The organism is Serratia sp. CY33802 (assembly GCF_052169095.1).
Taxonomy (GTDB): domain Bacteria; phylum Pseudomonadota; class Gammaproteobacteria; order Enterobacterales; family Enterobacteriaceae; genus Serratia; species Serratia bockelmannii.
Genome location: NZ_JBJNLL010000008.1, coordinates 169,026 through 222,189, shown reverse-complemented (window position 1 = coordinate 222,189; position 53,164 = coordinate 169,026). Strand labels below are relative to the sequence as shown.

At 59.5% G+C, this 53,164-nt stretch carries 39 protein-coding genes, 1 tRNA gene and 1 rRNA gene (1 of these 41 running past the window's edge); 28 read left to right on the top strand and 13 right to left on the bottom strand.

All coding sequences use genetic code 11. The annotated features are described in order from the left end of the window. Positions 1-109, top strand: a 5S ribosomal RNA gene (rrf, locus tag ACJ8HA_RS20915); the annotation flags it as partial. Positions 110-476: 367 nt separating this feature from the next. Here rrf and actP read toward each other — a convergent pair. The 3 genes from actP to acs all read right to left on the bottom strand — a co-directional run bounded on the left by actP (position 477) and on the right by acs (position 4,488). Then, positions 477-2,129: a cation/acetate symporter ActP gene (gene actP / locus ACJ8HA_RS20910; RefSeq protein ID WP_004930048.1), complete on the bottom strand. Its 1,653-nt coding sequence runs from the start codon at positions 2,127-2,129 to the stop codon at positions 477-479. Next, positions 2,126-2,437, bottom strand: coding sequence for a DUF485 domain-containing protein (locus ACJ8HA_RS20905; RefSeq protein WP_004930047.1), 312 nt, complete (start codon positions 2,435-2,437; stop codon positions 2,126-2,128). Before ACJ8HA_RS20905 ends, actP begins: the two co-directional genes overlap by 4 nt. 92 nt (positions 2,438-2,529) lie before the next feature. Then, a complete protein-coding gene (acs, locus tag ACJ8HA_RS20900) occupies positions 2,530-4,488 on the bottom strand; it encodes an acetate--CoA ligase (protein WP_025304955.1) in 1,959 nt (652 codons plus the stop codon). 901 nt (positions 4,489-5,389) lie between these two features. On the opposite strand from acs, the gene gltP reads away from it, so the two are divergent. Next, positions 5,390-6,706 carry a glutamate/aspartate:proton symporter GltP gene (gene gltP / locus ACJ8HA_RS20895; RefSeq protein ID WP_043142347.1) on the top strand — a complete coding sequence of 439 codons (1,317 nt, stop codon included), beginning with the start codon at positions 5,390-5,392 and terminating at the stop codon, positions 6,704-6,706. Positions 6,707-6,979: 273 nt separating this feature from the next. Next, positions 6,980-8,323, top strand: coding sequence for a condensation domain-containing protein (locus ACJ8HA_RS20890; RefSeq protein WP_197819488.1), 1,344 nt, complete (start codon positions 6,980-6,982; stop codon positions 8,321-8,323). A gap of 42 nt (positions 8,324-8,365) precedes the next feature. Here the strand turns inward: ACJ8HA_RS20890 and ACJ8HA_RS20885 are convergent, their stop codons facing one another. Beyond that, positions 8,366-11,461 (bottom strand): amino acid adenylation domain-containing protein, encoded by a 3,096-nt coding sequence (locus ACJ8HA_RS20885; RefSeq protein WP_442515492.1) that lies wholly within the window; start codon positions 11,459-11,461, stop codon positions 8,366-8,368. Positions 11,462-11,494: 33 nt separating this feature from the next. After that, positions 11,495-13,105, bottom strand: coding sequence for a condensation domain-containing protein (locus tag ACJ8HA_RS20880; RefSeq protein WP_049207227.1), 1,611 nt, complete (start codon positions 13,103-13,105; stop codon positions 11,495-11,497). A 535-nt stretch (positions 13,106-13,640) separates the two neighbouring features. Between ACJ8HA_RS20880 and ACJ8HA_RS20875 the strand changes: the two genes are divergently transcribed. The 3 genes from ACJ8HA_RS20875 to ACJ8HA_RS20865 all read left to right on the top strand — a co-directional run bounded on the left by ACJ8HA_RS20875 (position 13,641) and on the right by ACJ8HA_RS20865 (position 20,003). Then, the gene (locus ACJ8HA_RS20875) at positions 13,641-15,734 is read left to right on the top strand and encodes a TonB-dependent receptor (protein WP_033638948.1); all 2,094 of its coding nucleotides are present in this window, start codon (positions 13,641-13,643) and stop codon (positions 15,732-15,734) included. A 79-nt stretch (positions 15,735-15,813) separates the two neighbouring features. Continuing rightward, positions 15,814-18,723 (top strand): condensation domain-containing protein, encoded by a 2,910-nt coding sequence (locus ACJ8HA_RS20870; RefSeq protein ID WP_049207225.1) that lies wholly within the window; start codon positions 15,814-15,816, stop codon positions 18,721-18,723. Between the two features lie 47 nt (positions 18,724-18,770). Then, positions 18,771-20,003 carry a YncE family protein gene (locus tag ACJ8HA_RS20865; RefSeq protein ID WP_164063767.1) on the top strand — a complete coding sequence of 411 codons (1,233 nt, stop codon included), beginning with the start codon at positions 18,771-18,773 and terminating at the stop codon, positions 20,001-20,003. Positions 20,004-20,221: 218 nt separating this feature from the next. Here ACJ8HA_RS20865 and ACJ8HA_RS20860 read toward each other — a convergent pair whose 3' ends face one another. After that, on the bottom strand, positions 20,222-22,498 hold the full coding sequence (locus ACJ8HA_RS20860) for a TonB-dependent siderophore receptor (protein WP_442515491.1): 2,277 nt from the start codon (positions 22,496-22,498) through the stop codon (positions 20,222-20,224). A 285-nt stretch (positions 22,499-22,783) separates the two neighbouring features. Here ACJ8HA_RS20860 and fes point away from each other — a divergent pair, with 285 nt between their 5' ends. The 11 genes from fes to ACJ8HA_RS20805 all read left to right on the top strand — a co-directional run bounded on the left by fes (position 22,784) and on the right by ACJ8HA_RS20805 (position 37,077). Next, positions 22,784-24,157, top strand: coding sequence for an enterochelin esterase (fes, locus tag ACJ8HA_RS20855; protein ID WP_075201420.1), 1,374 nt, complete (start codon positions 22,784-22,786; stop codon positions 24,155-24,157). Then, on the top strand, positions 24,132-24,338 hold the full coding sequence (locus ACJ8HA_RS20850; protein ID WP_025304965.1) for an MbtH family protein: 207 nt from the start codon (positions 24,132-24,134) through the stop codon (positions 24,336-24,338). Before fes ends, ACJ8HA_RS20850 begins: the two co-directional genes overlap by 26 nt. Positions 24,339-24,370: 32 nt before the next feature. Continuing rightward, positions 24,371-28,315, top strand: a complete 3,945-nt coding sequence (locus ACJ8HA_RS20845) for an enterobactin synthase subunit F (protein WP_442515490.1) — start codon at positions 24,371-24,373, stop codon at positions 28,313-28,315. A gap of 176 nt (positions 28,316-28,491) precedes the next feature. After that, positions 28,492-29,760 carry an enterobactin transporter EntS gene (entS, locus tag ACJ8HA_RS20840; protein ID WP_442515489.1) on the top strand — a complete coding sequence of 423 codons (1,269 nt, stop codon included), beginning with the start codon at positions 28,492-28,494 and terminating at the stop codon, positions 29,758-29,760. Positions 29,761-29,972: 212 nt separating this feature from the next. Then, the gene (locus ACJ8HA_RS20835) at positions 29,973-31,178 is read left to right on the top strand and encodes an isochorismate synthase (protein ID WP_048325772.1); all 1,206 of its coding nucleotides are present in this window, start codon (positions 29,973-29,975) and stop codon (positions 31,176-31,178) included. A 7-nt stretch (positions 31,179-31,185) separates the two neighbouring features. After that, positions 31,186-32,814 carry a (2,3-dihydroxybenzoyl)adenylate synthase gene (locus ACJ8HA_RS20830; RefSeq protein ID WP_442515488.1) on the top strand — a complete coding sequence of 543 codons (1,629 nt, stop codon included), beginning with the start codon at positions 31,186-31,188 and terminating at the stop codon, positions 32,812-32,814. 3 nt (positions 32,815-32,817) lie between these two features. Further along, positions 32,818-33,678 (top strand): isochorismatase, encoded by an 861-nt coding sequence (locus ACJ8HA_RS20825; protein WP_004930014.1) that lies wholly within the window; start codon positions 32,818-32,820, stop codon positions 33,676-33,678. A 61-nt stretch (positions 33,679-33,739) separates the two neighbouring features. After that, on the top strand, positions 33,740-34,804 hold the full coding sequence (gene yncE / locus ACJ8HA_RS20820; protein ID WP_025304971.1) for a 7-bladed beta-propeller protein YncE: 1,065 nt from the start codon (positions 33,740-33,742) through the stop codon (positions 34,802-34,804). A 120-nt stretch (positions 34,805-34,924) separates the two neighbouring features. Then, positions 34,925-35,545, top strand: a complete 621-nt coding sequence (locus tag ACJ8HA_RS20815) for a DUF2238 domain-containing protein (protein ID WP_049204134.1) — start codon at positions 34,925-34,927, stop codon at positions 35,543-35,545. A 325-nt stretch (positions 35,546-35,870) separates the two neighbouring features. Beyond that, on the top strand, positions 35,871-36,605 hold the full coding sequence (locus ACJ8HA_RS20810; protein WP_239665983.1) for a winged helix-turn-helix domain-containing protein: 735 nt from the start codon (positions 35,871-35,873) through the stop codon (positions 36,603-36,605). Beyond that, positions 36,586-37,077, top strand: a complete 492-nt coding sequence (locus ACJ8HA_RS20805; protein WP_442515487.1) for a hypothetical protein — start codon at positions 36,586-36,588, stop codon at positions 37,075-37,077. The genes ACJ8HA_RS20810 and ACJ8HA_RS20805 overlap by 20 nt, the downstream gene beginning before the upstream one ends. A gap of 84 nt (positions 37,078-37,161) precedes the next feature. Here ACJ8HA_RS20805 and ACJ8HA_RS20800 read toward each other — a convergent pair whose 3' ends face one another. Beyond that, positions 37,162-37,905: a winged helix-turn-helix domain-containing protein gene (locus ACJ8HA_RS20800; RefSeq protein ID WP_043142398.1), complete on the bottom strand. Its 744-nt coding sequence runs from the start codon at positions 37,903-37,905 to the stop codon at positions 37,162-37,164. Between the two features lie 424 nt (positions 37,906-38,329). Between ACJ8HA_RS20800 and ACJ8HA_RS20795 the strand changes: the two genes are divergently transcribed. The 11 genes from ACJ8HA_RS20795 to ACJ8HA_RS20745 all read left to right on the top strand — a co-directional run bounded on the left by ACJ8HA_RS20795 (position 38,330) and on the right by ACJ8HA_RS20745 (position 47,925). Further along, positions 38,330-38,890 (top strand): fimbrial protein, encoded by a 561-nt coding sequence (locus tag ACJ8HA_RS20795; RefSeq protein ID WP_043143780.1) that lies wholly within the window; start codon positions 38,330-38,332, stop codon positions 38,888-38,890. Positions 38,891-38,974: 84 nt separating this feature from the next. Continuing rightward, positions 38,975-39,520 carry a fimbrial protein gene (locus ACJ8HA_RS20790; protein WP_442515486.1) on the top strand — a complete coding sequence of 182 codons (546 nt, stop codon included), beginning with the start codon at positions 38,975-38,977 and terminating at the stop codon, positions 39,518-39,520. Between the two features lie 29 nt (positions 39,521-39,549). Continuing rightward, positions 39,550-42,105: an outer membrane usher protein gene (locus tag ACJ8HA_RS20785; RefSeq protein ID WP_169540546.1), complete on the top strand. Its 2,556-nt coding sequence runs from the start codon at positions 39,550-39,552 to the stop codon at positions 42,103-42,105. A 30-nt stretch (positions 42,106-42,135) separates the two neighbouring features. Next, positions 42,136-42,885, top strand: coding sequence for a fimbria/pilus periplasmic chaperone (locus ACJ8HA_RS20780; RefSeq protein WP_043143791.1), 750 nt, complete (start codon positions 42,136-42,138; stop codon positions 42,883-42,885). Between the two features lie 47 nt (positions 42,886-42,932). After that, a complete protein-coding gene (locus tag ACJ8HA_RS20775) occupies positions 42,933-43,547 on the top strand; it encodes a fimbrial protein (RefSeq protein WP_060448264.1) in 615 nt (204 codons plus the stop codon). Continuing rightward, a complete protein-coding gene (locus tag ACJ8HA_RS20770) occupies positions 43,540-44,130 on the top strand; it encodes a fimbrial protein (protein WP_049276129.1) in 591 nt (196 codons plus the stop codon). Before ACJ8HA_RS20775 ends, ACJ8HA_RS20770 begins: the two co-directional genes overlap by 8 nt. A 10-nt stretch (positions 44,131-44,140) precedes the next feature. After that, positions 44,141-44,653 carry a fimbrial protein gene (locus ACJ8HA_RS20765; RefSeq protein ID WP_442515485.1) on the top strand — a complete coding sequence of 171 codons (513 nt, stop codon included), beginning with the start codon at positions 44,141-44,143 and terminating at the stop codon, positions 44,651-44,653. A gap of 170 nt (positions 44,654-44,823) precedes the next feature. Next, a complete protein-coding gene (locus tag ACJ8HA_RS20760) occupies positions 44,824-45,633 on the top strand; it encodes a hypothetical protein (protein ID WP_442515484.1) in 810 nt (269 codons plus the stop codon). 198 nt (positions 45,634-45,831) lie between these two features. After that, positions 45,832-46,740 carry a hypothetical protein gene (locus ACJ8HA_RS20755; protein WP_442515483.1) on the top strand — a complete coding sequence of 303 codons (909 nt, stop codon included), beginning with the start codon at positions 45,832-45,834 and terminating at the stop codon, positions 46,738-46,740. 227 nt (positions 46,741-46,967) lie between these two features. Continuing rightward, positions 46,968-47,504: a helix-turn-helix transcriptional regulator gene (locus tag ACJ8HA_RS20750; RefSeq protein ID WP_043143787.1), complete on the top strand. Its 537-nt coding sequence runs from the start codon at positions 46,968-46,970 to the stop codon at positions 47,502-47,504. 136 nt (positions 47,505-47,640) lie between these two features. After that, positions 47,641-47,925, top strand: coding sequence for a hypothetical protein (locus ACJ8HA_RS20745; RefSeq protein WP_442515482.1), 285 nt, complete (start codon positions 47,641-47,643; stop codon positions 47,923-47,925). Between the two features lie 705 nt (positions 47,926-48,630). On the opposite strand, the gene ACJ8HA_RS20740 is transcribed toward ACJ8HA_RS20745, so the two are convergent. The 6 genes from ACJ8HA_RS20740 to aspA form a co-directional block, all read right to left on the bottom strand. Beyond that, a tRNA-Phe gene (locus ACJ8HA_RS20740) sits at positions 48,631-48,706 on the bottom strand. Positions 48,707-48,866: 160 nt separating this feature from the next. Further along, a complete protein-coding gene (gene dicD / locus ACJ8HA_RS20735; protein WP_004929655.1) occupies positions 48,867-49,442 on the bottom strand; it encodes a division control transcriptional repressor DicD in 576 nt (191 codons plus the stop codon). A gap of 42 nt (positions 49,443-49,484) precedes the next feature. Continuing rightward, a complete protein-coding gene (locus tag ACJ8HA_RS20730) occupies positions 49,485-51,194 on the bottom strand; it encodes a protein-disulfide reductase DsbD (protein ID WP_442515481.1) in 1,710 nt (569 codons plus the stop codon). After that, complete coding sequence (cutA, locus tag ACJ8HA_RS20725) at positions 51,170-51,493, bottom strand: divalent cation tolerance protein CutA (RefSeq protein WP_004929657.1); 324 nt, start codon at positions 51,491-51,493, stop codon at positions 51,170-51,172. Before cutA ends, ACJ8HA_RS20730 begins: the two co-directional genes overlap by 25 nt. Before the next feature lie 109 nt (positions 51,494-51,602). Further along, a complete protein-coding gene (locus ACJ8HA_RS20720; protein WP_016929379.1) occupies positions 51,603-52,904 on the bottom strand; it encodes an anaerobic C4-dicarboxylate transporter in 1,302 nt (433 codons plus the stop codon). Positions 52,905-53,029: 125 nt separating this feature from the next. Next, on the bottom strand, positions 53,030-53,164 hold the 3' portion of the coding sequence (gene aspA, locus ACJ8HA_RS20715; RefSeq protein WP_004929659.1) for an aspartate ammonia-lyase. It continues 1,302 nt past the right edge of the window; the window shows 135 of its 1,437 coding nt (coding positions 1,303-1,437); its start codon lies beyond the right edge, outside the window; its stop codon occupies positions 53,030-53,032.

Sequence of the window (53,164 nt, the reverse complement as noted above, 5' to 3'; positions counted from 1 at the left end):
GCAATAGCGCGGTGGTCCCACCTGACCCCATGCCGAACTCAGAAGTGAAACGCCGTAGCGCCGATGGTAGTGTGGGGTCTCCCCATGCGAGAGTAGGACACTGCCAGGCATCAAATAAAACAACAAGCCTCATGCGAAAGCATGGGGCTTGTTGTTTTGTCTGTTATCTGGCGTTCTGCACGAGCATGGGCATCCTGAGACGAATTGTGTAGGACAAATCCGCCGGGAGCGGATTTGAACGTTGCGAAGCAACGGCCCGAAGGGGGGCGGGCAGGACGCCCGCCATAAACTGCCAGGCATCAAATAAAGCCGAAAGCCCTGAACTGACGTTCAGGGCTTTTTGCTATGCGTAAAACGTAAAAAAGCGCAGCTACGCTGCGCTGCTCTCCCCAGCTTATCTCCGACAGACAGCCAGAGAAAAGGCCCCGAAGGGCCTTTGATTAGGGTGTGTTTGCTTTTTTTCACTTATTATTCGATTAATGCGAGCTGCCCTGAGAGATACCCAGCCCGGTTTGCGAACGGACAAACTGCGCCCGGAAGCGTTCCCGCTCCTGCTGTCCGGCCAGCGAGCTGTCGGTGATCGAGAACAGCCAGGTGCCGACAAAGGCCACGATCATCGAGAACAGCGCCGGATATTCATACGGATAAATCGGTTTTTCATGGCCGAGGATCTGCACCCAGATTGTCGGGCCGAGGATCATCAGAATTACCGCCGTTAACAGACCCAGCCAGCCGCCAATCATCGCGCCGCGGGTCGTCAAACGCGACCAGTACATCGACAGGATGATGATAGGGAAGTTACAGCTGGCGGCGATGGAGAAGGCCAGTCCGACCATAAAGGCGATATTCTGCTTCTCGAACAAAATCCCCAGGGCAATGGCGACCAGCCCCAATACCACGACGGTGATCTTGGAGACCTTCAGCTCGTCACGCTCGGTCGCCTTGCCGTTTTTAATCACGCTGGCGTACAGGTCATGGGACACGGCCGAGGCGCCGGCCAGCGTCAGGCCTGCGACGACTGCCAGAATGGTGGCGAACGCCACCGCCGAGATAAAGCCGAGGAAGAAGTTGCCGCCAACGGCATTGGCCAGATGCACCGCCGCCATGTTGGTGCCGCCCAGCAGCGCGCCGGTGGCGTCTTTGAACGCCGGATTGGCGCTGACCAGCAAGATGGCGCCGAAGCCGATGATAAAGGTCAGAATATAGAAGTAACCGATAAAGCCGGTGGCGTAGAACACACTCTTGCGCGCTTCCTTGGCGTCACTCACGGTGAAGAAACGCATCAGGATGTGTGGCAGACCGGCGGTGCCGAACATCAGCGCCAGGCCAAGCGACAGCGCGGAAATCGGATCGGAGACCAGCCCGCCGGGGCTCATGATGGCGATGCCTTTCGGATGCACCTTCACCGCTTCGGCGAACAGGGTATTGAAGTCGAAGTTAACCGACTTCATCACCATCAGCGCCATAAAGCTGGCGCCGGCCAGCAGCAGCACCGCTTTGATGATCTGCACCCAGGTGGTGGCCAGCATGCCGCCGAACAGCACGTACAGCACCATCAGGATGCCGACCAGGATCACCGCCACATGGTAGTTGAGCCCGAACAGCAGCTGGATCAGCTTGCCGGCGCCGACCATCTGCGCGATCAGATACAGCGCCACCACCACCAACGAGCCGCAGGCCGAGAGGGTGCGGATCGGTTTCTGCTGCAGACGGTAAGAGGCGACATCGGCAAAGGTATAACGGCCGAGGTTGCGCAAACGCTCCGCGATCAGGAACAGAATGATCGGCCAGCCGATGAGGAAGCCGATGGAGTAAATCAGTCCGTCATAGCCCGAGGTGTAGACCAGGGCGGAGATACCGAGGAACGAGGCGGCGGACATGAAGTCACCGGCGATCGCCAGCCCGTTTTGCAGGCCGGTGATGCGCCCGCCCGCGGTGTAGTAGTCCTGACGGGAACGGGTGCGTTTGGAGGCCCAATAGGTGATGTAGAGCGTGGCGCCGACAAACAGGATAAACATCACGATCGCCTGGATGTTCAGCGGCTGGCGATGCACCTCGCCGCCAATGGCGTCGGCGCAGGCCAGACCGGGCAGCAACAGCAGCGCGGCGGCGGACAATAAGCGCTTCATTGTTTCACCTCACGCAGAATCTCTGCGGTGAGGCGATCGAATTCGCCGTTGGCGCGAAACACGTAGATCCCGGTCAAGACGAAAGAGATCACGATCAGCCCGACGCCGACCGGGATCCCGCGGGTGATGGTCGATCCGGCGGCGATCGGCGTGCCGAGCCATTGCGGATCGAAGGCGATCAACAGAATAAAGCCGACGTACAGCGCCAGCGTAATCAGTGAAAGCAGCCAGGCGAACCGGCCGCGTTTTCTCACCAGCTCTTTAAAGCGCGGGTTTTCTTCAATCCCTTGATAAATGGTGTCATTCATCAGAGTGTCTCCAGTCGGTATTGAGAGAGTACGCCGCGCCAGGGCCGCTCAACGGTGCGTGATCCGGATTGAGCGGCCTGAAGCGGCATAAATTATGACGGCACTTTCATTGATTGTTTTTCTTCCAACAGCTTGTCGACGACGGCCGGATCCGCCAGCGTAGAGGTATCCCCCAGGTTGCTGGTGTCGCCGGCGGCAATTTTGCGCAGGATACGCCGCATGATCTTGCCGGAGCGCGTTTTGGGCAGCGAATCTGTCCAGTGCAGTACGTCCGGCGTGGCGATCGGCCCTATCTCTTTGCGCACCCAGTTGCGCACTTCGGTATAGAGCTCCGGCGTCGGTTCTTCGCCGTGGTTCAGCGTGATGTAGGCGTAGATCGCCTGGCCTTTGATGTTATGAGGAATGCCGACCACCGCCGCTTCGGCGATTTTCGGGTGCGATACCAGCGCGGACTCAATCTCGGCGGTGCCCAGACGGTGGCCGGAGACGTTCAGCACGTCATCGACGCGGCCGGTGATCCAGTAGTAACCGTCTTCGTCGCGGCGTGCGCCGTCGCCGCTGAAGTACATGCCTTTGAAAGTCGAGAAGTAGGTTTGCTCGAAGCGGTCATGATCGCCGAACAGGGTACGCGCCTGGCCCGGCCAGGAATCGACGATCACCAGGTTGCCTTCGCAGGCGCCTTCCTGCGGTGTGCCGACGTTATCGACCAATGCCGGCTGTACGCCGAAGAAAGGCCGCGTAGCAGAACCGGCTTTCAGCTCGGTGGCGCCAGGCAGCGGGGTAATCATGAAGCCGCCGGTTTCGGTTTGCCACCAGGTGTCGACGATCGGGCACTTTGCATTGCCTATCTTGTTGTAGTACCACTCCCAGGCTTCCGGGTTGATCGGCTCGCCGACCGAGCCCATGATACGCAGCGAATCGCGTCGTGTGCCCTCGATCGCCTTGTCGCCTTCGGCCATCAGGGCGCGAATGGCGGTCGGTGCGGTATACAGAATGTTGACCTGGTGCTTGTCGATCACTTGCGACAGGCGATTAACGCCCGGATAGTTAGGCACGCCTTCGAACATCAGCGTGGTGGCGCCGCAGGCCAGCGGGCCGTACAGCAGATAACTGTGGCCTGTGACCCAGCCCACGTCGGCGGTGCACCAATAGATGTCGCCGTCGTGGTAGTCGAACACATACTTAAAGGTCATCGCGGCGTAGACCAGGTAGCCGCCGGTGGTGTGCAGCACGCCTTTCGGCTTGCCGGTCGAACCGGAGGTATACAGGATAAACAGCGGATCTTCGGCGTTCACTTCTGCCGGCGGGCAGTCGGCGGAGACGCCCTGGGTCAGCTCATGCCACCACAGATCGCGCCCTTCCTGCCAGTAGCCCGGTTTCCCGGTGCGTTGGAACACCACGACGTTGGCCACGCTGACTACGCCGGGATTTTTCAGCGCATCGTCGACGTTCTTTTTCAGCGGCACGGCACGGCCGGCGCGCAGACCTTCATCGGCGGTGATCACCAGCCTGGCGTTGGAGTCGATAATGCGTCCGGCGACCGCTTCCGGCGAGAAGCCGCCGAAGATCACCGAATGTACGGCGCCGATACGCGCGCAGGCCAGCATCGCGACCGCCGCTTCCGGCACCATCGGCATATAGATAGCCACCACGTCACCTTTTTTCACGCCGAGCTTTTTCAGCACGTTGGCGAACTGGCAGACGTCATGGTGCAGCTGTTTGTAAGTCACCTTTTTGGATTGGGTCGGGTCGTCGCCTTCCCAGATAATGGCGGTCTGGTCGCCGCGCTCGGCCAAATGACGATCCAGACAGTTGGCCGCCAGGTTCAACGTGCCGTCTTCAAACCAACGGATGCTGACGTGGCCCGGATCGAACGAGGTGTTTTTGACTTTGGTATAGGGTTTGATCCAGTCCAGGATTTTGCCATGCTCACCCCAGAAAGCCTCTGGGTCTTGAACCGACTGTTGATAATACTGTTGGTATTGTGCCGGATTAATCAGGGCGCGTTCTGCAATTGCAGAAGGAATAGCGTGTTTATGCAGTTGGCTCATAGCTTTTCTCCTTGAAGTTGTTAATGATATGTCAACTGAAGGTTAAGTATAGTTTGCTACGATTCTTTGTTTCTTTTTTGCGCGGCAGATCACGCAACAAAGATATTGATTTGTAATCGTTCTGTCGCATTTGCAGGGCATATCTATCTATTTGGCGCTTAAATCCTCATAAACCCACGTTTTTAACCAAAAACACTTATCTAAAGAACAAAAAAGAATAAAAAAAGGCGAGGGTATTTGCCTCGCGCTTAATAAGGATGGGAGAGACCAGCATTATTTCGCGCTATAAATCTTTTTTGATTATTTTTCGCTATTAATATTCGAAGTTGGTATTAACGCGATATAACGATGGACGGCACATCGTGAAATAACGTTCTATTAATGCTTCATACCTGATGAAAACTCGGGAAATACCCTGTGGCATTCATCCTGCGGTATCGTTCGATTTTTAATCTAAATATAAAATGGCGCTGCATTTATGGGTGAAAATGTCACTCGGCCAATTCCCATTTATTTGACTTTTGAGTAACAAAATATAAACATTCGGTGCGGACTAAATATGCAGAATGGACGAAAAATAACGCATTTTAATCGCGTTCAAAAAAACGTCACCGGCGCGGTTATGTGCTTCATTATCTGAAAAATTATGTTTTTAATAACAAGCAATTATGCCATTTGAAATAGTTACGCGAAATTTTTGTGATTCGATTCAGCGCTCAACCCTGACAAATCAAGGCTTGCAGAGCATGCCGCCCGGATGATACAGATTTATACTGCGTCGCACCCAGGGCAGGTGAACGCTTCCACTGAATTAACATAAGCCTGTAATAAATGATTAAGTATTCTTTTCGCCGTGTTGCGACTTTGTACGGCGCAAAGAGTCTTTGAGGACTTTTTGGGTATGAAAAGTGTAAAAATTAGCCTGGCTTGGCAAATCCTGATCGCGTTGGTACTGGGTATTATTGTTGGCGCGGTATTGCACAACCAGACAGAATCTCGTGAGTGGCTGGTCAGCAATATTCTCAGCCCGGCGGGTGATATCTTTATTCGTCTGATCAAGATGATTGTGGTGCCGATTGTTATTTCCACGCTGATCGTCGGTATTGCCGGCGTAGGCGATGCGAAAAAGCTGGGCCGCATCGGATTGAAAACCATTATTTACTTCGAAGTGATCACCACCATCGCCATCGTGGTGGGGTTGACGCTGGCCAACGTATTCCAACCCGGCCACGGCATCGACATGTCGACGTTGACCACGGTGGACATTTCGCAGTATGAGAAAACTACCGAACAGGTGCAAAGCGGTTCGCACAGTCTGGTGGCGACCATTCTGTCGCTGATCCCATCGAACGTCTTCTCGTCGATGGCCAAGGGCGACATGCTGCCGATTATCTTCTTCTCGGTGCTGTTCGGTCTGGGGCTGTCGTCGTTGCCGAAAGAGACCAAAGAACCGTTGCTGAAGGTGTTCAAGGCGGTGTCCGAGAGCATGTTCAAAGTCACCCACATGATCATGCGCTATGCGCCGATCGGGGTATTCGGTCTGATTTCGGTCACGGTAGCCAACTTCGGTTTCGCTTCGCTGCTGCCGCTGGCCAAGCTGGTGCTGCTGGTATACTTCGCCATCGCGTTCTTCGCCCTGGTGGTGCTGGGGGCGGTCGCCCGGCTGTGCAACCTGCGCATCTGGACGCTGATCCGCATCCTGAAAGACGAACTGATCCTGGCTTATTCCACCGCCAGCTCGGAAACGGTGCTGCCGCGCATCATCGAAAAGATGGAGGCTTACGGCGCGCCCAAGTCGATCACTAGCTTCGTGGTGCCGACTGGCTACTCCTTTAACCTGGATGGCTCGACGCTGTACCAGAGCATCGCCGCTATCTTTATCGCCCAGCTGTACGGCATCGAACTGTCGTTGGGGCAGGAGATCGTGCTGGTGCTGACGCTGATGGTGACCTCGAAAGGGATCGCCGGCGTGCCGGGGGTCTCGTTCGTGGTGCTGCTGGCGACGTTGGGCAGCGTCGGCATCCCGCTGGAAGGCCTGGCGTTCATCGCCGGCGTGGACCGTATCCTGGATATGGCGCGTACCGCGCTGAACGTGGTGGGCAACGCGCTGGCGGTACTGGTGATCGCCAAGTGGGAGCACCAGTTCGATCGCAAGAAGGCGCTGGCTTACGAAACGGAGTTTCTGGCGCAGAAGGTGAAGCCGGCCAACCAGGCCTAATCACGAGTATCGCCGACGTTAAAAACGCCCCAGGCAGTTGTGCCGGGGCGTTTTGTTTTTATGGCCCTTCAACCTGCCACTTTCTTTTCTCTGCCCAACTGCGCGACTTGCATCCCCGCTTAACAAAATCTAAAGTGTTACCAAATTAATAGAAATGATAATAAATGTTATTATCATTTTCATTTGATGATGTATGGAGACACGCAAAAGCCGTTGAACGGCGGGGTTACGCCCGCTCGACGTCTTTATTCGGGCTTATCAAAGGTAGGTAACATGTCGGACACCGCTTTGGCCTCTGAATGGTTGCCGCTGGCGCCAGCGCAGCTTGATTTCTGGGAAGAACACACCTTGCACCCTGGGCAGACTCTGTCCACCGTCGCACATTGCACCGAACTGTGCGGCGCGGTAGAGGAAGAGACGCTCTGCCGGGCGATCGCCACCACTCTCGCCGAGACGCAGGCGTTTGCCTTGCGCTTTGGTGAGCGGCATGGCGACTCTCCCCCGCTGTTACGTTACGATCCACAGCGCACGCCGCCATTGCAACGCATCGATCTGCAAACGCACGACGATCCCTGGCAGGCGGCGCAAAACCTGATGCGCGAAGATATCGCGCAGCGCCGGGCGCTGCACAGCGAACCGTTAGCCGCAGCCTGGCTGCTCAAGCTGGGGCCGGAGCGCTACCTCTGGTACGTGCGTGCGCACCATATTCTGGTTGATGGCTTCGGCATGGCCCTGATCGAACACCGCTGCGCCGCGTTATATGCGCACTATCTGGGTGAGGGCAGCGCAGGTATGCCTCTGGGCGCCTTCGACCTCTTTCAACAGGCCGAGCTGGCCTACGCTGATTCTGAGCGATGCGAGCGCGATCGGCGCTTTTGGCAGACCTATCTGCCGCCGTCGCAGGGGCTGCCGACGGTGCGCAAGGGCGGTGAGGCCTATGGCGTACGGCGTCTGAGCACCCACCACCGGCTGCCGGCGGCGGTGTCGCACTCTCTGGCGCAGTTGGCGGAGCGTAGCGGCATCAATTGGCCCGACTTGCTGGTGGCGCTGTCGGCGGCCTGGCTGTTTCAGGTGATGCCGCGCTGTGCCCGGCAAGGCGATACGCTGCCGATGTGGATGCCGGCGATGAATCGCCGTGGGCAGGCAGCCACTAACGTGCCTTCGCTGGCGGTCAACACGCTGCCGCTGCTGGTGTCACCGCCGCAAGCGGAGACGCTGGGGAGCTTTCTCACCACGCTGACGCAGCAGCTGCGGGAGCTGCGCAGCCACGCCGGCTACCGTCTGCGCCAATTGGCCGCCGATCGCGGTGTGGATCCGGGCTCGCGCTTCTTTATTTCCCCCTTCATCAACGTGCAACCCTTCGATGCGCCTCGTTTTACTGGCTGTCGCGGTACCCGCAGCGTATTGGCCGGCGGCTCGGGCGACGGTTTTAACCTGACGTATCGCGGCCGCACCGACGCCCGCGATCTGCAGGTGGATATCGATATTTATCTGGAACAGTTCCCGACGGAGGATGCGTTGGACTATGGCGAGGCGCTGCAAGAATTTCTGTTGCGTGCGCTGCAGCAGGAAGCCTGGGAGCAACCGCTGGCGGCCCTGACGGCGTTACCCGCCTGAGAAAATGCGGGCGGGGGATGTCCCCGCCCGAGTGGTATGGTTTCAGCTGGCCAGCAACGCCGCCACTTCGCGTGCGTTCTTGCATGGCAAGAGCGCACTGCTTACCAGACGGGTGCCGAAAGCGTCATTGAGGCGTGCCGTCACCTGTTTGATATGCGGCAGCTTCAGTCCCATGGCGATAAACGCCGTCTCTTCCCCCCAGTCCGGGCGCGGCGTTACGCCAATCGCCTGCCAGTAAATGGTCAGGATCTCGGCGCTGCGCGCCACCGGTGCGTTCGGCGGCGGGGCCGCGCAGGCGTTCAACGCCGGCGCGGTTTGCTGGTGGCTCAGGTCGGCGCGGATGCGATGGCGATCGGTTTTACCGTTGGCGGACAGCGGCAGCGCCTCGGCATGGATAAAGCGCGTGGGGATATGGGTACAGGGCAGATAGCCGGTGGCGAAGGCGCGGATCTCGGACAGCGGCAGCGGCTTGCCGTCGCGGGTCAGATACAGGGCGCCGAGCGCTGCCTCGTTGTTCTCTCCGCTGGGATAATCCACCACTACCATATCCAGGATCGCCGGATGGCGGCGCAGCACGTCTTCGATTTCCGGCAGCGAGACGCGCACGCCGCGGATCTTCACATAGCCGTTCACCCGGGTGGCGAACATGATGTTGCCGTCCGCACGGTAATAGCCCTGATCGCCGGTGCGGAAAGCGCGCAGCGGTTGCCCGTCCGGTCCTTCGAGGGTAACGAAATCGTGCTGCTTCAGTTCCCCCTGCTCCAGATAGCCTAACGCCAGGTTCACCCCGGCGGTGTGAATGCGGCCGACCACGCCGGCCGGGCAGTGGCTGCCGTCGTCATGGCAGATGAAGTAGCGGTTAGCCGGCAGCGGGCGGCCGTAAGGCACGGTGCCGCTCTCCTGTGGGGCGATCGGGTGCCAGATGCTCCAGATGGTGGTTTCGGTCGGCCCGCCGAGTGAGAACAGCGCGAGATCCTGGCGCAGGGTACGCAGGGTTTGTACCGTCGCCGGCTTGATATAGTCGCCGCCTTGCGCCACCAGGCGCAGCGAGCGCAGGCTGTCGGCCGTTTTGCAGGTGAGCAGCATCTCTAGAATGGCGGGTACCGAACACCACAGGGTGACCCGATGTTTTTTCACCAGTTGGTTCCAGCTGATGGCATCCTTTTCCTGATGTGGCGCCGGCAGCACCAGCGTGGCGCCGGCGCACAGCGAACCGAACAGATCGAACATCGACATGTCATGGTGCGGCGGCGTAACGGAAATGAAGACATCGTCGGCGGTGACTCTCCAGCGCTGTTGGGTTTGGTGCACGACGTTGGCGGTGGCGCGGTTGTTAAGCACCACGCATTTAGGCTTACCGGTGGTGCCGGAGGTATACAGGTAGTAGCTCGCGGCCTGGCTGGCGCTGCGTTCAACCAGCGTCCGTTCATCCGGCAGCGCGGGTGCGCGATCCGCCTGCGCCAGCAGGGTCGCCGGCGTCACGCCGATCGGCGTTTCGAGATCGCCGCCGTGCACTACCAGCGTCGGCCGGCAATTCTCCAGCAGGTAGGCGGTGCGTTCCGGCGGCGAGTTGATATCGATAGGCACCCAGATCACGCCCTGCAGGGCGCAGGCGAGGCTGAAGATGATCTGTTCCGGGCTGCGCGGCAGATACAGTGCCACCACGTTGCCCGGCTGCACGCCGCGGCTCTGCAGGTTGGCGATCGCCGTGGCGATCCGCTGGCCCAGCTCGCGGTAGGTTAGCGTCTGCTCGCCGCAGATCAGCGCATTGCCGCCGTCTTGCGCGCCGAACAGCCGCTCGGCCAGCTGCGCCAGATAAGGATAAGGCGCGTAATTCGCTTCGCTGTCGTTGTGGCGGTAATGCGCCAGATCGATGAAGTCGCGCGGCGCGATCGCCAGGTCGGCCCGTTGGCAACTGTGCAGGATGCGTCGCTGCAACGCCGCCAGCATCGCTTCTACCTGTTCGCCATGCAGCGCCTGCTCGGCGTAGTCCACGCACAGCTGCAGATTTTTTTCGCTGTCCAACGTCAGGCGGATATCGATGGCGACCTGCGGCGTTTGGGTCAGGCCGTCGTGAAAGCGCACCGGCGCCTCGGCTGGCAGCGTTTCCCAACCCAGGCAATTGGTCAGGATCACCGGCAGCGCCGGGCCGCCCTGGCTTTGGCCGAGCAACTGCCGCGCCAGATCGACGCCGGAAAACGCCAGGTGATCGAGCGCGCCGAGCACGTCGTCCTGCAAGGCTTGCGCGCGCTGGATAAAGTCTTCGCCGTAGCGCGAATAGCGCACCGCCACGAAGCTGGAGGCGTTGCCCAGGGCGCCGTCGGCGGCGGGGAACGCCACCGGCACCCCGACGCACAGCTCGCCGTCGGTGGTCCACTGGGCCAGCGTATCGAGGATCAGCGCCGACAGCAGGCTGTTGCGCAGCAGCGCATGCGGCGATCCCAGACGGCCAAGCTGTTTAACCGTGTCGTGCGGCAACGTCAGGCTGGCGCGGCGATAGCGTGATGAGGTGAGATTGGCGAGCGGGGCGCGCCATGGCAACGCCGACGGGGTGGTGACATCCTGCAGCTTTTCGCGCCAGTAGGCGGCATCGGCCTGGCGTTGCGCCGCCGATGCGGCGGGGGGCGGCAAGGCGGCGGCGGTCGGCGCCAGAGGGCGATCGTCGAACAGGCGCGCGATCACGGTGGAGATCCCCTGGCCGTCTAAGATCAAGGCATCGAAGCTGGTAAAGATCAGCGTATCGTACGGCGATCCCGTCGGATCCTGCTGTTCGGCAAGTTGGATCACGGCGATGCGCCACAGCGGTTGGCTCGGATCGTGGCGCTGGTGGGAGTAACGCGCGCGCAGTTGTTCGACCTGGCGCTGCGCCGCTTCACCATCAAGGGCGCGCAGATCATGGCGATCCAGATGCAGCGTGGTTTCCGGGCGTACGTGCTGCGTGCCGCGCGGCACATCGATGCAGGTGCGCAGTGCCGGGTAGTGTTGAACCAGCTCGGTCAGGCGCGCTTCAAGGCGCGGTACGTCCAGCTGCCGGGCGCGATATTCGCGAAAGTCGTGCATCGCCACGCCGCCCAGCGGCCATCGATCGCTGCGGCCCAGAAGATAGGCCTGCTGCAGTGCGGTTAATGGTGTCTCCATGGTACTTCCCTATAGTCGCTAACCGATTAAATCTCAGTGCTGCGGCGCCAGCGCGGCGAGCAGCGTTTTCGCATTCCGTCCTGCCTCGGGCGAGCGTTGGCAGATCAATGCCGCCAGCGCCGCCGGAGAGGGATGCGCCGCCAGATCCTGCGCCGTCAGCGCCGCCGCCAGATATTTGTTGAGCACCGTCAGCAGCGCGTTCACCCCAGCATCCGGCAGGGCCAAGCGGTGGATATCGTCGTGGTCGTGCAAGCTGGCCTCGGGAGCCACCCGCGCCAGCAGCCGGTGCAGCACCTGGCGCACCGGTGCCTGCTGCGCCAGCGCGTCGGGTGTGCATTGCGCCAACAGCTGTGACAGCGGGCGATCGAACGCCTCCGTTTGCCGTGCGGCCAGGTGCAGCAGCGCACGATAACAGGCCAGCAGGCGCGGCAGCGCGTGCTCGGGGAATGCGTCCAGCCGCACGTCCCAGTTAATCAGAATGCCGTCGTCGACGTGGGCGACCTGCGCATCCAGCGCAACCTGCGGTCCTTGAGAGATGACCCAGCCGAGACGGCCGAAGGTGTCGGTGACCCGTTCGGAAAACAGCGTCTTGCCGCGGATGCCGAAACCGGCGGTAAACACCACCGGAGAAGGCTGCAGGCTGCCGTGCAGGCGCGACAGATCGCGCATCACGCTCACGCCGGGGTAATCCGCATGTTCGATAAGCTCTGCCAGCTGTGCCATCAGGCGCCGGCAGAAAGCGCTCAGGTTTTCCGTCGGGTTCAGCTCCACGCCGAGCAGCACCAGGTTAGAGAAATCGCCGATAAGACGATGCGCGTCCTCCCGTTCGCTTTCGCGGTGGAACAGCGGCACGTTGAGCCGGAAGCGCGTCATATTCCAACCCTGGCCGACGGCCAGTGCGAACAGCGCTAAAAACAGCGTAGAGAGGGAGGTGTGGTGCCGCTTGGCGACATTCTCCAGCGCGCGGCTTTCTTCTGCATTCAGCTGTACGGCCAGGCGATCGCTGCGGCAGCGGTCCGGCGTGCGCAGCAGGCGCGGCGCCGGGGGCACCTGCGCCAGGCGTTCACGCCACCAACGCTGGCCGCGTTCGCGCCGCTGGCGTAGCGCCTCGTCGGCGTCGCGTCGTTCTAGGTGATCAAAGTAGGCCGCTGGTGCGTCATCGGAGGGGGGCGGCGGACACCGGTGATAAAACGCCGTCAGATCCTCCATCAACAGGCGAAAGCTCATGGCATCGCCGGCGATCATGTCGAGATCGACATGCAGGCGGCTGCGCCCTTCCGGCAACAGGCTCAGGCTGATATCGCAGGGCACGCCCTGTTCCAGCGGCAGCAGCTGGGTGCTTTTTGCCTGGCGTTTGGCGGCGAGCGCGGCTGCCAGCGTTGCTTCATCGGCGTGCTGCCAATCGTCGAGATGCAAGGCGTGCCGAGGGCCGGGAGGCGCGATCGTCTGCCGGCCATCGTCGGTAATGCGCAGACGTAACAGCGGATGGTGCAGGTACAGCGCCTCGACGGCCTGGCGCAGCCGAGCGGTATCCAGCTCGCCGCCGTCGAATTCCGCATACAGGTGGGCGGCCATGCCGCCGAGGGGAGGAGCGGACTGTCGGCCTACCCAATAGGCGGCCTGCATCGTGGTCAAAGCTTTCATCGGGTATCCATTTTGATTCAGCCAACGAGACTGCAAGAATATATCCAAATGTTAATAGGAATGAAAATTATTATTATTTGATCCATTTGGCGATCGGGTGCTATCTATAAGGCGTTTTAGCGACGCCGGGCAGTGAGGGCATTGGGTGTGAATAATTTATCTATATTATTCTTAGCATTGAAATGATTGCTTGTTATTGCAGCGCTCGTTTTTCCTGCGAAAGTATAAGGGTTTCTGGCAGTTATCTTGTCAGGTCTCACACCTTTGTTGATAATGATTTGCATTAGAAAATGCAAAATATTATCATTCTTAACATTATTTTACGTTTTTATACAAGCTGCCGGCCGCTCCGCCGGCGGCTTAGCCGTGGACGGGGCCGCGCCCGTCCGGCCGCGAAAGGCATGGGTTTGCCGCAGGGATAAGCAACAGCAAGGCCGGGAAGGCCGCAGCGTCATGGTCTGTGTGAGTGTCGATGTAGGTTGTGTAAAAAAAAATCAAATTTTGTGCACCTCTGGGATGAAAGGAGAAGACATCTATGGGCAAGCATTTTGCGGCTCAACGGCATGAAAGCGTAGGAAACGGGGAAAAGGCGGGGTTGAAAGCCATTGGGGCGTTTTCCTCCGTATTTTTAGGGGTTTGTTCACTGGCGATCGGTAACGTCAACGCGGCGGAAACCAAGAGCAACGAAACCTACCAGGACGCGGAAACGCTGCTGGTTACCGGTGAGAAGGTCAAACGTTCCATTTTCGACACCGGCTCCAGCGTCGAAGTGTTCGACAGCAACCGCATCTCCTCTATGCCTAATGCGACACAGGTTCCCGATTTGCTGCGCATGACCCCCAACGTGGTGGATGTCGGCATCGGCAACGATCTGCCAACCGTGCGTGGCGTTGACGGCTCCGGCCCGACCACCGGTGCCGGCGCTTTCCTCAGCGGCACCAGGCCGCGCCTCAATCTGTCGTTGGACGGCCGTTCGCTGACCTATAACGAACAAGCCTACGGACCGCAATCGTTGTGGGATCTGGATCGCGTTGAAGTGTTCCGCGGCCCGCAAAGTTACATTCAGGGGCGCAACGCCATCGCCGGCGCCATCGTCATGGCCAGTAAAGACCCGACCTTCGAATGGGAAAGCGCCTTCAAGGGCGGGGCCGGCAATCAGCACTCCTCTCAACTAGCCGCCATGGCGTCCGGCCCGCTGGTGGAAGATCAGCTGGCGTTCCGCGTCAGCGTCGATCGCCAGCGTCGCCGCAGCGATGCTGACCTGCCGGCCTATGAGCCGGTGGGCGATCCGCGTGAAGTGGAGGCCACCACCGCCCGTGCCAAGCTGCTGTTCAACCCGGCCGGTTTGCGCGATCTGACCACCAAGCTGACCTTTAACCACTTTGGCAGCACCGCACCGCAGAACGAAAGCCTCAACCCGCAGCCGCATCCTGCGAGTGCGCGTCACGACATCCGTCGGCCGGTGTTCAAAAGCAATGTGAACAGCGGGATCTGGGATCTGGCCTGGGAGGCCTCCGATGGCCTGGCGTTGGAAAACCGCGTTATCTATACCGATTTCAACATTAACCGCGCCACGGCTTATCAGCTGCCGTACGCCGACATCGGCGGTAAAGAGGTGCACGTAGAACCGGTGGTACGCTTCGGCGGCGCGGACAGCCGCCTGCACGGGCTGGCGGGGCTGCGTTATTTCCACGCCAAGCAGGATGAGTTCGTCAATATCTTCGGCGGCGCGACTTTTAAAGATAAAACCGACACTAACTCGGCCTTCGCTGAGCTGACCTATGCGCTGACGCCGCAGGTGGACGTGACTGCCGCCAGCCGCCTGGAACGCGAACATCGCCAACGCAATGGCGGCAGCAAGGCGGTGCGCATCGACTTCGACGAAACCTACACGGTGTTCCTGCCGAAACTGGACGTGGCCTGGAAACCGACGGACACCCAAACCTACGGTGCCAAGATCGCTCGCGGTTATAACGCTGGCGGTGCAGGCATTACTCTCAGCAGCCCGATCGTCAGTTACACCTACGGTTCCGAGTATGTCTGGAACTATGAGTTGTACACCCGCCATCACCTGAAAGACGCCAACGTGGTGCTGACCAGCAACGTGTTCTACAACGATTACAAAGACATGCAGCTGCCTTATTACCTGGGTGAAAATTCCAGCGTGATCCGCAACGCCGACAAGGTGGAAACCTACGGCGCGGAAATCGGCGCCACCTGGCAGCCGCGTTGGGACTTCGAGCTGTTCGGTAACGTTGGCCTGCTGAAAACCAAGATCAAAAAGTTCTCGGGCAGCGGCGTGGAAGGGCATGAATTGGGACGCGCGCCGGCTTACACCGCCAACATGGGCGCCAAATATCAGTTCCTGAAAGGGTGGGAAGTGAGCACTAACGTGGCGTTCTCGGACTCCTATTACTCGGCGTATGACAACGATTCGCGCGGGCGTATAGGTTCTTACTGGTCGGCTAACGCCCAGCTGGCCTACACCTTCGCCTATGGGCGCGCCACGCTGTTTGCGCAAAACCTGTTCGACTCCGAGCGTCGCATCATGGTTGGCGGCAACGATATCTACACCGCGACGCAGCAGCGCCCGCGCATGGTCGGCGCGGCGGTTGAGCTGAATTTCTAACGCTATCGCGATGATGGGGGGACGAATGTCCCCCGTTTTATGCGCTATCCCGGCACGGCCGGGCAAAGGAGATAACGCAGTGATCGGTGATTTTGACAGCATTCTGAGCGATGAAGAGGCCCAGCGGCTGGAGAGCGCGTTTCAGGCGCTGGGCGCGCCGTCGGCGAACGGCGAGCGGCCGGTAAGCGAAGCCGAAGAACGGGCATGGTTTGCCCATCTGCAGCAGGGTGACGCACGCGGGCAGCGGGCGCTGGCCTGGCGCCTGACGGGAGAGGTGGATATCGCCCAACTGACGGCGGCGCTGCAAGCGCTGGTGCGGGAAACGCCGGGCGTGAACGTGCGTTACGTTTTTGATGACGAAAACGGTTTGGTTAAACGCGCTGCCGATTCGGCGCCGTTGCCGGTGAGCCTGCGTCAGGTGGCGGATGAACAACATGCCATTTGTCGTCTGCTGCAAGTGCAGGCGGCGCCATTTGAACTGGAAAGCGAAGCGCCGCTGCGCTGCCTGCTGTTGCTCACGCCTGCCGATGACGTGATTTTGGGCGTGGTATTGCATGACATCCTGGCGGAAGCGCTGCCGTGGCGCCATCTGCCGGCGATGCTGTCCGCCCGCTATAACGGAGATGCGATGCCTCTGCCTTTCGCGGCGGCGCCGGTCGAGCTGCCGGAAATCCCGGCGCCACAGCTGCCCTGGGCGCGCCAGGCGGTCTCGCTGCAGGATTACCGCAGCCCGGCGCAGCGTACTGAAGCCTTGCCGCCGGTGGGCGCGCGCGTGGTCACACGCATTGATCGCTCGCTGTTGCCCGCCAACGACACGCCGCGGGCCTTGCTGGCGGCGGTGGCGGCACGGTTTGCCGAGTTCGTCGCCGCGCAGGCCGGCGGCCAAGCGGTGCAGCTGTGCGTGCCGGCCGCAGAAACGGCAGAGTGCGTCGGTCTGGAGCTGGGCCTGACGGCGGCGCCGCTGATGCGCCTGACCGTGCAGCATGGCGAGGGCGACGTCGGGCAGCGGCTGCTGGCGCAGGCCGTGGCTGAACAGCCGGATCCGCAGCGGGCGCAGTTGCTGGTGGCCTGGCGTGACGATCTGGCCGCAGAGTGGCGGCTGGAAGGCGTTCACGCCGAACGCCTGTTGCTGCCGCCGCTGCATACGCCGTTTGAACTGGCGCTGCTATTGGGCTTGCCCGAAGCGGAAGCGTTAACGCTGGAGCTGGTCACCGACCCGCGCCTGTCTCCGCACGCGGCGCCTTTCCTGCTGGAGCAGTTCAGCGCGTTCCTGGCCGGGCAGCGAATTGCCGTCGCATTGCCGGTGGCTGAGGCCGTTTCCCCGGCGATGGCCGCGCCGGCGGCGAACGGCGACGCCGACGAAAGCGTTGCGCCGCTGATTTTGCAGGAGTTCCGTGAGGCGCTGGTGGCGCCGGAAATGACCCTGGATGAAGACTTCTTCGATCGCGGCGGCCATTCGCTGGTCGCTACCCGGGTGATCGGCCGTTTGCTGAGCCTGCATCAGATCGAAATCAACATTAACGATCTGTTCAGCCATCCGACGGCGCGTGGGTTGGCGGGCTACGCCAAACGCCTGAACGTTGCGCAGCCGAATGCCGCGCTAGCCATCGCCGACGATCATGAGGGGGCGCAGGCGCCGCTGTCGCTGGCGCAGGAATCGCTGTGGAAGGTGTATGAAGCCTTCGGCCATGACGAGATTTTCAACCTGCCATTCTCTCTTCGCTTCTTCGATGCGGTAGACGAAACGGCGCTGCACCAGGCGTTTATCGACGTCATGACTCGCCATACCGTGCTGCGTTCACGCTTCGTCGAGCAGCAGGGGGAGGTGGTGCAGGTGGTGGTGCCGGCCGCAGAACTGCCGGATTATCAGTGGTTCCGCTTCTCTCACGAGACGCCAGCGGGTAATGCCGCCGCCCTGTTGGCCGACGCCGGCCAGCACCGGTTCGATCTGGCCGCCGAGCTGCCGCTGCGCGCCACGCTGCTGCGCGATGCGGACAACGGCCAACAGCTGCTGTCGTTGCTGTTCCACCATGTGGTGCTGGATGAATGGTCGCTCAACCTGATGATGGACGAATTGGGCATCGCCTATCGCCATCGCGTCGTCGGCCAGGCGCCGCAGTGGAGCGGGCAGCCGCCGCAGTTCCACACTTTCGCCCGGCAGCAGCGGGCCTCCGGGGTGCAGCAGCAACATCTGGACTACTGGCTTGATGCGCTGCGCGGCGCGCCGGTCGGCCAGCCGATCTTCCGGCAAGAAGCATCCACCCATCCGGCGGTGCCGGCACCGGCGGACGTCAACGGCGGCTGGCTGGAGTTCGAGGTCGATCCTGCCGTGGCGGAAGGCCTGTATCAGCTTGCCCGCCGCAACAACGCGTCGCTGTTCAACGTGGTGTATGCCGGGATTACCTCGGCGCTGCGTCTGCTGGGCGGCCCGGCGGATCTGCTGGTGGGCACCTCGACTTCCGGCCGTAACGACGCCGAGTTCTTCGATACCGTCGGCTATTTCACCACCGTGGTGGTGCACCGCGTGCGCTTCGACGAGGGGCTGACGGTGGCCGGGTTGGTCAGCCAGGTGAAAAACACCATCAATGGCTCGCTGCCGTACACCGACATTCCGATCGATCTGGTGGAAGAAGGGCTGTTCGGCGTGGACGCCGACCGCAAGAACCACATGTTCGAAGTGTTCATCCAGATCCATAGCCGCATCAAGCTGAACGGCGAGTTCCGGCTGCAGGACGGCAGTGCGATCGCCTACCGTCAGGTGGAGCCGGAGAAAGCCGAATCGTTGCTCGGCCTGCAGTTTGAGGTGATGGAAGACGATCTGGCCGGGAAGAAATCCCTGCGGGTGATGATGACCTACCGTCAGGATCACTACAGCCAGGAGCAGGCCAATCTGATCGCCGATGGCGTTCAGCACGTCTTTACCCAGTTTGCGCAGCACATCGCTGGCGATATCGCTCTGGCGGCGCTGCCGCCCGGGCCGCAGGCATGACGTTGTTTCACTCTAACCGAAAGCATGATTTTCAAGGAGATAAAAGGATGTCTGGAACCCTAGCAACCCCGCGCGCGCTACTGTCGCTGCTGGTGGCGGCCTCTCTGGTGGTCGCCGGCGCCGCGCAGGCGGACGATGTCGGCATCAAACCGCAGGACATCAAGCGTGAGGCGCTGTCGTCGACGGTGGTGGAGATGGCCTACAGCACCTCGCAACAGGCGCTGTTCGTCAGCGCGCCGGACTGGAAGGAAGAGGCGCGCTCCCGCGTGCTGCGGCTGGATCCCAACACCCTGGCGATCAAGGCAGAGATCCCACTGCAGGTGAAAGGCTTCGGCGTGGCGCTGAACGACGCGGGCAATCGCCTGTACCTGACGCAGGCCTTCAACGGCGAAGTCGGGGTGGTGGACACCACTACCAACCACGCGCTGGGCAGCATCAAGCTGCTGGACAAAGCGGTGCTGGAGCAGGCTTACAAGCAGGCGGGCATCAGCGGCAAGCGTCTGGATTTCCTGTTGGCGGAGCTGAAGAAATTCAAAATCACCGAGGACTACCTGTACCGCCTCCGAGAGCTCAAGTATGACGCGCAAAGCGGCCGTCTGTTCCTGCCGGGTCTGGGTTTCGGCGTCGACAGCGTGCTGTACGTGGTCGATACCAAAGCCGGCAAGCTGGAGAAAGTGATCCCGGGCTTCGGCTACAACGCGGTGGGCATCACGCTGGATGAGAAGGGCCGTCGGGTATTCGTTTCCAACATGCAGGGGCAGGTGATCACCCTTAACGCCGACACGCTGGCGATCACCGCCACCCACGAAGTACAGGCCGATCAGCTGCTGAACCTGGTGTATGACCCGGCGAGCAATCGCCTGTTGGGCGTCGATCAGGGTATCGATCGCGACGACTACCGCAACCATCATCTGGGGCACGACTACGTGAAGCGCAGCAGTGGCCACCGGGTGTTTGCGCTGGATGCGGACAGCGGCAAAGTGCTGGCCAGCGAGCTGACGGATGAGGTGCCGATCGGCCTGCTACTCGACGAGCGCAGCCAGCGGCTGTATGTCGCCAACCGCAAAGGGGTACGCGTGGATCACGGCGCCGGGACGCTGACGGTGTTCGACGCCAAAACGCTCAAGCGCCTGCAAACCGTAGCCCTGCCGCCGCACCCTAACAGCCTGGCGTTGGATCCGAAAGGCGACGCGCTGTTCGTGACGGTGAAAAACGACGGCGCTTCCACCAAGGCCGGCAAGCCGGAAAGCGTGGTGCGCATTCAACTGCACACCAGGTAACTGAATATAAATATAAAAAAAGGGCGCCGAGGCGCCCTTTCTAGTGGCTGACAAAGGAGGAAAAAGCGTGGTTTTTCCTCCTTTGTGGTTATCAGCCGAAAATCAATGAATTGATTTTCCTTGTTTTCTATCTGTCGCCTAATGAAAGCCCGGCAACGTCATCCGCTTTGTCATTTACCTCAAGGGGGCTGAGCCCCCTTTGTCGTTGGGTCATGTCATCAGAAGTGGGTGTTGATGCTCATGTAGTAGGTACGCCCCGATTCGTTATAGGTGGCTGCGCCTGCACCATACATGTAGGAGTTGGTTTTCGCGTTGCCAACAGTTTGTGCATTGCCGGCGCGGAACTGGCGTTTGTCGAACAGGTTGTCGATGCCGGCAGTGACGCTGACGTTTTTGGTCAGGTCATAGGTCGCGCTGGCGCCGACGATGGCGTAAGGGCTGACCTCGCGGGCTTCTGAGCCGACAGCGCTCTCTCCTTTATAGTTATACTTCTTCGGCTTCTGCCGGCCGTACCAGGTTAAAGTGGACTGCATCGACAGATCCTGCGTAGCCTGCCAGCTGAGGGTCGAGTTGACGGTGAACTTCGGGATCACCGACAGGTAATCGCCGGTGGTCTTGTTCTTGTTCTCGATCATGTAGGTGGCGTTGTTGCTCCAGGTGACGGTCTCGCTGACCGGCACGTTCAATGAGCCCTCCAGCCCCTGCACCACCGCCTTCGGCACGTTTTCCCACTGATAGATATCGGTTTTAAGACTGTTTGAGGAAATTGGCGCGTAGCCAGCCTCAATTTTGTTGCGGTAATCGTTGCGGAAGTAGGTCACGCCGGCCAGCCAGCCTTCGTTATGGAACTCCAGCCCGATCTCTTTGTTAACGCTGGTTTCCGCTTTCAAATCGTCGTTGCCCATCAGATAGCAAGCGCCAGCACTGGCTGCACAACCTTGACCACGGCTATACAGGATATAGTTACCGTTGTTCTGGAGCAGATTGGGCGCTTTGTAGGAGCGTGCGATACCCATCTTCAGCGTGAAGTAGTCGCCCAGTTCCTGCGACAGGTTCAGCGCCGGGCTCCAGTTGTTGCCGGATTCGGAGTGCAAATCGTAGCGCAGGCCCGGCGTCAGCATGGTGGTGTCGGTCAGCTCGATATTGTCTTCGGCGAACAGCGAGAAGATATGTGCGGAGGAATAAGGACTACGGTTAGTGCTGTCCACTCCAGGGATCACTCCACCTTCGGTGAGAGACTGGCTAGTGGAGGTGCCGTCTTTCATCCGCTGCTGAGACCACTCGGTGCCCAGCGTAGCGGTCTGTGAAACGCCCAGCTCAAACGGCACGCTGACTTCGCTGTGCGCCAAGAAGTCGTCCAGCTTGATGGTGCCGAAACCGGTGTTATTGGTGTCGAAAATGCCTTCCAAGCCGCCTGACAGGCCTTCATTCAGACGGGTGTTGCGGGTGCGCTCGAACTGCACGTAGTTGTTGGTGCTCACGCCGTTGTCCCAGGCGCCGCGGTGGGTCAGGCCGAAGGTTTCACGGTAGATGCGGTTGGTCTCTTTGCCGTAGTTGCTCTGCACCAGGGCGTTGGTGTTGGTGTTCTGGGTATCGCCGGCGTACAGGTTGCCCTGGCGGCCGTAGGCGTACTCGAACTCCAATGACTGCAGATGAGCGAAGTCCCAGTGCAGCAGGGCGTCGATGTTTTTATCGACCACTCCTTCACGTCCGGCAGGTAATGTATTGGAATAGCTGCCAGTGCGCTCGGATTGATGACCTTGGTTAATGTCCCAGGCGTCGGCCTGCGTTTTGCTGTAGCCGCCGAACAGGCGGAAGCTCAGGGAGTCGCTCAGCGGGCCGGACAGGCTGAAGTCGGTGCGCTTGGTGGCGCCTTCCTGCTTGTGCTGCGGCACGTTGAAGTAGCCGTTCAGCGAGCCGTGCAGCGCATCACCGGCCTTCTTGGTGATGATGTTGACCACGCCGCCCGCGGCGCCGTTGCCGTAGCGCGCTGCGGCAGGGCCGCGCAGTACTTCGATGCGCTCGATCATTTCTGGCGGCACCCAGGCGGTATCGCCGCGCGAGTCGCGCTCGCCGCGCCAGCCCTGACGCACCGAGTTGCGGCTGGAGGCCGGTTTGCCGTCGATCAGAATCAGGGTGTTTTCCGGGCCCATGCCGCGGATATCGATCTGGCGATTGTTGCCGCGCTGGCCGCTGGTGGAGTTGCCGGTCAGGTTAACCCCGGGCATGGTGCGGATCAGTTCGCTGATGTCGCGCGCCGGCGGGCGTTTTTTGATCTCTTCGGCGGTGATGGTGGACACCCCAGGCGCCTGCAGGTTCTGCCGGGCGGCGGTCACGACGATGGTGTCTTCGCCGCGCGGCTTTTTATCCGCTGCGCCGCTGTTTTCTTCCGTGGTGGGGGTGTCGGTCTGCTGCGCGGCGTTGGCGAACGCGGACGCGCCCAATCCCAAGCCGATAAGAGTGGCTAAAGAATAACGTGATAGCTTGCTTTTCATTTGAGTGTCCTACCTTGCTGCCATCCCTCGCCGAACGGGGGGGAAGGGCGGTTGTAGTTTTTGTGTAGTCGGAAATAGAAAATCGGCTGCGGCAAGGGATGCCATTGATGTATCCCCGATCCCTGTCCGTTGCGCGCAATACCAGCACGATCTCCAAGCCTTACACACTATTGCAAATGCAAATTATTATCAATAGTATTTGGCGTACAGTGCGTTCGGGCGGTGGCCGGCGATAGGGAAAAGTCGACGTTCCCGGTGCCGCCAACTACAAAATGGGTAGGCGTTGTGAATACAGAACTACAGTCAGAAAGCAGCAGATTATTGGCCAGCAGCAATGCGGGCAGTCCAGGGTGGTGGTTGACGGTGGCACGGCGCGGTACGCCATGGGTAGAACCGGCGGGTAACGGCCGCTGGCGAACCACCTTTTTCTGGCGCGATCCTCAGGGATGCGAATTGACCTCCGCCTACCGTCGCGTGTGGATTAACATTAACTGCTTGACCGACCATCACCAGCCGAATCCGCCGCAAAGCCTGCAGCGTTTGGCCGGTACCGACGTGTGGTACTGGCAGACCGAGCTGAGCGGCGCCTGGCGCGGCAGCTACTGCTTTATCCCCTGTTTTGACGAGCGGCCGCCGGCGTTCAGCGGCGACGATGCGCACGCCAACATGCACAACCTGCGCCACTGGTGGCATCAGGTGTTCGCCAGCGCCACCCCCGATCTGCTCAACCCTTATCGCTCCTGGCAAAGCGCCAGCGGCCACAGCGTCTCCGGCCTGCACATGCCGGATGCGCCGCCGCAGCCGGTATGGCGCTCGTTCGACGAGTATGAGATCGCCAGCGGGCGCTGCACGCCGCCGCTGCCGGCGCGTTTGCAGCGCCATACCTGGTGCAGTGAGCGCCTGGGCAACAGCCGCGATGTCTGGATCTACACGACCGGCGACAGTAAGCCGGCCGAGCGCCCGCTCGCGATCCTGCTCGACGGCCAGTTCTGGGCGAAGCAGATGCCGGTTTGGGAGCCGCTGATGCAGCTGACCCGCGAGGGGGCGTTGCCGGAAGCGGTGTATGTGCTGATCGACATCATTGATCTGCCGCATCGGGCGCGAGAATTAACCTGCAAGGACGATTTCTGGCTGGCGGTGCAGGAAGAATTGATGCCGCAGCTGGCCGACTGGGCGCCGCACAGCGACAAACCGGCCGACACGGTGGTGGCGGGGCAAAGCTTTGGCGGCCTGGCTTCCCTGTATGCCGGGCTGCGCTGGCCGCAGCGCTTCGGCGCGGTGATCACCCAGTCCGGTTCCTACTGGTGGCCGCGGCGCGACATGCTGCAGCTGCCGAGCATTCCCGACGATGCCTGCTGGCTGATGCAGCAGGTGGAACGGCACGGTTTGGGCAACCACGGCGCGCTGAAGGTATTTATGGAAGCCGGTTCGCAGGAAAAGCTGGTGCACCGGGTCAGCGGCGAAATGGCGGTGCGCCTGAGCGACGCTGGCCATCGGGTGCACTACCGGGTGGTGGAAGGCGGGCACGACGCGCTGTGTTGGCGCAGCGGCCTGACCGATGGGCTGCAGGCGGTCTGGGCTTCCGCTTTCGCCACCGCTTACCCGGCATCGGCGACGGCACGAGGAACACATGATGGAAAGCCTGAATCCGTTCGATGATCAACAGCAGCGCAGTCTGGTGCTGCGCAACGTACAACAACAATACAGTTTGTGGCCGGATTTCCGCGCCATTCCGTCCGAGTGGACGATCGTCTTTGGCCCGGCGGCGCACACCGCGTGCGCCGAATGGCTGGAACAGCATTGGCAAGACATTCTGCCGGTCGCAGCACGCGAGGCGTGACCGGCGCCAGGTAATCACGGGAGCAATAAGCAGTGTCACACACCCCTAACTCTCTCAGCGGCCCGGCGCTTGCGGGCGAATGGCCGTTGGTCGCGGCGCAACCCGGCATCTGGGTCGCCGATCAAATCTCACCGTATCGCAATGCCTACGCGGTCGCACATGCCATCGAACTCAACGGCCCTGTTGCCGTGGAGCCTCTGCTGCAGGCCATCATCCAGGGCCTGAGCGAGGTGGACATGCTGCGCCTGCGTTTTGCGGAACGCGATGGCGTGCCGGTGCAATGGCTAGACGACGCGCTGGCGGTGCACGAGCCGGAACTTGTCGATCTGACGACGTCGCCGGACCCTGAAGCCGCCGCGCGTGCGCTGATGGACATCGATCTGGCGAGCGATCTGCGCGCCGGCAGCGGCGCACCGCTGTATCGCCATGTGGTGATGCGCCTGGCGGACGATCGCTGGTTCTGGTATCAGCGCTATCACCATCTGCTGGTGGACGGTTTCAGCTTCACCGCCATCGCTCGCCGCGTGGCGGCGATTTATACCCACCTTTGCCGCGGCGACGCGCTGGAGCCGACGCCATTTACGGCGTTCAGCGACGTGGTGGCGGAATACCAGGCTTACCGGCAGGCGCCGGCCTGGCAACGCGACGCCGATTTCTGGCTCGAAAAAGCGCGGCAGTTGCCGCCGCCGGCCACGCTCTGCCCGCAGCCGCTGGCTGGGCAAACGCCCACGCCGCGCATCCATCGATTGGAACAGCGCTGCGATCCGCAGGCCTTCGCCGAACTGGTGCAGTGTGGCGCACAGCAGAAGCTGAACGCCGCCGATATGGCGGTGGCGCTGGTGGCGCTGTGGGTATCGCGCCTGAGCGGCCAACCGAGCTTCAGCGCCGGTTTTATCTTTATGCGCCGCACCGGATCGGCCGCCCTGTGCGCTGCCGGCCCGGTGATCAACGTGTTGCCGATGGAGATGCACCTCGAGCCGCAGGCCACGCTGTATGAGGCTGCCACCCGCATCAGCCGCGAGCTGAAAACGGTGCGCCGCCATCAGCGCTACGACGCCGAACAGGTGCAGCGCGATCTGGGCCGCATCGGCGACGGCGAACCGCTGTACGGCACGGTCTTCAACTTCAAAATGTTCGATTACCAGCTGGATTTCGCCGGTATCGAAGGCATTACCCACGATCTGGCCTCCGGGCCGGTGCGCGATCTGGAGATTGCGCTGTTTATCGACGAACACCATCAGCTGAAGGTGGAGCTTCTGGCCAACGCCGAGCGTTACAGCCGCCAGGAACTGCAGGCGCACCTGCAGCGGTTGCCGTTGCTGCTGGCGCAGTTCGCCGCGCAGGCAACGTTGCCGATCGGCGAAGCCGATATGCTGACCGCCGACGATCACGCGCTGCTGGCGCGGGTCAACGACACGGCGCACCCGGTGCCGGCGACCACGCTGAGCCAGTTGCTGGCGCAGCAGGCGCAAACCACGCCGGACGCACCGGCGCTGGCGGATGCGCATTTCAATTTCACCTACCGCGAAACGCGCGAGCAGGTTACGGCGCTGGCGCGCGAGCTGGTGGCGCAGGGCGTGCGGCCGGGCGACATCGTGGCGGTGGCGCTGCCGCGTTCGGTGTTCCTGTCGCTGGCGTTGATGGCGATCGTGGAAGCGGGCGCCGCCTATCTGCCGCTGGACACCGGTTATCCGGACGAGCGGCTGGCGATGATGCTGGAAGACGCCGCGCCCCGGCTGGTCATCACTAACCCGGCGCAGCAGGCGCGTTTCGCCGACAAGGGCGAAATTTTGCTGTATGACGCGCCGCTGGCGGCCGATCACGCCGCCGGGGTGGCGATCGCGGGCCCGACGCCGGACCATGCGGCCTATATCATCTTTACCTCCGGCTCCACCGGGCGCCCGAAAGGCGTGCTGGTCGGCCATCAGGCGATCGTCAACCGCCTACTGTGGATGCAACACCAGTATCCGCTGGGGGCGGACGACGCGGTGCTGCAGAAAACGCCGTGCAGTTTCGACGTCTCGGTGTGGGAATTCTTCTGGCCGCTGATGGTCGGCGCCCGGCTGGTGATGGCGCCGCCGGAGGCGCATCGCGATCCGCAGCAGCTGCAACAGCTGATCGCACAACACCGCATTACCACGCTGCACTTCGTGCCGTCGATGTTGGCGGCCTTCGTCGCTGCCCTAGACGACGACGCGGCGGTGGCGAACTGCGCCGCGCTGCGCCAGGTGTTCTGCAGCGGCGAAGCGCTGCCGGCAGAGCTGTGCCGCCTGTGGCAAAGCCGCACGGCGGTGCCGTTGCATAACCTCTACGGCCCGACCGAAGCGGCGGTGGACGTGACCTGGCATCCGGCCTACGGTGACGCGCTGGCGAAAGTAACCGGCGCCAACGTGCCGATCGGTCTGCCGGTATGGAACACCGGGCTGCGCATTCTTGACGCGCGCCTGCGGCCGGTGCCGCCGGGCGTGGCGGGCGATCTGTATCTGACCGGCGTGCAGTTGGCGCACGGCTACCTGGGCCGGCCGGATCTGACCGCCAGCCGCTTTGTCGCCGATCCGTTCGGCGAGGGCGGGCGCATGTACCGCACCGGCGACGTGGCGCGCTGGCTGCCGGACGGCACGGTGGAATATTTGGGCCGCAGCGACGATCAGCTGAAGATCCGCGGGCAGCGTATCGAGCTGAGTGAAATCGACCACGCCTTGCTGTCGCTGCCGGGCGTGCGCCAGGCGGTGACGCACGCGCTGGTGCTGCAGGGCACGCCGGTGGATGCCGGCGGCGATGCGCGCCAGCTGGTGGGCTATCTGGTGATGCAGCCTGGCGCGAGCTGGGATGCGCAAGCCCTGCGCGCAGCGCTGGCCGACCGTCTGCCTCCGCATATGGTACCGGTGGCGCTGGTGGAAATGAGTGATTTGCCGCTGAGCGCCAACGGCAAGCTGGATCGCAAGGCCTTGCCGCAGCCGCAGGGCGGTGAGCGCAAGGCAGGACGGCCGCCGCAGGCCGGGCTGGAAAGCGAGATCGCGGCGGTGTTCGCCCGTTTGCTGCAGCGCGAGCAGGTGTTCGCCGACGACGATTTCTTCGCGCTCGGCGGCCATTCGCTGCTGGCGATGCGGCTGGCGGCGGAGCTGCGCCGCGATCTGGGCAAGGCGGTGTCCGTCGGCCAGGTGATGGTGGCGTCGCGCGTCGAGCAGTTGGCCGCTTTGCTGGCGGAAGATCGCACGCAGGAAGAGGCCGATCGCAGCGGCTTCGACAGCGTATTGCCGCTGCGCGTCACCGAGGGGCCGACGCTGTTCTGTCTGCACCCGGCGTCCGGCTTCTCCTGGCAGTTCAGCGTATTGCCGCGCTATCTCGATCAGCACTGGTCGCTGGTCGGTATCCAGTCACCGCGGCCGGATGGCCCGCTGGCGCTGAGCGAAGATATGGATCAGGTGGTGGATGCCCACCTGCAGACGGTGTTGCAGGTGCAACCGCACGGGCCGTACCACTTCATCGGCTACTCGCTGGGCGGCACGCTGGCCCAGGGCATCGCCGCCCGGCTGCAGGCGCGCGGCGAAGAGGTGGCGTTCCTCGGCCTGCTGGATACTTATCCGCCGGAGACCCAAAACTGGGACGTGATGCTGGACGACAACGTGTTGAAGGAAGTGCAGCGCGAGCGCGAGCAGTTTCTGGCGGTGTCGCAGGATACGCTCGATCCGGCGCTGGGCGAGACGCGCACGGCGATGTTCGACAACATCGAAGCCAACTACGCCGATTCGGTGCGGTTGCTGTCGCACACGCGTACCGCCCGTTTCCATGGACAGGCGACGCTGTTCGTCGCCAAACGTACGCTGCAGGAAGGGATGGACGTGCAGCAGACCTGGTCGCAGTACGTCGATGCGCTGCAGGCGCACGAGCTGGACTGCGCGCATGTCGATATCGTTTCGCCGGCGTCGTTCAAAGTGCTGGGGCCGCTGCTGAACCGGATCTTGCGCACGCTGTGATCGCGCCCGTCATCTCGCCGCCAGGCACGGGGATTACCCCGCGTGTGGCGGCGTTTCTTGCGGTTGCTCACAATTGAATATCAATGATTTTTATTATCATTATTGATTTCGTCATCTGTGCTAGCATAGCGCTCCGCAATTGCAGAATCCCCGTTTAAAGATGTGGTGAACAACCGATGAGTAGCAAACCCTCCATCCTGCTTGATTTCAGCCTGTTGAAAACTAACCGGGCTTTCCGCGCGGTGTTCTGCGCGCGCTTTATCTCCATTGTGGCGCTGGGGTTGATGGCGATCGCCATCCCGGTGCAGATCCAGGCGCTGACCGGTTCCACCCTGCAGGTCGGGTTGGCGGTGACGCTGGCCGGCGGTGGCATGTTCGCCGGGCTGCTGATGGGAGGCGTATTGGCCGATCGCTATGAGCGGCGCCGGCTAATCCTGTTCGCACGTTCCACCTGCGGCGTCGGCTTCGTCGGCCTGTGCCTCAATGCCCTGTTGCCGTCGCCTTCGCTGGCGGCCATTTATCTGTTGGCGGTGTGGGACGGTTTCTTCGGCGCGGTGGGGGTGACGGCGCTGCTGGCGGCCACGCCGGCGCTGGTGGGCCGCGAAAACATCGTGCAGGCGGGCGCCATCAGCATGCTGACGGTGCGCTTCGGCTCGATTCTTTCCCCGGCGATTGGCGGCCTGGTGATCGCCCATATGGGCATTGCCTGGAACTATGGCCTGGCGGCGTTCGGCACCCTGCTGACGCTGCTGCCGTTGCTGAGCCTGCCGCAGCTGATGCCGCCACCGCAGCCGCGTGAACACCCGCTGCGCGCGCTGGCGGGCGGCTTCGCCTTCCTGTTCCAGAACAAGGTGATCGGCATGGTGGCGCTGATCGGCGCGCTGCTGACCATGGCCAGCGCGGTGCGCGTGCTGTACCCGGCGATGGCGGAAAGCTGGCACATCGACGCTGCCCACCTCGGTTATATGTACGCCGCCGTACCGCTCGGCGCGGCCATCGGCGCGTTCACCAGCGGGCGCGTGGCGCACGTGGCGCGCCCCGGCTGGGTGATGCTGCTGACGGCGATCGCGGCATTCGCCGCCATTGGCCTGTTCGGCCTGATGCCGTGGTACAGCCTGGCGTTGCTGTGCCTGGTGGCGTTCGGCTACCTGAGCGCGCTGAACTCGCTGCTGCAATACGGCCTGATCCAGAGCCTGACGCCGGACAACTTCCTCGGCCGCATCAACGGCCTGTGGACGGCGCAGAACGTGGTGGGCGATGCGCTGGGCGCACTGCTGCTGGGGGCGATGGGCGCCTTCATGCTGCCGGCGATGAGCGCCAGCGGTTTCGGCTTCGGCGCGGCGCTGCTCGGCATCCTGTTGCTGTTCGCCATGACCGGTTTGCGCCAGGTGACGCTGCACAAACCGGAGCCGCAGAACGAGCCTCAGCCGACCAGTGAAAAGTAACTCGATGCGTTAATGCGACGCTGTGGGGACATAATGGCAATGCTTATCATCGGCATGCGTAAAACCCACAGCGTTTATGTCATGATTTCGAAATGAAAGAAGTGCTTACGTTTATTGACATAGCAAATATCGGCGAGTAATTTAGCGCGGAATTAACTCAAATGATAATCATTATTATATTGGTTATCACTTCAAAAGATGAGGGCGAAGCGATGGATACTGCCGTGAACGACATCAATCGAAAGGAAATGCAGGAGCGCGAAGAACACCGGTTCGCCGCTGATTTTTCTCCGGCGTCGGGCTTCTTCTTTACCTCCCCTTTCCGCAGCTTGACCACCACCGGTTGTTTCAGCCGCATTCGCCTGCCGGCCGCGGACGGCGCCGATCTGAACGGCGAGTTCCAGCGCAGCGTACGGCAGGCGTTTGCCGAAGCCCGTCAGGCCGGCATCAAAAAACCGCTGCTGTGCGGCGCCATCCCGTTCGATACCCGGCAGCCTTCGGCGCTGTTTATTCCGCAGCAGAGCCGCTGGTTCGATCGCGCCGCTTTTATGGCTGGCGTTCGGCCGCCGGCGAACGGCCCTGAACTGGCCGGAGTGACGGAGCTGCCGCCGCAGCAGCCGTTTATGAAGATGGTCAGCGATGCCGTCGACGCGATGAAGGCCGGTGAGCTGGATAAAGTGGTCTTGTCGCGCCTGCTGGAGATCGAAACGCGCCAGCCGGTGGATCGCCATGCGCTAATGGCGCGCGTGATCGCCCAGAACCCGCACGGTTTCCATTTCCATGTGCCGCTGGAGCAGGGCGCGCTGTTGGGCGCCAGCCCAGAGCTGCTGCTGCGCCAGGACGGCGGCCGTTTCTATTCCAACCCGCTGGCCGGTTCCGCCCGGCGCGAGGCCGACCCGCAGCGCGATCGCGAAGTGGGGGAGCGTCTGATGGCCTCGGCGAAAGATCGCCACGAGCATCGCATCGTCACCGAAAGCATGCGTGACGTGCTGGCCGGCCGCTGCCGCTACCTGAACGTGCCGCACACCCCTGAACTGCTGACCACCACGACGCTGTGGCATCTCTCCACGCCGATCGACGGCGAGGCGGCGTCTCCTGACGAAAATGCCCTGTCGCTGGCCTGCCTGCTGCACCCGACGCCGGCGCTGTGCGGCATGCCGACGGCCGAGGCGCACGCCCTGATCGGCAAGCTGGAGCCGTTCGATCGCGGCCTGTTCGGCGGCATCGTCGGTTGGTGCGACGACGAAGGCAACGGCGAGTGGGTTGTGACTATCCGCTGCGGCACCGTTGACGGCAACCGGGTACGGCTGTTCGCCGGCGCCGGCATCGTGGAAGACTCTTCACCCGAATCTGAATGGCATGAAACAGGCACCAAACTCAGCACCATTCTGCGTGCCTTTGGTATGAATCAAGGATAACGACAAGATGAGCATTGCCTTTACCCCCTGGCCGGCGGAGTTCGCCAGCCGCTATCGCGAGCGCGGCTACTGGACTGACAAGCCGTTGACCGAAATCCTCGACCGCCAGGCCAACAACGACGCCCCGGCGATTATCGATGCCCAGGGCAGCCTGACCTACCGCGAGCTGCAGCAGCGTTCCGATCGCCTGGCGGCTGCTTTACTGCGCCGCGGCGTGAAATCCGGCGATACCGCGTTGGTCCAACTGGGCAACGTGGCGGAGTTTTATATCGTGTTCTTCGCGCTGCTGAAGATTGGCGTGGCGCCGGTCAACGCGCTGTTCAGCCATCAGCGCAGCGAACTGAATGCCTATGCCGAGCAGATCAAACCGGCGCTGCTGATCGCCGACCGCCAGCACGGGCTGTTTGCCGACGATCAATTCCTGAACGCCTTCCGCGATGCGCATCCTTCGCTGCGCGTCGTGGCGCTGCGCAGCCAGCCCGAGGGCGAGCTGGCGCTTGCCGCCTGGCTGGACGAAGCCAGCGACGGTTTTGTCGCGCAGCCTTCCGCGGCCGATCAGGTGGCGTTCTTCCAACTATCCGGCGGCAGCACCGGTACGCCGAAGCTGATCCCGCGCACCCACAACGATTACTACTACAGCATTCGCCGCAGCGTGGAGATCTGCCGTTTCGACGCGCAGACCCGCTATCTGTGCGCGCTGCCGGTGGCGCACAACTACCCGATGAGCTCGCCGGGCGTGCTGGGCGTGTTTTATGGCGCTGGGCTGGTGGTGTTCGCCGCCGATCCGGACGCCGCGCAGTGCTTCCGCCTGATCGAACAGCACCAAATCAACGTGACGGCGCTGGTGCCGCCGGCGGTCACGCTGTGGCTGCAGGCGATCGAAGAGTGGGGCGGCAATGCCCAGCTTGCCAGCCTGAAACTGCTGCAGGTGGGGGGCGCCAAGCTGGGCGAAACGCTGGCGGCGCGCATTCAGAACGAAATCGGCTGCCAACTGCAGCAGGTGTTCGGCATGGCGGAAGGGCTGGTGAACTACACCCGGCTGGACGACGACCAACGCCACATTCTGACGACGCAAGGGCGGCCGATGTCGCCGGACGACGAAGTATGGGTGGCGGATGACGACGGCAATCCGTTGCCGGCGGGCGAGGTCGGCCGGTTGATGACGCGCGGGCCTTATACCTTCCGCGGTTACTACCAGAGCCCGGCGCACAACGCCGACGCCTTCGACGCTGACGGTTTCTACTGCTCCGGCGATCTGATCAGCATCAGCGAAGACGGTTACATCACCGTGCAGGGGCGGCAAAAAGACCAGATCAACCGCGGCGGGGAGAAGATCGCCGCCGAGGAGATCGAGAACCTGCTGCTGCGTCATCCGGACGTGATCAACGCCGCGTTGGTGTCGATGCCGGACGCGCTGATGGGGGAGAAGAGCTGTGCCTATATCATCGCCAACGCGCCGCTGAAGCCGGTGGTGCTGCGCCGCCACCTGCGGGAGCAGGGCGTGGCGGACTTCAAACTGCCGGATCGCTTTATTCAGGTGGACAGCCTGCCGCTGACCCCGGTCGGCAAAGTGGACAAAAAACGGCTGCGCCAGCAGCTCGACGCGCAACTACAGACTCAGGCTCAGGGAGATTAATCGATGGCCATTCCAAAACTTAATGACTACGCGCTGCCGACGGCGGACGAACTGCCGCAAAATAAAGTCACCTGGCAGGTAGAACCGCAGCGCGCCGCGCTGCTGATCCACGATATGCAGCAGTATTTCCTCAATTTCTGGGGCGAAGACAGCGCGCTGATCAAACAGGTGGTGGAGAACATCGCCAACCTGCGCCGCTACTGCAAACAGCAGGGCATTCCGGTGTTCTATACCGCGCAGCCGAACCAGCAGAGCGATGAAGACCGCGCGCTGTTGAACGACATGTGGGGGCCGGGCCTGAATAAGCACCCCGAGCAGCAGGCGGTGACCGCCGCGCTGGCGCCGGACGAAGACGACACGGTGCTGGTGAAATGGCGCTACAGCGCCTTCCACCGCTCGCCGCTGCAGGAGATCCTGCAGGAGTCCGGCCGCGATCAGCTGATCATCTGCGGCGTGTATGCGCACATCGGCTGCCTGACCACCGCCATTGACGCCTTCATGCGCAACATCCAGCCGTTCATGGTGGCCGACGGCCTGGCGGACTTCTCGCGCGACGAACACCTGATGGCGCTGCGCTATACCGCCGGCCGCTGCGGCCGGGTGGTGACCACCGCGTCGCTGTTGCCGGCGGCAGGCATTGCCAGCATCGATGCGCTGCGTCAGCAGATCCTGCCGCTGCTGGACGAAGACAGCGAAGACATGGGCAACGATGAAAACCTGATCGATTATGGCCTGGATTCGGTGCGCATCATGGAGCTGGCGACCCGCTGGCGCAAGATCCGCGGCGACATCGACTTTATCGCGCTGGCGCGCAACCCGACCATCGACAGCTGGTGGGCGCTGCTTTCCGAAGAGAAAGCCTGATTTTAATAACGATGAGAGGGCGGCCGCTCGGCTGCCCCGTTGGCTCTATAAGGAGATTTCGATGAATGCTTTGATCACCAAGGGAAAACGCGCGGCATTCCCGCTGATGCTGCTGTCCACGCTGCTGTTCTCCAACTCGTTGCTGGCGCAGACTGCGCCGGAAGTGCTGCGCAAGCCGGTTGGCAAGGGCGCCTATGAAATGGCCTACAGCCCGAGCGAGAACGCGCTCTACCTGGCGACGTCGCAGAGCCGCAAGCTGGACAAGGGCGGTATCGTCTACCGTCTGGATCCGACCACGCTGGACGTGACCCAGATTATTCATAACGACATCAAGCCGTTTGGCGCCGCCGTCAACGCTAAAACCGGCACGCTGTTCTTCGGTAACACCGTCAATAACTCGGTGACCGCCATCGACGCCAAGACCGGCGACGTGAAAGGCCGCCTGGTGCTGGACGCGCGCCAGCGCTCTGAGACCGTCAAGCCGCTGGCGCCGCGCGAGCTGGTGGCGGATGCCGACAGCGATACCCTGTACATTACCGGGCTGGGTGAATCCAGCGTGGTGTGGGTGGTGGATGGCAAGGATCTGACCCTGCGTGCCACCGTGACCGACACCGGCAAATACGGCACCGGCCTGGCGCTGGACGCCGCCGCCAAGCGCCTGTACGTCACCAACGCCGACGGCGAGCTGGTGACCATCGATACCCAGAGCAACAAGGTGCTGTCGCGCAAGAAGCTGGATGAGGCTAAAGAGCACTTCTTCCTGAACATCAGCCTGGATACCGCCACCCATCGCGCGTTCATCACCGATTCCAAGCAGCCACAGGTGCTGGTGGTGGATACCCGCAGCGGCAACATCCTGAGCAAGATCGACGTACCGGAATCGCTGGCGGTGCTGTTCAACCCGGCGCGCAATGAAGTTTACGTGACCCATCGCCAGGCGGGTGAAGTGAGCGTGATCGACGCCAAGAGCTACAAGGTGCTGAACACCATCAAGACGCCGACCCACCCGAACAGCCTGGCGCTGTCGCCGGACGGCCAGACGCTGTACGTTAGCGTCAAGCAGGCTTCCAGCCGCGAGAAAGAAGCGACCGCGCCGGACGACGTGATCCGCGTAGCGCTGAAATAATCCCGCGCAGGGTAAACCCCCTCGAACAGGCGAAGCGGCGACGCTCAGCCTGTTTTTTTTCGCCGTGCGATCTGCGGTATAAAGTGTGGATTGCCTTATTGATCCGAAGGAACGTGGGTTATGCCTGCTTCACGCACACCGCTGTTGTTGTCCGTTATCACCCTGCTGCTGCTGGCCGCGCTGATCCACAGCGGCATCAGCCCCTACGATCGCACCACCTGGTTGATGGAGGTGGCGCCGGTATTGATTGTTTTGCCGTTGCTGTGGCTGACCCATCGCCGTTATCCGCTGACGCCGCTGCTCTACACGCTGATTTTCTTCCATGCGCTGATCCTGATTTTCGGCGGCATGTACAGCTATGCTCGCGTGCCGCTGGGCTTTGAGGTGCAGCAGTGGCTGGATCTTGGCCGCAACCCGTACGACAAACTGGGGCATTTCTTCCAGGGATTGGTGCCGGCGCTGGCGGCGCGCGAGATCCTGCTGCGCGGCGGTTATGTGCAGGGCCGCAAGATGCTGGGCTTCGTGGTGTGCTGCATCGCGCTGGCGATCAGCGCGGTGTATGAGTTGATCGAGTGGTGGGCGGCACTGGCGCTGGGCCAGGGCGCCGACGAGTTTCTCGGCACCCAGGGCGACCCGTGGGACACGCAGTCCGATATGTTCTGCGCGTTGCTCGGCGCGATAGCCGGCCAGTGGCTGTTCGGTGGCTGGCAGGGTAGGCAACTGCGGCGTTTAAAAGAGTAAGCCTTGTTGCGTTAAGCCTAGTGAAAATAGCGACTTCTCGTGCCGCCCAGTATTTTCCGGGCGGCATTTTAATGTCGACATGATAAGAAATAGATAATCATCAGTTAAATGTTTGGCACCCTTTGATACAGCACAATGTTATTTCTTATATTTATGATTATTTAGCTTTTTATGCGTTTTTCTAGGAATTTTCTTAACTCACGCCGTGTGCTACTATTCTCATGTTTAACAAGGGCTAATTATTATTAATTAGTTTTTTGAGCGGGGAATAATGAGATACATAATTAATAATAAGATTAAATATCATGAAGATAGATCAGAGTTGGTGGATATCAATGCTGAGCTACCGCCTCAACCGCTCACCGCCACCCTGAACCGCCTGCTGTCCACATTGGTCAGAAACAATAACCTGGTGCTCTCCCGCGATACCCTGCTGACGCAGGTATGGGAAGCGCACGGCCAGGTGGCCTCCGGCAATAACCTCAATAACACCATTTCCATCCTGCGCAAGATGTTCGCCGCCCTGGGCGAGGACGAGATTATCGTCACGCTGCCGCGCCAGGGATTTATGTTTACCGCCACTTCGTTGAAGACGACGGACAGCCTGGCGGAGAGTTCGTCGGAGCCGCCGATCCCGGCGGCTGCAGAAAGCGCCTTGCCGACCAAGCCGCTGCGAGCGCAGCGATTTAAGCGCCTCGGGTTGGCCGCGTTGCTGCTGTTGGCGGCGGGGAGCGGTCTGTGGGCCTGGCAGGACGCCGGCTATGCGCCGATCAGCACGGTAAGCGTAGGCAACATCGGCAGCTGTGAGGTGAAGTTCATCGCTTCTTATCATAAGACCGGTTCCGGCAAGGCGGATTTGGCGCACTTGCAAACGTTGCTGGATAAACGAAATCATATTCACTGTAGTGAACCGGCGACGCTGCTCTATTACGACAGCCAGTCGGTGGTACCAGGCAGCGCAGAACGCGTGCGATCTTCTTACTTCTTTTATTGTCCGCAGACGGCGATGGCGGCGGGCAAAGCGCAATGCGAGAACTACTATGAAAGTCTGGAAAAATAACCGGATATGGCATTACCGTTACGCGCTGTTAGTCTTTGCGGCGCTGGCCTGCTGTTGCGCCGCCGCTTATGTGCTGTTCGCTATGCCGCAGGTGCCGGAATGCCGGGCGTCGATGCGGGTGCATAATCAGGATAAAGATGCGGCGATGGAGCGTGTGCTGCTGGTGAGCATCGTGCCTGAGGGCGCGCGACAGCTCACTATGTTGATGAGCGGCAGTTTTTTTGATGGTGATACACGTTATGTGGTCGATCGCTCCGTGGAAATGAGTTACCAGCGTCGCGGCAGCAACTACACCATGTGGGTAACGAAAAATACCCGCAAGCCGCAGGACTCTGTTATTCGCGAGGATATGAATCGCCGGTTACCTATCGCCGGGCAGCAGCTGCATATGCGCATCGAGCGTATCGATCGGCATCACTATCTGTTTACTGATAACCATTCGCCGCTTTTTGTCTGCGTGACTGGCGCATAACGGTCACCCCCAGAATTACTGGGGGGGCCGATGTTGTCTCTGACCCTGGGTGTCAAGAGCGAAAAGATTAAGGTGGATTGCCAGCTATATAGTTATATTGATGCAAGGGCTGTTGCCGGTACGCGGGCAGTAGGTGACCTGCTGTTCATCCTGGTTAGTGCTCTCATTAAGAATGTTCGCGTAATAATAGACGTCGGCCCGCGTACGGCAATTGAAGCCCGCCTGTTGTATCACCTGCTTGATGTTCTCCAGGCTGCCTCCACCTAAAGTCATGCTGTACACCTGGCAGCTTTGGTAATTCCCAAGGGGATAAACGCTGATGCGCGTGCTGTTTTGATACAGCACAATGATGGCAAAAGGCACCAGGCAGGCAGCGGCAATCATTATTAAGCGTTGTAATGCTCGTCGGATGCCGGGGGGAGAAGTCCCGGGGGGCGGCGTAGACGCTATTTCCGTTTCACGATGCTTTTCTTCTCTATATATTTCCACCTTATTTTCATTCGCTTCATGAATATTTCTAGCAATGAATTTAAACCCCTGACGTGGATAGGTAACGATAATCTCCTCGGCGCCAAACTGCGCCAGTGATTTACGTAAACCGGAAACGTAATTGTTTAAGTTATTGTTGGAGGCTTTCAGCCCATGATCGACCCAAACATCATTAAGCAACCTCTCTCGCAACAACAGCTTGTTATTATTCTTGATGAATAACGAAAGCAGCCTGCTGGTCGGCTTCAGTAAAGCAATTCTATTGCTGGCATTATCGATATGCATCAATGTGCCTTCCTCCTCGTTATAGAGGATGCTCTCATTTATAATGAAAATCATTTTATTTACCCGTCAACTTACCTGTCGAGAGATTATTCTGAGACCTCTGTGTCCTTTTTTCAATCCCTTGAGCTGTGGGTCAATAGGATTTTTCTATATATTCGTATAATTGAAATGAAATGTTTATCTGCTTACAAGTTTTTTAATATAAATACTGATAATTAAATTCTATTTATCGGAGTTATAATCTATTTAACTGTAATTTTTTAGATAAAAATCCTGTGTTTTTATATTTTTGCGATATAACGTTTCAAATTGAGGCCGCTAAGTGTAAATTTGTTTTCACTGATACGGGGCGCGGAAACGCAGCGTATTAGCCACGGAGACAATGCGCAGGAATCTCAGGAATAAAGCTGCCGCATTGCATGCGTGACTTAAGGATTTAATTTACTCCACTACTTACTAAGGAATGTAAGGAATTTCTATGAAACTGAACAAAATTATGATTGCAGCGGTATTGGCCTTCGGCGCTTCTTCTATGATGGCCCAGGCAGCGAATCAGGGTAGCGGTACCGTCACTTTCACCGGTGAAATCATCGATGCGCCATGCTCTATCGCTCCGGGCGATATCGATCAAACCATTAAAATGGGGCAGATCTCCAACCTGAGCCTGAAAGACGGCCGTGAGTCTCAATTAAAACAGCCGGTTACCATTACGCTGCAAGACTGCACCAACGCCACACAGAAGACAGTGCAGACCACCTTCACCGGTCAGCCTGGTGGCGCGGCTGGTAACGATAATAAAATGATCGCGTTTGGCAGCGGCAGCACTGCCAAAGGGGCGAGCATCGTTATGACCGATGACGAAAACGGTAATGCCGTGATTGAGTTGGGCAAGGCGACTGCAGGTCAGGGTATTAAAGCAGGCGCGGAAACAGCAGAGCTGAACTTCACCGCCTTCCTGAAAGGTAATGGTGGTGCTTTGGATACTATCGTTCCGGGTGCATTCACCAGCGTGGTTAACTTCGCGCTGAACTATCAATAAGCGCTTTATCTGAATAATGCCAGCATGCGGGGTAGCCCGCATGCTTTTCCCTGAATGAATTCCTGTTTGCAAGGGATAATCTCTATGGCCCTGATTGGCAAAAATATAGTGGCGCCTTCCCTATTGGTCGCAATTTTTACGGCCCAGGCGATGCCGGCAACGGCCTCGGTTATTGGCTGGGGAAGAGTCAATATGGAAGGCGCTATTGTTAACGCGGCCTGCGCCATTGAGTCGGCCAGCCGTGATCAAACCATCGACATGAAAATCTTGCCGGTGGAACAAATTTCCCGCGATGGGCACGGGCTAACACGTCCCTTTACGCTGAAATTAGTGAACTGTGGGTTGTCGGGTGATAATTCCGCTAATTCTGGGCGCCAGCATTTCCGCATGATATTTGACGGTAATGCAGAAGGAAAAAATTTCGGCGTCATCGGCGATGCCCGTGGGGTGGCGTTACGCATTGTCGATAACATGGGCACAGATATTTACCCTGGGGTGCCGATGTCAATAGAAAATACCCTGACAAAAGATTATCGCTTGAATTATTCAATGCAGCTGGTGGCTAACAGCCAGGTATTACGCACAGGGGATTACCGCTCCGCCATTCGTTTTAAATTGGATTACTACTGATTATAAATAAATTAAAGGTTGGCGGGATCATGGATGCGAGAAAATTTAAATCGGGGGCGCTCCCGTTAAGTTTATTAGGGATATGTATTTCTCTGGCTCTCTGCGGCCTGGCGTTGCCGGGGCGGGCGGATGATGCGATTCAGTTCAACACCGACATCCTGGATATCAACGATCGTAAAAATATCGATCTCGGCCGCTTTTCCAAAGGCGCCTACATTATGCCGGGTAAGTACAGCATGACGGTAGTGGTGAACAAGCAGTCATTGGATGAGCAGCCGGTGGCTTTCTATCCGCCGGAAAACGATCCCGATGGCAGTGCGGCCTGCGTTTCGCCGGAGCTGGTTGAAAAACTGGGCCTTAAAACCGAGTTTCTCAAGCAGCTGCGCTGGTGGCATAACGAGCAGTGCCTGGATCTGAGCAGCCTCAAGGGCATTGAGGCCAGGGGCGATCTGGCGGTGTCGGCGCTGTATCTGAACATTCCCCAGGCCTATTTAGAGTACTCCTCGCCGGATTGGGATCCGCCGGCGCGCTGGGATAATGGCATTCCCGGCCTGCTGCTGGACTACAACCTGAACGGCCAGGTGCAGCAGAACCGCAACGGCGGCGGCCAGACGCAGCGTCTGGGCGGCAATGGTGCGGTGGGCGCCAACCTGGGCGCCTGGCGGCTGCGGGCCGATTGGCAGACCAGCCTCAATCACCAGACCGGCTCGGGGGAATCGAGCCAGAGAACGTTTGACTGGAGCCGCTATTACGCCTTCCGCGCGTTGCCGCAGTGGGGCGCGCGCCTGGCGTTGGGAGAGGATTCGCTGCAGAGCAACCTGTTCGACAGCTTCCGCTTTACCGGCTTCAGCCTGGTGTCGGACGACAACATGTTGCCGCCTAACCTGCGCGGCTATGCGCCGGAGGTGACCGGCATCGCCAAAACCAACGCCAAAGTCACCATCAGCCAGCAGGGCCGCGTGCTGTATGAGGCGCAGGTCGCCGCCGGGCCGTTCCGCATCCAGGATCTGAGCGACTCGGTGATGGGCAAGCTGGACGTAAAGGTTGAGGAACAAGACGGCAGCGTGCAGCAGTTTCAGGTGGACACCGCCAGCATTCCTTACCTGACCCGCCCTGGCATGGTGCGCTTCAAGTTTGCCGGCGGCCGGCCGTCGAACTGGGAGCATCAGGTGCAGGGGCCGACCTTCGCCACCGGTGAATTCTCCTGGGGGGTCAGCAATGGTTGGTCGCTGTACGGCGGGGCCATCGCCGGCGGCGATTATAACGCGCTGTCGCTGGGGCTGGGGCGCGATCTGCTGGTGCTCGGTGCGCTGTCGTTCGACACCACGTATTCGCGGGCCAGATTACCGATCGACGACGGCACCAAAAAAGGCGGCTCGTACCGCTTGAGCTATTCGAAAAGCTTTGATGAATACGACAGCCAGATCACCTTCGCCGGTTATCGCTTCTCGGAACAGAACTTTATGACCATGAGCGAATACCTGGACGCGCGTTATCACGGCTTGCGGAATGGCAAAAGCCGAGAAATGTACACCATCACCTTTAACAAGCAGTTCCGCGATTTGGGGGTCAGTACCTATCTCAACTACGACCACCAGACTTACTGGGATAAGCCGACCGACGAACGCTACAGCCTGGCGCTGTCGCGCTATTTCAATCTGGGATCGTGGAAAAACCTGAGCGCCTCACTCTCGGCCTATCGCAATAAGTCCAGAGGGACCAACGACGACGGTATGTATCTGAGCCTGACGGTGCCGTGGGGGGGGGATGCCAACCTCAGCTACAGCAGCTCGTGGAACCGTAACAATAACAACCAGCGGGTGGGTTACTACCAACGGTTGGATGAACACAACAACTACCAGTTGACCGCCGGCACCTCGCGCAGCGGTGAATCCGCCAGTGCGTTTTACAGCCACGACGGTGACGCGGCACGTATTGACGCCAACGTGAGTTATCAGAGCGGCCAATACTCCTCGCTCGGCATGAGCCTACAGGGCGGGGCAACGTTAACCGGCCAGGGGGCGGCGCTGCACCGCAGCGGGAACTTTGGCGGTACCCGCCTGATGCTGGACACCGATGGCGTAGCCGGGGTGCCGGTACGTGGCTATGGCGCCACGAGCCGCACCAACATGTTTGGCAAAGCGGTGGTGACGGACGTCGGCAACTTTTACCGCAGCCGGGCGAGCATCGATCTGACCAACTTATCGGACGAGGCTGAAGCGACGCAGTCGGTGGTGCAGGCGACGCTCACCGAAGGGGCGATTGGCTACCGGCGCTTCAACGTGATTTCCGGCCAGAAAGCCATGGCGGTGATCCGCCTGGCGGACGGCAGCACGCCGCCGTTTGGCGCCGAGGTGTTCAACCGCCGCAGGCAGCAAACCGGGATTTTGAATGACGGCGGCAGCGTTTACCTCAGCGGTATCCGCGCCGGTGAACAAATGACGGTGCATTGGGAAGGGAAGGCGCAATGCGAAATTGATCTGCCGGCGTTGCGCACGGATGTCGCTCTGAGCGATCTGCTGCTGCCGTGCCGGCGCGTGGCCGCAGGCAGTGAAGGCCAGGCAGATGCCCCGGAAAACCCGTAAATGCAATTTTTGACCAAATGGAAGCTTATTATGCGAAACAACACTGTAAAAACGCTGTCGGTAGCCGGCCTGCTGACCACCACCTTGCTGAGCGGCCAGGCGCAGGCCGCCATCGCGCTGGATCGTACCCGCGTGATTTTAAACGGCGGCGATAGCTCGGTCAGTATGAATATCACCAATAAAAACACCCAGCTGCCTTATTTGGCCCAGGGCTGGCTGGAGAATGAGCAGGGTGAAAAAATCAACAGCCCGCTGATCGTGTTGCCGCCGGTGCAGCGGGTGGAGCCGGGCGCACAAAGCCAGGTCAAGGTGCAGGCGCTGCCGGCCGCCAAGGCACTGCCGCAGGATCGCGAGAGCCTGTTCTACTTCAATCTGCGCGAGATCCCGCCGAAGAGCACCAAGGCAAACACGCTGCAGATCGCGCTGCAGACCCGCATCAAGCTGTTTTACCGCCCGGCGGCGATCGTGCCGAACAAAAACGCCGCGTACAGCCCGTGGCAAGAGCAGCTGACGCTGACCCGCCAGGGGGCGGGCTTTAAGGCCAATAACCCGACCCCGTATTACATCACGCTGGTTGATGCCCGCAGCAGCAAGAGCGGTAAAACTGCCGCCGGTTTTGAACCGCTGATGGTGCCGCCGAAAGGTAGTGTCATGTTAGGCGCCACTGGCCTGGGCAATGCACCGGTGCTGACTTATATCAATGACTACGGTGGCCGCCCGGATCTGACCTTCAAGTGTGGCGCCGGTGATTGTCAGGTGGTGCCTGAGAAGCAAGGATAATCGGCGCCGGCAGCGGCGCTCCATCAGTTGAAGCGGCAGGGAAACTCATGCAAAGAATCGATAACGGCTGCAATAGCCAGGGAAGAGACGCTTTAACGCGACGGGCAGGCCAGGCGGCGTTATTGGCGCTGGTTTTGCTGACGAGCCAGGGGAGCCGGGCAGAGCCTGGTAACCACGGCATGCTGTTTGTGCATGGCGCGCTGACCGAAGGCGCCTGCCGGCTGGAGATGTCTTCGGCCTACCAGGATATATGGCTAGGTGAAACCACCACGAGCAGCCTGGCGGCGCCCGGCAACCGCACGCAGCCGGTGGCCTTCCAACTGCGCTTGCGTGACTGCACGCGCATGGGGGCGGCCATCAGAGACACTCGCCTCGGTTACCGGCTGTGGGATGCCTACCAGCCGGCGGTCACGGTGAGCTTCACCGCCCCGGCCGATGCGGATAACCCGCAGCTGGTGCAGGTGCAGGGTGCCGCAGGCCTGGGGCTGCGGCTGTTGGATGCGGATAACCGCGATGTGCGGCTGGGCAGCCGCAGCCGGCCGCAGCTGCTGGCATTGGGCGATAACGGGCTGCAGTTTTATGTGATGGCGGAGCGCACGCGTGCGCCGCTGTTGGCAGGCGCCTACCGCGCGGCGATCGATTTCCGGCTGAACTATGACTGAGGTGGACGGTATGGGCGATACAGGGCGACGCACGCTGGCCATCGGCGGCGAATATCTCCTTCTGGGCTGCGCGCTGGCGGCCAGCACTGCTGCCGCTTCGGCGCTCACCCTGCTGGCGGTGCTGAGTTTTGGCCAGCTGGCGCAGGCCGCCACGGTGAATGTCACGGTGAAAGGTGAAGTTTTCGGCAAGCCAAAGTGTGAAATCAACGACGGCAATGATATCGATGTGCCCTTCGGCGAACTGAATATCGCAGACATTGACGGCGTTAACTACGGCAAGAAAAAGATCCCCTATAGCGTGAGCTGCAGTGGCGATACCTCCGGCTCGAACGGATACATGAAAGTGTCATTGCAGGGCAATATCGCGAGTTTTGGCGTCGGTTTGCTACGCACCCGCGAGAAGGAAGATTTGGCGATCAAGCTGCTGTTCGAAAATGGCCAGCAGCTGAAGCTGAATGAGTGGCATAACTTTTTTTATCCCAATTATCCACCGCTCTATGCCGTACCGGTCAAACGCGGCGGCGCCAAGTTGAGTGGCGGGGACTTTTCCAGTTCCGCCACATTATTAGTCGAGGTTCAATAAGGAGATGAAGATGAAATATATTCCAGGGCTGGCCGCCTTGGCCTGTATGGGGTTGCTGGCCAGCGGCGCGGCGCAGGCGATAAAGGTGAACTTTACCGGTAAGCTGGTGACGGCGCCAGACTGCGTCCTCAACACGGGTAAAGATATCAGCGTTGATTTTCAGGAAGTAGTGAGCAATAAAGTGGATGGCGTCGGCTACAAAAAAATGGAGATCCCCTACACCATTTCCTGCTCCGGTGGTTCGCCAAATAGTGGCGAGCTTAAGGTCATGCTGGAATATACGACCGTACCATGGGGCGACTACAACGCGATCCAGGCCCAACCTACTCCACAATTTAATAATTTCGGGTTACGCATTGTTCAGGGCACCGGAGACACCACCTATGTGCCCAAGACCAAACTGACAATAACCGATATGAATAACCCGACCAAGCTTTACGCCGTACCGATCGGCAAACCGAGCGCGGGTTTACCCGAGGGGAGTTTCAACGCCACGGCTACCATGACCGCTATGTATGAGTAAAGCATTATCCCGGCACCGAAGCTGCACTGCTCCGGTGCCGAGCTGCGGCATCAATTAAATCCACCACATTATAAATGCGGTGGAAAGAGGCGCACCGACGGCACTTAACCGGCGGAATATTTTCGCCATTGGCGATGGTCGGATAATTTATTTTGCCGGAGGAAAACCAGATGAAAAATATTTTTTTATTGCTGATCGTATTTTTTGGCGGCATGAATGTGGCCCGCTCTGCTGACTTCGAGGCCATTCCTCGTATCGAGAATAAAGATGCATACTATGCTCATCTCTCTTTTACGTTCCTCAATGTTTCATCGGATTCGACATTACCTAACTATTGTTTTCAATCTAAAAACCCCTGCATGATGGCTCTGGTGATGACCGTGGGGGGGAACCCAGTTTTAAGCGTGCCGTTGGTCGATGCTAACAGTTCATGCAACACGGCGGATTGCAATACCAGCACGCGAACGGCCCGGACCATGGGGGAGCTGGCGCCGTTAATCAGGTACTTAGGGCGCAATGGGCAAAGCTCGCCAAGAGAGCTGAGGCAGGTTGGCGGTTGGGATATTCAACTCTGCTTAAGTTTCTCAAATCCTAATTTTGCTAAGTTCGGTTGTACTCCCTCGATACCCAAGACGCTCACTTGCGATATCCTCGATACTAACGCAGTCGTCGATTTCGGTTCATTCAGCAACGACGTGACGGCCCGGCAGGCTACGGGGACCATCAAGGTAAATTGTTCCAGCGAGGCTTACTTGCGCGTTAAGTTTAATTCCAATGTCACCAATATGCCGTTAAGCCAGGATGGGCGGCTTACCGCCAGCCTGAAGTTTAGGGATCTGATCGCTGGCGTGGGCGATAATTATGTAAAAGTACCTGGTGGCAACAGAGAAATATTTATAGACGGTGAGCTTCGGAATAATAGCACCTCACACACCGGCCCGTTTTCTGTTCCTGTGGTGGCCATTATTGAGTTAATGTAAAAGATCGCGTGTTAGAAGCGATATGAAGGATGAATCTAGCTTAATACGCTACGGGTTATAGTGCGTGCGATTGCGCCGTTTTTATAAGGCATAAGAAGATTGAGGGCGGTTTTACCTATTTAACTAGGGGCTGGCATGCAGATTGTTTGTTTATTGTGGCAATCGGTATGAAATTTTTATGATGTCTAAGGAGGGATAATGTTTCTACATCAAGGGCACACGATGAAAGGGTTTTTATTATTTCTGGGCATATTGCTGGGATGGACCAACTGGGCGAATGCGGCATATCACGACGCGCCCACCAGCGTCAGAAAAGGAGAGGAACCGGGGACTTATCTGATCACCACTACGCTGAATGATATAGCACCGATACCCAGTTGGAATATATGTCACTACACCACATCTAATACCGGATATTCATGTGGCTACGTCTTTGGGCTCTACTCTGCTCATTGGGATGGCAATGTCTATCCCGGTGGAGCCATGATCTCTATACCTTTGGTTGATCGAACCCCCCCTAACCAGTGTAATACGAGTAACTGTAATACCAGTTTAGGGACTGCCCAAACCATTGGGGAATTGGTGCCGCTGATGAAGCTCCGTGGCGGATTCGGAGTAACCAAGTCGGCATTGTACCGTCCGGGGGCCGAGGGGAAAAGGCCGGGGTTTAAAACCTGTATCTATAATTGGCGAGCTTCTGCTGTCGGGAATGTCAGTGGCAGCCTGTTTGACTGCAGCGAGCTTATTCCTCTGACAGCAAGCTGCGATATTCTTGACACTGATGCCGTAGTCGATTTTGGTCCAATCAGAAGCGATGTTGCCAGCCGGCAGGCCAGCGGTTCATTTAAAGTTAATTGCTCGAATGATACGGATATACGAGTTAAGTTTGCCTCCAGTGTAACGGATATGAAGTTAAGTCAAGATGGCAGGCTTAGTGTCAGCTTGAAAGTGCGAAACGCGAAGCCCGGCGTTAACGCTCTGGAGAGCTTTGTTACGGTGGTTGCTGGTACGCAAGAGATATTTATCGACGGCGATCTCAAAAATGCGAACACCTCACACACGGGACCCTTTTCTACTTCGGTAGTGGCCATTGTGGAGGTTGCATAAAATAATCTGCTATCGAGCGTATTAACTAAGTCGTTATCAGTAAGTTTATCGCAGCATAACCGCTTATTTTGTAGGAAGAACGCATGTGATGTTTTCCTGGCGATGTAACGGGTTGGGCCTGAAAGATTCGCTATTGTTTAAACATATATCGTGAGAGCTGGAGTAAAAATCCATCGAACGGTTATCGCTGGCGCGAATTAATACTATGCCTACAGGAGGCTCAGGGAATGAAATCGATCAATATTGTGATTGATGACGAAAATCGCTATTTCGCTACCGGCTTGCGGTTAAGTATTGCGAAATATGCGCAGCAGTATAATAAAGTCGCGCATTTCCTGCCGCCAGGCAGCGATGAGCGGCCTGACATCGTGTTGACCTCACAAATCCGGCGCGCCCGGTGTTGGACTGCCTATTCAAGGGCACACGTCGTCACCATTAAAGAAAGGCAGACCGTTGCAGCCAGGCGAGCGAAGCGAGTGCTTTACCGAACCGACGATCAACAACGGCTGTTTACGCTGTTGACCGATGCCCTGGCCAATCCCGGCCCGGTATGCCATTTTTCCGGTCTAATGCTGACCCCTCGTGAGCGGCAGGTTATCGGCTATATGCGGCGTGGGTTGGATCAATCGCAAACCGCCAGAATAATGGGGGTGAGCGTTAAAACGGTGCACAGCCATAAACGTTCGGTAATGGGTAAGCTGATGTTAAATCGCAGCCATGATTTTATGTATTGGTTACTATCACCAGAGGCAGAGTATTCCTAACCGTGATGGGGAATGATTTTAATTATTCCCATCTGTTATCTTTATATCGCTAAAGGATAGCTTATTTTGATTAACATTTACCGGGAGAATGTTAATTCTTGTTTTATTCATTTGTTAGATAGCAAAAGGGAAAGTTATGAAAAAGACAGCGGCTTTACTTATTGGCACTTGCATCATGATGGCATCTTATGCACATGCCGGTTTTAACGGCAATCATAACGTGCAGGGCAATAATGGCAACGCCAGCGGTGCCGGCAATAGCGATTTTGGCCAATGCATCAATGGTCAAGGGAAAAATGGCGGGCAATGTGCGGGCAACACCAACACAGGCGCCAAGCCTAAAGAAAAAGATAAAGGCGAAGTCATGAATGCGATTTGTGAATCGCCGTTTATGAAAAAATACTCGCCGCTATGCCAGTAATATTGATTTTTAAATGACAAGCAGGGTTATCCTCCCTGCTTTTTTTGTGACTGTTGATTAAATATCCTGTTGTTCCGACTAAAAATATAAGTTCGGTGAATTATTATCGTTGGCAGTGATGGTAGCTGTACGTAATTTACGTGGGGTATTATCTACACCAAGGGAAAGGTTAAGTGGATTTGTTTTATTTCGCGATATTCTTGTTGTGTTTAAGCATCTATTCATTCTACAAACATGCGCAGCGGATGAAAAAAAGGCAGCTATCTATTCAAGAACTCGGCCATTCTTCCCGTTGGTTGGCATTGCGACGTCATCATTGACGCTGCTACGCATTGTATGACGTAGCGTTTTTTACCAGAGAGTAGTATCCACCTCAACGAAAGAGGGTGCCCGGACTAGGACAACCGGCGCTGGCGCCGCGTTGAACAGCGCTTCAGCGCTGGCCCGCAGGGTGAGGCCTTTGGCCGAATAATCGAACGCAGTTCGATGGAGAGTCCGTACCCCAGAAAGCGAAAAACCCGCCATAGGCGGGTTCTTCTAAATAGGGCGACCGGACTCGGACAACCGGCGCTGGTGCCGTGTTGAATAGCGCTTTAGCGCTGGCCCGCAGGGTGAGGCCCTTGGCCGAATAATCGAACGCAGTTCGATGGAGAGTCCTGTTCCTGAAAAGCAAAAACCCAGCCATAGGCTGGGTTCTCTAAATAGTGGTGCCCGGACTCGGAATCGAACCAAGGACACGGGGATTTTCAATCCCCTGCTCTACCGACTGAGCTATCCGGGCAACGGGCAGCATTAAACCGTATTGGCCGAAAGCCGTCAACGGCTTTATGCGTGAAAGACGTTAAAATGCCTCCGGTTGCTGGCTTTTCAGGCAAAGGGCGCAAAAAATGCGCCTGTTCTGGCGATCACCTTGGGTTGGCTGTGCCGCCAACCCTGCCGATTCAGCTTAACGCCCCGTTGCGGCGGCACTGCGCCACCTGCAAGATGTCTTCCGCCAGCCGTTTGGCGACCGATACGTCCTGGAGCTGGCGTTTTACCAGCAGTTTGCTCAGGCAGCCTTCCTGAATCAATTCCATTTGCTGTGCCACCATGTCGGCGTCGTCGGCGTCCATGTCGCGCAGCAGTTCGCGGGTTAGCTCCAGTGAGGTCAGCTTTTGCTGCTCCGCCAGTTGGTGGATCGGATGATCCGTTTCCGGGAAGAAGCTGCAGGCGGCAATAAACAGGCAGCCGGGGTAGCGGTCTTGCTGCACGTATTCCGCCAGCACGTCATAGCGCGCCAGCAGCTTTTGCTGCGGGCTCAGGCTCTCGTCCAGCAGCAGCTGGCGGCGCCAGGTGTCGATCTGTTGGCCGTGGTAGCGCAGGCAGTCGTACAGCAGCGCTTCGCGATCTGGCCAGAACCGCTTGAGATCGCCGGGCTGAACGTCGAGTTTTTCCGCCAGCATCTCTAATGTGGCGGTCGCCAGGCCCTGTTGTTCCAACAGGCCCAGCGCGGTATCAAGGACGTGTTCACGTTGCACTTGTGCTTCCTCCTCTTCGGTTCAGAACCTCAGTGTTATTTATCACATCACTTTCTGCAAATGCGCGTTGAAGGCTGCCGCCTTCATAAAACCGGTGACCCGCTGTACTGTCAGTTCCTGGCCCGCCGGATCGAAGAACAGGATCGTCGGCAGCCCCAGCACCTTCAGGTGCTTCAGCAGCGCCGCCTGTTCCGCGCTGTTAGCGGTCACATCCGCCTGCAGCAGCACCGCGTTGGCCAGGCTTGCCTGCACCGCGGCGTCGCTGAAGGTGTATTTTTCGAACTCTTTGCAGGCCACGCACCAGTCGGCGTACAGATCCAGCATCACCGGCTTGCCCCGCGCCTGTTGCAGCGCGAGATCGAGCTGTTCGACGTTGTTGATGCGGGTAAAAGTCAGATGCGGTTGAGCCGCCTGCTGCGCCTGGTCGGTGCCGAAAGCCCAGTCTTGCAGCGGCCGCGCGGCGATCACCGCCGCCGCCAGCAACAGCAATTGCAGGGCACGCGTCCAGCCGCGTGTGCTTCTCAGGCTCAGGGCGAAGGCCCAGCCGAAGAACGCCAGGCCGAGCAGGCTCCACAAGCGCATGCCCCACAGGTCGCCGATCACTCGCTCCAGCAGGAACACCGGGAGCGCCAGAATGACGAAGCCGAAGGCCTCTTTCACGTACTGCATCCACGGGCCGCTGCGCGGCAGCAGGCGGTTGCCGAACAGGGTGACGATCACCAGCGGAATACCCATTCCCAGCGCGTACAGGTACAGCGTACCGCCGCCGGCCCACAGATTACCGCTCTGGGCGATATACAGCAGGATGGCGCTGAGCGGCGCGGTGGTGCAGGGGGAACAGATCAGCCCGGCCAGGGCGCCCATCAGGAACACGCCGGTCAGTGAGCCGCCGCGCTGGGTGTTGCTCCAGTTTGCCAGCCGGGTTTGCAGCGCCGAGGGCAACTGCAGGGAATAGAGGCCGAACATCGAAAGCGCCAGCGCGATGAACAGCACCGACAGGCCAATCAGGACGTAAGGATGCTGCAGCGCCGCCTGGAACTGCAATCCGGCGGCGGCCACCACCAAGCCCAGCAGGGTGTAGGTGAGCGCCATGCCCTGCACGTAAACCACCGCCAGCGCCAGAATGCGGCCGCTGCTTTGCGGCCGGTCGCGGCCGAGGATGATGCCGGAGATCAGCGGGTACATCGGCAGTACGCACGGGGTGAAGGCGATACCGATGCCGATCAGCAATGCCCACAGCGGCGAGAACGGCAGGCTGGCCGGTGCGGCGGGGGCTTCAGCCGGCGCAGAGGCCGAGAGCGGCGCGGCTGCGCTGACCGCGTCCAGCGGGATGGTTCGGGTTTCCGGCGGATAGCAGAAGCCGGCCTCGGCGCAGCCCTGATAGGTGACGCTGAGGCTGGCGTTGGCCGCCGCCTGTTGCAGCGGCACCTGCAGATTCAGCTGCTGTTTGAAAATCGCCACTTCGCCGAAGAATTCATCCTTGTGGCTCAGCCCTTCGGGCAGGGTAAACGCGCCGAGCGTCGCCTGCTGCGGCACCAGTTTGATCTGCTGACGATACAGGTAGTAGCCGGGGCGGATCTGCCAGTTCAGCGTTACCTGGTTGCCTTGCTGTTTGAAATCGAAAGTGAAGGCCTGATCGACAGGCACGAACTGGCTGCCGCCCTTCGGCGCGAACAGCGAAGCCTGTGCCGCCTGCGGCAGGAAGCACAGGCTGCACAGCAGCAAAATCAGTTTAAGGAAGCGTTGATCCATAACAGGTAGTCTTTATCTCCGGCCATCACCGGCAAGACCAGCAGCTCGGGCGTCTGGTAAGGGTGATGTTGTTTCAGGGTGTCGAGCAGGGCTTGCTGACGGCGGCGATCGCTTTTGAACAGCATCTGCACTTCGTATTCCTGTTCCAGTTTCCCTTCCCAGTAATACAGCGAGGTGGCGCCGGGCAGCAGCGTGGCGCAGGCCGCCAGCTTATCGCCCAAGACCCGCGCCGCCAGTTCCTGGGCGCTGGCTTCATCGGGTGCGGTACAGAGTATGACGACAGCTTCGCAATCAGACATCTTCAGCCCTCTCATCGGTTTGAATGGGCACTATACCCTGAAGGCGGATTGGCTAGAAGGCGAGTTTATCGCCAGAAGGAAAACCGGGGCCGCAGCCCCGGTCTAAGCCTTACAGCATGACGCTGCCGAGCAGGAAGCCGAATACCACCGCGAAAATCACGCCCATGGTGCCGGGAATGAAGAACGGATGGTTGAACACGAAGCGGCCGATGCGCGTGGTGCCGGTATCGTCCATCTGCACCGCGGCGACCAGCGTCGGGTAGGTCGGCAGGATGAACAGGCCGGAAACGGCCGCGAAGGAGGCGACGGCGGTCAGCGGCGACACGTTCAGCGCCAGCGCCATTGGCATCAGCGCCTTGGCGGTGGCGGCCTGCGAGTACAGCAGCGCCGAGCAGAAGAAGAAGATCACCGCCAGCAGCCACGGGTGCGCCTGAATGACGCTGCCGGCCGTCTCTTTGATCCAGTCGATGTTGGCCTGCACGAAGGTGTCGCCCAGCCAGGCGACGCCGAGGATACAGATACAGGCGCTCATGCCGGCCTTGAAGGTGCTGGAGTTCAGCACCATGTCGGTGTCGACGCGGCACAGCAGGGTGGTCAGCGTGGCGACGCTCAGCATGATGATCAGGATGGCGTTGGTGGTGTTCATCAGCGGCTTGGCCACCAGGCCCAGGCCCGGGCTGTTGATGATGGCGTAGGCGACCACGCACAGCACGCCCAGCAGGAACAGCAGCACCGAGGTTTTGGCGCGCGGTTTGATCGCCAGCGCGTTGTTGCCGCGCAGGGTGATCAGGCCTTCTTCCAGGCGTTTCAGGTACACCGGATCGTTAGACAGCTTGGAGTCGAACAGCCAGGTCACCAGCAGCGACATCACCAGCACGGCGCAGAAGGTGGATGGGATCACCACCATCAACAGGTGCAGGTAGCTGACACCGTGGCCTTCCATCACCGAAGACATGTACACCACCGCGGCGGAGATCGGCGAGGCGGTGATGGCGATCTGGGCGGAGACGACGGCGGTCGACAGCGGGCGGCAAGGCTTGATGCCCTGCTCTTTCGCCACCTCGGCGATCACCGGCAGCGCCGAGAGCGAGATGTTGCCGGTGCCGGCGAAGATGGTCAGGAAGTAAGTGACGATAGGGGCGAGAATGGTGATGTGTTTGGGGTTCTTGCGCAGCAGTTTTTCGGTCTGCTGCACCAGGTAGTCCATCCCCCCGGCGACCTGCATCGCGGAGATCGCCGCGATCACCGCCATGATGATGGAAATCACGTCGAAGGGAATGCTGCCTGGCTTGACGCCGATCAGCGCCAGGACCAGAACGCCCAACCCCCCCGCGAACCCGATACCGATACCGCCCAACCTGGCCCCTAAAAAGATGGCCAGCAGAACGATAACCAATTCTACGGCTAGCATAGTGTTTACTCCTTAAAATGAGAGAAATTGAAAATCAAACGTTAAAATTTTGTGGGCGCCGGAAAGTAAAAAGGCACGCTATCCAGAGGATTTAGCGTGCCTTTCAGGGCTACCGGGTAGGTCTGTTATTGTTCATTTTCATCCGTATAGCGTTTGGCTTTATAGGCCGGGTGCATCAGGTTCTCCACGGAGAAGATGTCATCCAGCTCGGCTTCGGTCAGCAGGCCGCGTTCCAGCACCACTTCGCGCACGCTCTTGCC

Coding starts and splice junctions, on each gene's coding strand:
- ACJ8HA_RS20830 (WP_442515488.1), top strand. CDS start 31,186: ATGAGCATTGCCTTTACCCCCTGGCCGGCGGAGTTCGCCAGCCGCTAT.
- ACJ8HA_RS20795 (WP_043143780.1), top strand. CDS start 38,330: ATGAAACTGAACAAAATTATGATTGCAGCGGTATTGGCCTTCGGCGCT.
- ACJ8HA_RS20875 (WP_033638948.1), top strand. CDS start 13,641: ATGGGCAAGCATTTTGCGGCTCAACGGCATGAAAGCGTAGGAAACGGG.
- ACJ8HA_RS20785 (WP_169540546.1), top strand. CDS start 39,550: ATGGATGCGAGAAAATTTAAATCGGGGGCGCTCCCGTTAAGTTTATTA.
- ACJ8HA_RS20805 (WP_442515487.1), top strand. CDS start 36,586: ATGAAAGTCTGGAAAAATAACCGGATATGGCATTACCGTTACGCGCTG.
- gltP (WP_043142347.1), top strand. CDS start 5,390: ATGAAAAGTGTAAAAATTAGCCTGGCTTGGCAAATCCTGATCGCGTTG.
- ACJ8HA_RS20765 (WP_442515485.1), top strand. CDS start 44,141: ATGAAATATATTCCAGGGCTGGCCGCCTTGGCCTGTATGGGGTTGCTG.
- ACJ8HA_RS20745 (WP_442515482.1), top strand. CDS start 47,641: ATGAAAAAGACAGCGGCTTTACTTATTGGCACTTGCATCATGATGGCA.
- ACJ8HA_RS20800 (WP_043142398.1), bottom strand. CDS start 37,905: ATGATTTTCATTATAAATGAGAGCATCCTCTATAACGAGGAGGAAGGC.
- entS (WP_442515489.1), top strand. CDS start 28,492: ATGAGTAGCAAACCCTCCATCCTGCTTGATTTCAGCCTGTTGAAAACT.
- ACJ8HA_RS20780 (WP_043143791.1), top strand. CDS start 42,136: ATGCGAAACAACACTGTAAAAACGCTGTCGGTAGCCGGCCTGCTGACC.
- ACJ8HA_RS20885 (WP_442515492.1), bottom strand. CDS start 11,461: ATGGAGACACCATTAACCGCACTGCAGCAGGCCTATCTTCTGGGCCGC.
- ACJ8HA_RS20850 (WP_025304965.1), top strand. CDS start 24,132: ATGGAAAGCCTGAATCCGTTCGATGATCAACAGCAGCGCAGTCTGGTG.
- ACJ8HA_RS20865 (WP_164063767.1), top strand. CDS start 18,771: ATGTCTGGAACCCTAGCAACCCCGCGCGCGCTACTGTCGCTGCTGGTG.
- ACJ8HA_RS20825 (WP_004930014.1), top strand. CDS start 32,818: ATGGCCATTCCAAAACTTAATGACTACGCGCTGCCGACGGCGGACGAA.
- ACJ8HA_RS20890 (WP_197819488.1), top strand. CDS start 6,980: ATGTCGGACACCGCTTTGGCCTCTGAATGGTTGCCGCTGGCGCCAGCG.
- ACJ8HA_RS20730 (WP_442515481.1), bottom strand. CDS start 51,194: ATGGATCAACGCTTCCTTAAACTGATTTTGCTGCTGTGCAGCCTGTGC.
- ACJ8HA_RS20880 (WP_049207227.1), bottom strand. CDS start 13,105: ATGAAAGCTTTGACCACGATGCAGGCCGCCTATTGGGTAGGCCGACAG.
- ACJ8HA_RS20815 (WP_049204134.1), top strand. CDS start 34,925: ATGCCTGCTTCACGCACACCGCTGTTGTTGTCCGTTATCACCCTGCTG.
- ACJ8HA_RS20750 (WP_043143787.1), top strand. CDS start 46,968: ATGAAATCGATCAATATTGTGATTGATGACGAAAATCGCTATTTCGCT.
- ACJ8HA_RS20755 (WP_442515483.1), top strand. CDS start 45,832: ATGTTTCTACATCAAGGGCACACGATGAAAGGGTTTTTATTATTTCTG.
- ACJ8HA_RS20770 (WP_049276129.1), top strand. CDS start 43,540: ATGACTGAGGTGGACGGTATGGGCGATACAGGGCGACGCACGCTGGCC.
- ACJ8HA_RS20720 (WP_016929379.1), bottom strand. CDS start 52,904: ATGCTAGCCGTAGAATTGGTTATCGTTCTGCTGGCCATCTTTTTAGGG.
- ACJ8HA_RS20835 (WP_048325772.1), top strand. CDS start 29,973: ATGGATACTGCCGTGAACGACATCAATCGAAAGGAAATGCAGGAGCGC.
- ACJ8HA_RS20760 (WP_442515484.1), top strand. CDS start 44,824: ATGAAAAATATTTTTTTATTGCTGATCGTATTTTTTGGCGGCATGAAT.
- cutA (WP_004929657.1), bottom strand. CDS start 51,493: ATGTCTGATTGCGAAGCTGTCGTCATACTCTGTACCGCACCCGATGAA.
- ACJ8HA_RS20860 (WP_442515491.1), bottom strand. CDS start 22,498: ATGAAAAGCAAGCTATCACGTTATTCTTTAGCCACTCTTATCGGCTTG.
- yncE (WP_025304971.1), top strand. CDS start 33,740: ATGAATGCTTTGATCACCAAGGGAAAACGCGCGGCATTCCCGCTGATG.
- actP (WP_004930048.1), bottom strand. CDS start 2,129: ATGAAGCGCTTATTGTCCGCCGCCGCGCTGCTGTTGCTGCCCGGTCTG.
- ACJ8HA_RS20905 (WP_004930047.1), bottom strand. CDS start 2,437: ATGAATGACACCATTTATCAAGGGATTGAAGAAAACCCGCGCTTTAAA.
- ACJ8HA_RS20790 (WP_442515486.1), top strand. CDS start 38,975: ATGGCCCTGATTGGCAAAAATATAGTGGCGCCTTCCCTATTGGTCGCA.
- ACJ8HA_RS20775 (WP_060448264.1), top strand. CDS start 42,933: ATGCAAAGAATCGATAACGGCTGCAATAGCCAGGGAAGAGACGCTTTA.
- acs (WP_025304955.1), bottom strand. CDS start 4,488: ATGAGCCAACTGCATAAACACGCTATTCCTTCTGCAATTGCAGAACGC.